At 44.7% G+C, this 42563-nt stretch carries 31 protein-coding genes and 1 pseudogene; 10 read left to right on the top strand and 22 right to left on the bottom strand.

The annotated features are described in order from the left end of the window. Positions 1-903: 903 nt before the first annotated feature. Positions 904-2538: a dynamin family protein gene (locus F6K57_RS15945; RefSeq protein WP_293069191.1), complete on the top strand. Its 1635-nt coding sequence runs from the start codon at positions 904-906 to the stop codon at positions 2536-2538. Between the two features lie 92 nt (positions 2539-2630). Here the strand turns inward: F6K57_RS15945 and F6K57_RS15940 are convergent, their stop codons facing one another. Then, positions 2631-5282 (bottom strand): ABC transporter substrate-binding protein, encoded by a 2652-nt coding sequence (locus F6K57_RS15940; RefSeq protein WP_293069189.1) that lies wholly within the window; start codon positions 5280-5282, stop codon positions 2631-2633. A 427-nt stretch (positions 5283-5709) separates the two neighbouring features. Between F6K57_RS15940 and F6K57_RS15935 the strand changes: the two genes are divergently transcribed. Next, entirely contained in the window at positions 5710-7269 is a 1560-nt protein-coding gene (locus F6K57_RS15935) for a TIGR04222 domain-containing membrane protein (protein WP_293069187.1), read from the top strand. Between the two features lie 67 nt (positions 7270-7336). After that, positions 7337-7831, top strand: coding sequence for a hypothetical protein (locus F6K57_RS15930; protein WP_143727741.1), 495 nt, complete (start codon positions 7337-7339; stop codon positions 7829-7831). Here F6K57_RS15930 and F6K57_RS15925 read toward each other — a convergent pair. Continuing rightward, positions 7805-8356: a hypothetical protein gene (locus tag F6K57_RS15925; protein ID WP_293069185.1), complete on the bottom strand. Its 552-nt coding sequence runs from the start codon at positions 8354-8356 to the stop codon at positions 7805-7807. The genes F6K57_RS15930 and F6K57_RS15925 overlap by 27 nt on opposite strands. Before the next feature lie 771 nt (positions 8357-9127). Here F6K57_RS15925 and F6K57_RS15920 point away from each other — a divergent pair. Then, positions 9128-9967: an SDR family oxidoreductase gene (locus tag F6K57_RS15920; protein ID WP_293069183.1), complete on the top strand. Its 840-nt coding sequence runs from the start codon at positions 9128-9130 to the stop codon at positions 9965-9967. Here the strand turns inward: F6K57_RS15920 and F6K57_RS15915 are convergent. The 9 genes and pseudogenes from F6K57_RS15915 to F6K57_RS15875 form a co-directional block, all read right to left on the bottom strand. Beyond that, entirely contained in the window at positions 9872-10282 is a 411-nt protein-coding gene (locus F6K57_RS15915) for a hypothetical protein (RefSeq protein WP_293069181.1), read from the bottom strand. The genes F6K57_RS15920 and F6K57_RS15915 overlap by 96 nt on opposite strands. 648 nt (positions 10283-10930) lie before the next feature. After that, on the bottom strand, positions 10931-12256 hold the full coding sequence (locus F6K57_RS15910; RefSeq protein ID WP_293021292.1) for a hypothetical protein: 1326 nt from the start codon (positions 12254-12256) through the stop codon (positions 10931-10933). A 426-nt stretch (positions 12257-12682) separates the two neighbouring features. Further along, positions 12683-13126: a transposase gene (locus tag F6K57_RS15905; protein WP_293069180.1), complete on the bottom strand. Its 444-nt coding sequence runs from the start codon at positions 13124-13126 to the stop codon at positions 12683-12685. Between the two features lie 167 nt (positions 13127-13293). Beyond that, positions 13294-13513, bottom strand: a pseudogene (locus F6K57_RS15900) (transposase); the annotation flags it as partial. Between the two features lie 453 nt (positions 13514-13966). Further along, entirely contained in the window at positions 13967-14377 is a 411-nt protein-coding gene (locus tag F6K57_RS15895; protein WP_293069179.1) for a transposase, read from the bottom strand. 745 nt (positions 14378-15122) lie between these two features. Continuing rightward, positions 15123-15254: a hypothetical protein gene (locus F6K57_RS15890; protein ID WP_293069177.1), complete on the bottom strand. Its 132-nt coding sequence runs from the start codon at positions 15252-15254 to the stop codon at positions 15123-15125. A gap of 309 nt (positions 15255-15563) precedes the next feature. Further along, entirely contained in the window at positions 15564-16754 is a 1191-nt protein-coding gene (locus tag F6K57_RS15885; RefSeq protein WP_293069175.1) for an RNA-guided endonuclease TnpB family protein, read from the bottom strand. A 165-nt stretch (positions 16755-16919) separates the two neighbouring features. After that, complete coding sequence (gene recF, locus F6K57_RS15880; RefSeq protein ID WP_293069173.1) at positions 16920-18071, bottom strand: DNA replication/repair protein RecF; 1152 nt, start codon at positions 18069-18071, stop codon at positions 16920-16922. A gap of 10 nt (positions 18072-18081) precedes the next feature. Next, on the bottom strand, positions 18082-18285 hold the full coding sequence (locus F6K57_RS15875; protein ID WP_293069171.1) for a hypothetical protein: 204 nt from the start codon (positions 18283-18285) through the stop codon (positions 18082-18084). Positions 18286-18367: 82 nt separating this feature from the next. Here F6K57_RS15875 and F6K57_RS15870 point away from each other — a divergent pair, with 82 nt between their 5' ends. Further along, positions 18368-18571: a hypothetical protein gene (locus tag F6K57_RS15870; RefSeq protein ID WP_293069169.1), complete on the top strand. Its 204-nt coding sequence runs from the start codon at positions 18368-18370 to the stop codon at positions 18569-18571. Here the strand turns inward: F6K57_RS15870 and F6K57_RS15865 are convergent. From F6K57_RS15865 to F6K57_RS15845, 5 genes are all read right to left on the bottom strand, one after another. Then, the gene (locus tag F6K57_RS15865) at positions 18568-21498 is read right to left on the bottom strand and encodes a cation-translocating P-type ATPase (protein WP_293069167.1); all 2931 of its coding nucleotides are present in this window, start codon (positions 21496-21498) and stop codon (positions 18568-18570) included. The genes F6K57_RS15870 and F6K57_RS15865 overlap by 4 nt on opposite strands. Before the next feature lie 262 nt (positions 21499-21760). After that, positions 21761-23473: a ShlB/FhaC/HecB family hemolysin secretion/activation protein gene (locus tag F6K57_RS15860; RefSeq protein ID WP_293069165.1), complete on the bottom strand. Its 1713-nt coding sequence runs from the start codon at positions 23471-23473 to the stop codon at positions 21761-21763. A gap of 606 nt (positions 23474-24079) precedes the next feature. Next, positions 24080-24232: a hypothetical protein gene (locus F6K57_RS15855; RefSeq protein WP_293069163.1), complete on the bottom strand. Its 153-nt coding sequence runs from the start codon at positions 24230-24232 to the stop codon at positions 24080-24082. Positions 24233-25245: 1013 nt separating this feature from the next. Further along, positions 25246-26427, bottom strand: coding sequence for a DUF4912 domain-containing protein (locus tag F6K57_RS15850; RefSeq protein ID WP_293035640.1), 1182 nt, complete (start codon positions 26425-26427; stop codon positions 25246-25248). A 915-nt stretch (positions 26428-27342) separates the two neighbouring features. Further along, positions 27343-29730: an IMS domain-containing protein gene (locus F6K57_RS15845; RefSeq protein WP_293069160.1), complete on the bottom strand. Its 2388-nt coding sequence runs from the start codon at positions 29728-29730 to the stop codon at positions 27343-27345. 406 nt (positions 29731-30136) lie between these two features. Between F6K57_RS15845 and pdhA the strand changes: the two genes are divergently transcribed. After that, the gene (gene pdhA / locus F6K57_RS15840) at positions 30137-31165 is read left to right on the top strand and encodes a pyruvate dehydrogenase (acetyl-transferring) E1 component subunit alpha (protein ID WP_293069158.1); all 1029 of its coding nucleotides are present in this window, start codon (positions 30137-30139) and stop codon (positions 31163-31165) included. A 35-nt stretch (positions 31166-31200) separates the two neighbouring features. On the opposite strand, the gene F6K57_RS15835 is transcribed toward pdhA, so the two are convergent. From F6K57_RS15835 to groES, 4 genes are all read right to left on the bottom strand, one after another. Then, a complete protein-coding gene (locus tag F6K57_RS15835; RefSeq protein ID WP_293069156.1) occupies positions 31201-32445 on the bottom strand; it encodes an ATP phosphoribosyltransferase regulatory subunit in 1245 nt (414 codons plus the stop codon). Further along, positions 32445-33416 carry a DnaJ domain-containing protein gene (locus F6K57_RS15830; RefSeq protein ID WP_293069154.1) on the bottom strand — a complete coding sequence of 324 codons (972 nt, stop codon included), beginning with the start codon at positions 33414-33416 and terminating at the stop codon, positions 32445-32447. The genes F6K57_RS15835 and F6K57_RS15830 overlap by 1 nt, the downstream gene beginning before the upstream one ends. 582 nt (positions 33417-33998) lie before the next feature. Further along, entirely contained in the window at positions 33999-35630 is a 1632-nt protein-coding gene (gene groL, locus F6K57_RS15825; RefSeq protein ID WP_293021309.1) for a chaperonin GroEL, read from the bottom strand. A gap of 103 nt (positions 35631-35733) precedes the next feature. Further along, positions 35734-36045, bottom strand: a complete 312-nt coding sequence (groES, locus tag F6K57_RS15820; protein WP_008180318.1) for a co-chaperone GroES — start codon at positions 36043-36045, stop codon at positions 35734-35736. 382 nt (positions 36046-36427) lie between these two features. Here groES and F6K57_RS15815 point away from each other — a divergent pair, with 382 nt between their 5' ends. The 3 genes from F6K57_RS15815 to F6K57_RS15805 all read left to right on the top strand — a co-directional run bounded on the left by F6K57_RS15815 (position 36428) and on the right by F6K57_RS15805 (position 39121). Further along, positions 36428-36967 (top strand): ferredoxin, encoded by a 540-nt coding sequence (locus F6K57_RS15815; protein ID WP_293021312.1) that lies wholly within the window; start codon positions 36428-36430, stop codon positions 36965-36967. A 152-nt stretch (positions 36968-37119) separates the two neighbouring features. Beyond that, entirely contained in the window at positions 37120-37767 is a 648-nt protein-coding gene (locus F6K57_RS15810; RefSeq protein ID WP_293021314.1) for a response regulator transcription factor, read from the top strand. Between the two features lie 73 nt (positions 37768-37840). Then, the gene (locus F6K57_RS15805) at positions 37841-39121 is read left to right on the top strand and encodes an aspartate aminotransferase family protein (protein ID WP_293021316.1); all 1281 of its coding nucleotides are present in this window, start codon (positions 37841-37843) and stop codon (positions 39119-39121) included. A gap of 17 nt (positions 39122-39138) precedes the next feature. On the opposite strand, the gene xseA is transcribed toward F6K57_RS15805, so the two are convergent. Continuing rightward, a complete protein-coding gene (gene xseA, locus F6K57_RS15800) occupies positions 39139-40374 on the bottom strand; it encodes an exodeoxyribonuclease VII large subunit (protein ID WP_293069151.1) in 1236 nt (411 codons plus the stop codon). Between the two features lie 548 nt (positions 40375-40922). On the opposite strand from xseA, the gene recA reads away from it, so the two are divergent. Next, positions 40923-42008, top strand: a complete 1086-nt coding sequence (recA, locus tag F6K57_RS15795; RefSeq protein ID WP_293021320.1) for a recombinase RecA — start codon at positions 40923-40925, stop codon at positions 42006-42008. 302 nt (positions 42009-42310) lie between these two features. Here the strand turns inward: recA and F6K57_RS15790 are convergent. After that, positions 42311-42563: DUF3493 domain-containing protein (locus tag F6K57_RS15790; RefSeq protein WP_293069149.1), on the bottom strand; the 253-nt coding region annotated here is incomplete at its 5' end.

Genomic DNA, 42563 nt, shown 5'->3' with positions numbered 1-42563 from the left:
CACTATTAAGTTTTGTAACATTTTGCTTGCTTAGAAGGGTGAGGGGTTGCACCCCACATTTATCTTGCTATACTTAGATTAGTAGATGCACCCTGATGATCGAGAGAGTCACACCAACGGCTCTCTTATTTTTTTTGAGATGTCTTAAGAGTTCTTTACATATTTGAAGTGATAGGTTTGAAGCGGTGCGTACCCTTCATCCCAATCATTAAGCCGATGCACACTATTAAGTTTTGTAACATTTTGCTTGCTTAGAGGGGTGAGGGGTTGCACCCCACATTTATCTTGCTATACTTAGATCAGTAGATGCACCCTGATGATCAAGAGAGTCACACCAACGGCTCTCTATTTTTTTTTGAGATTGCTGAAAAATTCTAATGGTGTTTGAAGTCAAGGGTTTCAAGTCAACTGGTGGTTGCTTTGGGAGTGCGTACGCTTGATCAGAATCATTAAGCCGATGCGCACTATTAAGTTTTGTAACATTTTGCTTGCTTAGAAGGGTGAGGGGTTGCACCCCACATTTATCTTGCTATACTTAGATTAGTAGATGCACCCTGATGATCGAGAGAGTCACACCAACGGCTCTCTTATTTTTTTTGAGATGTCTTAAGAGTTCTTTACATATTTGAAGTGATAGGTTTGAAGCGGTGCGTACCCTTCATCCCAATCATTAAGCCGATGCACACTATTAAGTTTTGTAACATTTTGCTTGCTTAGAGGGGTGAGGGGTTGCACCCCACATTTATCTTGCTATACTTAGATCAGTAGATGCACCCTGATGATCAAGAGAGTCAAACGAACGGCTCTCTATTTTTTTTGGCTATACTGTATTTGCTACCGTGCTTAGTGCTGGGTTCAAGTCGAGGAATCGAACCACAGACCAATTACTTAACACAACTTGTCATGGAAGATCAGCAAATCTATCAGTCTGTTGTTAATTCTCTTAGGTCTGCTATCGGTCTGCTTGATTTGGAGCAAGACTCACCCTTGCGAAAGGATGTAATTGCCCTGTGCGACTATCTAGAAAATCCCACATTTCGGATTGCTGTCTTTGGTCCGTTTAATTATGGAAAATCCACCTTGCTCAATGCTTTGCTAGGAAAGCGCACTCTGCCCATTGGTCTAATTCCCACTACAGGGGCTGCAATTCATATCCGATATGGAGAAGAATTGCATACTCGAATTACCCTGACTGATGGCACAGAAATTAGTGAAAATAGCACAGAGGTCTTGAAGCGCTATGCTATCTTAGATGAGCAACGGTGTATGCGCTCTGATGTCGCTTCGGTAGAGGTTTACTGTCCCCATCCCTTCCTAAAAACTGGTGTAGAATTTTTGGATTTACCAGGAACAAATGACCGGGAAGCTCAGGATAAATTAGTGCGCGACCAACTGCTAACAGCAGATTTAGTCGTTCAAGTGCTGGATGGTCGCCAGCTCATGACCTTGGGTGAGCGGGAAAACCTGAGAGACTGGTTAATAGATAGAGGAATCAAGACTGTTGTTTTTGTGGTCAATTTCCTGAATTTATTGGAACCTGATCAGCAAAAAGAAGTCCAGACTAGGCTACGGTTTGTAGCCGAAAGTTTTCGGTCGGAATTACCGAATACCCTTAGTAACTTGTATCGAGTTGATGCCCTACCTGCTTTGAGAGCTAGACTAAAAGGATTATCTGATCAAGCACATACGACGGGATTGGCGATGTTTGAATCAGCACTACAAAGTATGGTAGCTGCTCAACGGGAAAAGACAACGGTTCGCCTGGATCGTGTGGATGCGATCGCAACTCAAGTTAAAGCAGCACTACAGTCTAAAATCCAAGTCATCAACTCAGAATTAGAAACTGCCAAAGAGAAGCATCAGGCTAAACTTGAACTGCAACAAAAAGCTCAGAAATTGATTAAACAAGGATTCCAAGCCACTGTTTCTGACTTCGAGAGTTGGCTCTATTTGCCCAAACTGTTAGAACGCTATCAATCAACACTTGCGACAGCACTTCAGCAAGGGGAATTTAGCAGTTGGCAAGCACAATTCCAACAAGACATGGATGGATATCAACAAGCAATCCAGGAATGGGTTGATAAAGCTTGTGAGTTTTTTGAGCATCAGTATCCTGGTAAGCTAATCATTTCTGTTCCCGATACTCCCCAAGTTATTATACCTGAGCCTGCCGACTCTTCCGAGGAGTTAAAGAAAGTTATCCCAATTGCTCTTGCTACTGGAATCCGTTTGGCTTTAAAAGGTAAAGTGGGCGCAGCCATGGCTGGAGGGGCTAGCTATATCCTCAGTAAAGGGGCAAAGAAAGATAAATCAAATTCATCTGCTGACTCTTATGACCATCAAGTAGCCCAAGCCTTAAGTAATGCAGCTCAGGATTATCTGACTTGTTTCAGTAAAGAAGCTTTCTCGATGGTGCGTCAGTATCAAACCAAGGCAGAGAAAGTGATCAGTTTGCCAAGAAATCAAGAACCACAGGATGTCAGCAGCAACGTTTATCAGCTGCAGTTATTAAATAGTGTTTTAGAAAGATTGAATTAAGAATGGTGAATTAAGAATTTAGAATTCTGTCAGCCTTTGGCTGATCGCTGAATGCTGAATGCTGAATGCTGATAGCTAATATCTTAATACTTTCAATCACAAGAAGAATACTCAAGGGGCACAAAGGCTAAACCAAAGAAGCTCTTGGGACAAGGTACGATATGAACTAATTCTCCAGGAGGATTCTTGCGATCACCGTTGGATTCAAACTCAATGGTTCCTGTTGCACCATCGGCACTAAAACCATCACTTGCTAATGTTTTCTGGATACCCTTACGTGTCGGTTTCTTTGACATTTCTAACGCCTTAATCAACGTACGAGTGGCATCATAGGTGGTAGCTGTGGTCGGATTGACTGGTCCATGCCACAATTTCCTAGTGTCTTGAGTAAATTTTTGGTTAGGACTGCTTCGGGGATGCCAGGGAACAAATAAAACTACTTTCTCCAATAGCTTTGAATCTCCGATGCTTAGAGTCTGGGGACTATAGAGATTCCATCCCCCTACTATCAAATTACGACCGTTGTTAGCTTTGATTAACTCAATGGAATTCTCCAAAGCATCAGTGATTTGAGCATCTGGGAATAACACCAAGGCTGTTTCTTTATATTTGCTTACTTCCTTTAGGGCTTTGTTGGCGTTGAAGTTACTTTTGGATAACTTATACTCTCGGACTTTTATGATCCTTCCTCCCTTGGTTTCAAATTTTTGTTTAAATTTCTGCCATCCATAGCTACTAAATGAACTTTGAGGAGTGTAAAAAACTGCTACTTGGCGTTGATCTATCTTAAGTAGGTGGTCAACTAAACTATCAGTTTCGTCTTCATTAGTAGGTACAGTCCGAAATAAAAAATTTCGAGGGTTAGTTGTGAGTTCTGTTGTCATAGCATAGGGAGCAATCAATGCCAGCTTCCCATTTTGATAAGTATCTACAGCGGCAAGAGTTGTTTCACTAGTCCAGTGACCGATGACTCCTAGAATACTCGATTGCTTCACCAATAAGCTTGCTCTTGCTTTCGCCTCTTCTTCACTATTGGCATCATCAGCAATTACGACTCTGAGTCCAATCCTATTATTAATCCCTTTACGGTTTAGAAAATCTTTACCTGGAAATTGCTGAATCAGTTCGTTATCGACTTCAAAGAGTCCCAAATTAACTTCAGTTTGAGCTTGGGCAATTCCTCGCAGAATTTCTTTAGCAGCATTGGCATCTTTTACTGATTGATTCGGGGTGTCAATGATGGGAATTGTAACAGCTATTGTATAATAGTTTTTTCCTTCAGCTTCCAGTAGCGCATTATTCAAGTAAATTAACGTTTCCGGATCGGCTCCATTCTGTTGCCAGGATTGTTTAAGTAACTCAACAGCTGTTTTATAGTGAGCTTTTGTCCAAAAGCAATTCCGAACTTTTTTCCTGGTTTCTTGACGCCAAATTCCTAAATAATTTCTGAATGGCTCCTGACACTTAGCTAGTAACTTCACACTCCGTTGCTTGAAACGTGGAGCAGAGGTTGTATCCAGTATCTCTTCCCCAGAACTAATCTTGTCTCCTAGCTTGTTAGGTTCTGTGCCAATTTTGTAAATTCCGTAAATGCTAACGATCGCAACAGTCCCTAACGCTAATTTAATCAAAAGTTTAACTAATGATCCTGACACTGGCCAACGCCAAGGTTGTGCTTTAGGATGCTGATAAATCACTGGTAACCAAGTAGCGTAGGGTAATTTTCTATCTAATCGATTCTCTAGATAATGCAGTCTTTTTTGTGCTACTTTAACTGCCTTCTGGAGAGACTTTCCTTGAGAAAATTCTTCCAGAAAAAACCTGAGGAAAGTCTGGGCAACTTCATCGGGCACTGGCTCTTTCATAATAATGGCTTGTGGCATTTGTAATTTAGCTAGAGCATTGGCTAAACCTAAACCATCACAGCTATTAAATATAGCTAGCTTCAAGCCGTTTTTAATGGCTTGCTTGAGAGCTGGGATTAACTCATTAATGAGAATACTGTCTTCCTTATTTATATAAATTCGACCGGTTTCATCATTACATTCGCTAGAACTATGACCAGCAAAAAACAGAATATCCCAACCATCGTTTTCCCAAAGTTTTTGGTCTAACTCCTCTCGTGTCGGTTCTACTAGAAAGCAAGAGGATGAGTCTAAGCTAGAGACTTGCTGCCAATAGTTGCGGTCGGTTTCGATATCAATTCCCTCACTGTTACCAAGAATAGCTAATAGTCTGACCCGATTTCTCAGTTTAGTTTCTGGATGTGGCTGGTATTCCAAGGGAATTAAACTAAATTCAACGGAGTCATGATTATTTTCCCATACATCCCAGAGGTGCCATGGTAATCGTTGAAGCTGAGGATTATCGGTCTGAATCAATACCCGAGTATCACGATGACGGCTTAACTCAGTTGTTAATTGATCTCTGACCTGGTCAAAGCCATCGGATCTAGAATTCAGCCATTGGTTAATATTGTTCCTTAACTCGTCAACCAATTGCTCACAGGATTTAACCGAAGAGATGTACAGTCCTTTGGGAGTTAAGCGGGGGTTTCGGTAAAAATACTCTAAATTACGATATCCTTGCTGCCAATCGGTGTATAGTTGATAAATTTCGGGGTTTGGGGCCAACCAACTCATAATTTTTCCTTCAGCTGACTTGTCTGTTGTTCCCCATGTCAAAGTGACTCGAATTCCACTGTCTAGGTCACCATCTAGTGTTAAAGTAACTACTCTATTCATTTCTATTGATTGCCGTATTTTGGTAGATTGCCAGATCCAATCAGCTACAGGAGTCTGCTTGACTCTGATTGACTTACGAAAATTTGCATATTGATGATTAGCGCTGTTACTCCCTCAGGATTTACTAGGAATTTTAATCCTAAGAATTGTCAGTCAAGCAGCGCTTTGAGTTATGGGGCTATGGGATTCAGGCAACTAGCATACTTTCTAGTATATGGACTATACCATATTTTTGATATTATCCAGAAATATTTAAACTATCTTCACATTTATTTGAACAAAATCGCGACGCATTCCCCCACCTGGGCGTAGACCACCCTACGCGAACGCAAAATCAAGAGACCTTTTCATAAAACCTTATTTTTAGGCTGAATAGAAATATATGGGTAGATTCAGGTAACTAGCATTCTACAAGAAAACACAAACAATGATGAACCTTCAACAAACCCAAATTTATCAACGCCTTCAGGCATTTTCTTTAGATGATCCTGAGGCCAAATTTCCCTTTAGCAAGCGACTAGCTCGGGAAAATCAGTGGAGTCTTAACTACACTCAGCGGGTAATTGAGGAATACAAAAAATTTGCGTTTCTAGCAGTAGTAGCTGACCATCCCGTCTCCCCTTCTGACCCAGTGGATCAAGTGTGGCATCTACACTTGACCTATACCCATTCTTACTGGGATGAATTTTGCCCAAACATTCTACAAACCCCCTTTCATCATCTGCCTAGTGGTGGTGGTGCCAGTGAAAAGTCTAAATTCGACGATTGGTACAGTAAAACCCTAGCCAGCTATCACTATTTCTTTGGGGAAGCGCCACCAGTAGATATTTGGGCACCCGCTGATATTCATGTTAGTCAGCATGTCAATTTTGTGCGGGTAAACCCTCAGCAGCACTGGATTTTACCTAAAGTTAATTTGCCTAAAGTTAGTTTACCTAAGGTTAGTTTAAACTCACTCCCCAACTTCAGCCTCAACCAATACGCGATTGTTTTCCTATTGTTCGTCTTGACAGTAACAATCACAGGTTGTGAGTCATTAGCCTTAGTCAATAGCGCAAATCCACTTAATTTTACAGGACCATTATTTCTTAGGTTCTATCTATTGCTAGTAAGTGCTGCGGTAGTCTTGGCCTACGGTTTACGTTGGTATCTACGAGAACCAACTTCCGATCCCTATGGCAAATCGGTCTATCTCCATGCCTATGAGACAGGCTATTTAGTTGGTGGTCAACAGCGAGCCATCGATACAGCCATCGTTAACCTTGTGCAGGATCAAAATTTAAAACCTGTGCCCAAAAACCGAGGGCTAGAATTAGTCAATCCCTTGGGTAACACAACTAATCCCCTTGAGTTGAAAATTGAGAATGCTGTCAAAATTGGTGAGAACATCACTCAAATCAGAGCATCTGCTGCATCCGCTACAGACCAAATACGCGATCGCTTAACCGATCTCAATCTATTACTTACAGAAGACCAGGGCAAATCAGCCCAGCAATATCCCGCACTTCCTCTGTTTGCTGTCTTGCTCCTAGGAATCAGCAAAATTATAGTAGGCATTTCGCGACATAAGCCAGTCGGTTTTCTGATCATACTGTGCGCCATGACAGCAATCATGGGTTTGTTCTTTCTGGTTGTACCAGTAAAGCGTAGTCGTTACGGCGATACTGTATTAGGAAACCTAAAAGTTAAGCATCGGATGCTGCAAAATGCTCAAAACCATTCTCAACTCGCCCTGGCATTTGCTCTATTTGGTAGTACAGTTTTGAGCCAAAATGGTCTACAAAACTTGCGAAAGGTATTTAATCCTCCCAGCCATTCTGGTAATAGCGGTGGCTTCGGTGGCGGTGGCTTCGGTGGCGGTGGCAGTAGCTGCGGTGGCGGTGGCAGTAGCTGCGGTGGCGGTGATAGTGGCTGCGGTGGCGGTGGCAGTAGCTGCGGTGGCGGTGGCTGTGGTGGCGGCTGTGGTGGCTGCGGTGGCGGTGGCTAAAGAATTATAGCGGTTTCCGCGACTGTGAGGTACATCTTGATCAGCCCTACTAGGGGAAAGCCATTTCTTGTGTACCTCATCCAACCACAGAACCGCTCTATTTGATCGTTATCCTTGTCTTCCTTATGGTGCCAAAGCATTGCTTGAGAGTGACTTTGATGATTGCTTTTGGCTCACCGTTGTTCATCACAGGAGGTCTCTTAGCAAAATATTTAATGATGCCATACCTCAAGGCCAAGCTAGGGCACTAGCTGAATTTTACGCATCAAAAACACCACCTACAGCTCAAGCAGAATCTAAGGAAGCAGTACCCGAAACGCCCAAGCCAGAAGCAAATCAGCCTCCTGTAGAGCCGAGCGCATTATCTGAAGCATCACAGATAGAAGCAGCACCCGAAATGACCCAACCACCAGAAGAGATTCAACCGCCAAAAGAGTCGAGCCAGCAACAGCAATGGGTGGAAAGTCTAGCGCCAGACCTAGCTCAACTTTTGTCAGACGTGCGATCGCGTAGCGTGACCTACGGTCAATCGCCCTTATTGTGCTTGATACGGCAGAGATGAATGGTGCAGATTGATTTTCAGATCACCGTTTTCATCGCGAACATAACCAAAAGAGTATTCTACCTTGATCTCGCTACCGTCTGTTTTGGTGAAAAAATACTCACCCATCGACATGGCTGTATCGCAGTTGGTAATAATTCCTTCATTCTCAAAGCGCACTTTATTATAGGGCGCAAGAGCAAAACCTTTATCTTCGCTGATGCTGCCGCCGACAAAATAAGACAAAGCCTCTTTCTCCGTGCCTCTGAACGGATCATCGCTGGCCAGTGTTGGTTTGAACAAAACCTTACCAATATCATAAGCATAAAGCCTGTCAAGAGTACTTTGTGCTTCTGCTTCTGGGTTTTCTGCCTTGCCAATGGCGACAATGGCTTTGCCCCAGCTTTGCTGTGCAGCTAGAACATCGTTTTTTGTGACAGGATTTTCGCATGGCGCAGCCTGTGCCCTTGGCGTACCAAGGTTCGTGCAACCAGTCATTGTGGTTACTGTGGATAGGATTAAAAGTGCAGAGAAATATGGTTTCATGGTGATCTTTTTCTTTTATAAGACTAGGCGTAAATCTCAGTACAGGACAAAAGTTGCCAACAGAGCAGCGTGGGCGTAGCGCAATCGGTGCTTTTGAATAAAATAAGCACCTCAAGCAGCGTGACCTTTAGCTCACGGCTGTTCCCTTAGCTTGGTCTACGGCCAACGGCTGACGGCACCTCAAGTAGCCTGAGCCAAAAGCTCACGGCACCTCAAGCAGCGTGCGCGTAGCGCATATGCTGAGGTTACAGAGTTCGATATCAAGCTGCTGAATCCAGATTAAGCTGTTTAAGCGATCTCAACTCTGTAGCAATACCACAAATACTGTACCACTATTCCTCTCACATAATCCCAAATAATTGGGGTAAGTCGCTGATTTGAACTCTCCTCGACTTGAAACGTTGAGGATTTTGGGCTGATGCTGTGCAACCCTTGGCTAATCGCTGTTAGTTTACGACATTTTAGCACAGCAACGTATGTATTTTACATTACATTTACAAATATTTACATTTAGGCTAAAATTGATATAATAAAACAGCAATATCTATCGGGAAATCAAAAGCTGTTCAGGATTCAGCCAAAACTGTTACGTGATTATAACCTCTGGGAATTCTATTAGAAAGTCCTAGACAGGTTGATCTGACGTTACTTAATCCGGAACCAACAGCTCAACTGTTGAAGTCAAGCATATTCCTCCAACGGATCTATTTAGCGAGGGGTTCAGACTCGCTTTATTGAAATTGTTACGGATGTCCCTAAAGATTATACCTTATGAATATTACCATTATTGGTTGCGGTTATGTTGGCACAGCTCTAGCAAATTTCTGGCATCACCAGCAGGGTCACCAGGTTACAGCTACCACTACTACCCAAGAACGGGTAGCAAAGCTGAAGGAAGTCGCTTCACAGGTAGTGGTGATGAAAGGGGATGATACCCAAGGGATGCAGTCGGCACTTATTGATCAAGACACTATCGTCCTGAGTATTGCCCCAATCAGTAATAGGCAAGTTGATGCCAACTTCTACGAAGCCACCTACATCCCCACCGCTAGCAATTTGGTAGCAGCTTTAGCAGATAATCCCAATGTGAAGCAGGTAATTTACCTAAGTAGTTGCGCCGTCTACGGTAACCAACAGGGAGCATGGGTAGATGAAAATTCTCCCATCGTTCCAGCCAACGAACATGGTCGGGTTTTGTCTTTGACGGAACATATTTTATTAGGGGCAAGCAGTGAAGAGCGCAATGTCTGTATCCTGCGCCTTGGGGGGATTTATGGTCCCGGTCGTGAGTTAAGCAAGCGGTTTGAGCGACTGGCAGGCACGACGCTTCCTGGCAGTGGCGATAACTTTATCAATTGGATTCACCGAGACGACATTGTTCAGGCCGTGGAGTTTGCCCGACGAAACCGCTGCCAAGGTATCTACAACCTAGTTAACGACCTCAAACTCACGACGCGGGAGCTGACTGATCAAATATGCGATCGCTACAATCTCCCCAAAGTGTTATGGGATTCCTCACAACCTAACTTCCGAACCAATAACGCCCGTGTCCATAATCGGAAGTTGAAAGTTGCTGGTTATGAGTTGATTCATGCTCAAACCTTGATTTAAGCCCGCTGAACCAGAGAGGGCCAAAGCAGTTTCTACGACACCAGGAACATAGTCAAATTCGACAATTTTACCGATGGTGCGAAAACGTCCCAGGTCTTTCGGGTCAAAATCCAACATGCTGACTTTGTGACCGAAAACCCCTGTCTTTTCATCGACGACAATATCGCTGCCCTCTGTGGTTTCGGTAATGGAATTCATCCATCGTTCCAATTCTTGTTCATTAGACTTCGCGGCAGAAGTCGGGAACAGGGAACAGGGAACAGGGAACAGTGGACAAGAATTGACGTAAACACTATCATAAAAATACTTTTGCAAGAGGTCTATTGATTTGAACCCCCAATCGGTTCGCGGATTCAATGACGCGGTTCCGTGCATCTGCGGTTTGACCTGGTGTTGTACTCATGTGGGATATCCTGAATATATATAATTGATGATCAAGGATCACAAAGGTTAAAAAAACCTAAAAATTTGTGGCCTTGCTAAAGAGCTTGGGCCTTGATTTTACTAGGCTCGCAATGCAAGACAATAAGTTAAAAGCAGTGTCAAAGGCTAAATTCTTGGCTGCTTTTTCAGGAAGAGTATCTAGAAAGATATCATATTTATGAATGGTTGCAAGTAAGAGATCAAATTTATTTACAATCTCTGTACCAATGCAGATAGGATGGGAATATTTCTAACCCAGTTGCACAGCCCATCTGGTAAGAGTCGCCCATCTGGTACTAGTAAACCTTTGGGACAAATCTAATCATCAAACCCAATGGAAAGTGCATTGTCAACAATCAAGCGAAGCGATGCAGTCGGCTAAAGGCGATTGCCACGGGGCTTTCAAGGTGCCGACACAGGTTTGGCACCCAAACCCAAAACCATGAGCGACTGCATCAAGACAAGGCAGGGTTTATGGAGAACTCTCCCTGCTTATCCAACAAGATGCGTTTCCCCTACGATAGGCGGCTAGAGTAATTATCAACTCTTGAGCTGGTCAATATAAGCCTTAATTGCAGGTAGTGCTGTCATCTTTTCGTAGAAGAAATTGTTGACAATATTCATTACCTCTGCTTGGGCTGCGTCTACTTGGGGACCAAGGGGAACCCCCTCCTCCTGACGGCTGATGCAGCGGGATAGACGCAGCAGATGGCGCACGATCTCCAATTCCTCTTCCCCTTCCAAGACCTTGATCACTGACATAATCAGTTCATCAGTCTGATCAAGAATGCTGTCGATATCAAAGACGGTGCTTTTTTCCGTGGCTTCTTGAACCGTTTTTACCAGGGCGTGGACTTGATAAAGTAATGCCGCCGGTTCGTCAAAAAGTTCCCGCAGGAAGGCAGCTTCCTCATACTGCCCATTCAGCCGGAATATATTATACAAACGTTTGGCAGCTTTGCCATAGTTGAGATGATCTTCCTTAACATATTTTTTAACTTGGTCTTGCAACGCCGTCACGTAATCATCCATGACATCGCTGGAAACCTGCTTCACCAGTTTGTTAAAGATGGGAGCAGATTCGGCATCCAGGTAAACCTCTTGAAAATAAGCGTCTAGATAGCCGTCTAAGGGAGTGATTGTACCATCGGGAGCTTCCCAGGTCACATCCAACATGTTGCTAGCGTTGGCCAATTGACCGCGCACTGGATCAGAAATTACCCAGTCCAGCTTACACCAACCGGGATCGTCGGCTACAGAATCCCAGGTGATGATGACAGGATTTCCTTCAGAGTCCCTCGCTTCTATCTTTCCAGCCACAACTTCGTCAGAAGACCACGCGATCGGTGAGCCTTTGCTACAGGGGCGTTCGTTGCAGATAACGTCTTGGGGATAGCTACCAAATTTCAGTTCAATGAATTCAAAATTGTCACCCGACAGGCTGTTGATTGCTTTCTCACGCATAATTCGAGCTAGAATCTGGCAAGCTTCAGCCTTGGTGGGGGCAATAATATTCACCCGCTCGAAGTAGTCACAGTCTCCAGGGTGAGTTTGAACCTTGGATTGAGCGGCTGAACCAGAGAGGGCCAAAGCAGTTTCTACCAGACCAGGAACATCGTCAAATTCCACAATTTTACCGATAGTGCGAAAACGCTCCAGGTCTTTCGGGTCAAAATCCAACATGCTGACTTTGTGACCGAAAACCCCTGTCTTTTCATCGACGACAATATCGCTGCCCTCTGTGGTTTGGGTAATGGAATTCATCCATCGTTCCAATTCTTGTTCATTGAGTTGAACTCCCAATCGCTTGGCGGATTCAATGACGCGGTTCCGTGCATCTGCGGTTTGATCTGGTGTTGTACTCATATCGGATATCCTGAATATATATAATTGATGATCAATGATCAGAAAGGTTAAAAAAACCTAAAACTTTGTAGTCTTGCCAAAGAGCTTGGGTGTTGATTTCACTAGGCTCGCAATGCAAGAGAATCAGTTAAAAGCAGTGTCAAATGATAAATTTTTTTTTGCTGCTTTTTCAGAGAGTATCTAAAAAAGTATCATGTATCTGAATGGTTGCAGGGAAGATACCAAATTTCTTTACAATGTTTTTAGCAATGCAGATAGGATGGGAATAGTTCTCAAAGTTGCAGCCCATCTGTTACGAGTAAACCCTTGGGAGAAATCTAATCATCTAAGAGGATGTCTGAAAAGTAATTGGCTACGCCAAACGTCTAAGCATGATCAGAAATCTAGGCAACTCGAATCATAGTTTCAGAAGTCGCTGGTAAGACTTCATAATCTTTGCGCTCGACGACGACACCAATTAAACCAACCGAAAGTCCGTTCCACGACCCAACGTCTTGGTAAAACTTCATTTCCTTTCACGGTATCTGAGCGCATCACAGTTTCTTTTATCCAGCCATAGACATCCATCACCCACCTCATAAAACCTTCACCTCGATAACCGCCATCAACCCAAATTTTGATTAATCGGTGAAATCTGTCTCTAAGTCCATGGAGTTGGTCGAACAATAATTTGGCTCCCTCTCGTTCTGGTAAAGAAGCTGCACTGACGGCTACAACCATTAACAAACCATGGGATACCACCACCAGATGACGCTTACGACCTTTAACCTGTTTGGCAGCATCATAGCCCACTTCCAAATGAATCATGGTTGCGGTTTCTACTGATTGGCTATCAAGAATCGCTGCACTCGGACGCTTGTTGATGGTCAACGATTACCCGTACCCATTTTCGTAACTGTTCGTGAATTCTCTCCTAGAGACGAAACCTGATTGTTAGTGGAGCCTTATTCAATAAGTTTTAAACTTTTTCTGCATAGCCTGCCAACCATAAAGGCTCCACTATCCTTACGGTAACTTTAAGCCCAATCACCACTGATACGCCATTGCCGAAAGTAATGATAGACTGTCTGACCTTTGGGAAAATCGTGAGGTAACAAGACCTATGCACATCCTGCTACCAAGACATAAAAGATGGCATTGACTACTGAGCGCATCTCTACGCTTAATGGACGACCTCCCGGCGCAAGCTGGTGGTATAAGTGTTTCGAGTAATTGCCATTGTTCATAGGTTTTATCGGTACGATATGATTGATTCATTATTTTACTCTCGTTATCTGTCTTTTATTGCTATGGACAGCTGATCGTGACGAGAGTTTTTCTTTTTGCGATCTGCTTGCAGCCGCGCCGATGCGCGTACGCGCATTTGTGTTTGCGATCGCATTTATTTTTACTTTTCAGACATCCTATAAGGGAATGCCAACAACCAAGATTATCGTAATGCTCTCTAGGTGTAAGGATTCAGGTGTGGGGAGAAGGGATTTGGGAAGGAGCTTCGGGCAAGTGACCAGCAACAGCCATGAGAGCTTGCTCAAAGAAATCCATCACCGAACGTCCCTGAAAACGACAAGTTTGGACTGGTCGTGTAGTAAATTAGCGGTCTGCTCGAATCGTTGGAGGGAACTTCAGCCACCACGTTCCCTTACGCCTAGTTACCGCCAAGCGTAGAGACCTTTCGGCGCTTTTTATTATCCGGTGGGACTTGGGGATGGTCTAAAAAATACCACCATTGGGAGGCAATCTCAATGAGGGAGCGCAAGAGTTTCCCCGCTTCAGCCCCAGCAGCTGAACTCCAGGTTTGAACCGTTGTCTGTATCTTCGCGCGTGAATTCTTTTACCCAGTGTTGGTAATCCGTTGAATCTCCAGTTTGTTGCCAGAGACGATAACGGCTTGCATGCTTCATCAATCAGTTCAACTTTGGCTTCCCCAATGGCTCGGTTGTGAAGTAATGGTTGTTTGATTAACCTGAGAAAGTGACGGCGCAGATGGGCGCTTTCACTTCTGTTGATCATTGACCGATAATAGCCATTGTAGACACTGTAATCATCCGTAATCAGAACCCCGTCATAGGTCTGTCCCAACTGGCTAATCAGTTCCCCTCGCGAGGGTGTATCTCCAGCCATGTTATAGACAGAACTCGGGATGGCTCAGTACCCAGAGCCATGTCTTGATGCAATAGCGAGTGGGGGAAACCCCCTTTGGCGGCGCTGCATCGCTTCTTTAATGCCCTTGACCGCCCACGGCGTTTCATCCACATGCACATTGGGTTGTTCAACAGCCACCCAGGTCAAGAGAGCCTCAACGCTCCCTTGGCAAGCTTAATGCTAGTCGTTGGTTGGTGTTCACCAACGTTCCCACTCCAATATTGATCCCACCGAGTTCCCACAACATCTGAAGTTGTTTGGAGTAAGGCAGATGTCCGTAGTTTCCCAGCCATCCCAGTAATCCTTGCAACCGCACGCCCAAATCAAGTCCAGGGGTCAGAAGTTACCGTAAGAATAGTGGAGCCAAAGCAAGTTGGTAGGTTATGCGGCATAGGGTTAAAGGTTTGTTAGTAAGGCTCCACTATTCTAAGGTTTCATCTCCGGGATGAGCGAATCAGGCCACGGTACCGTAGCTCTTACCCCACATTCAATACACTGACAATAGTGGCGTTGATATTCTACGATTTCTATGGGTCGCTCCACCAGCTGAGCTACTTGTTGAGTTTCGACTTTGACGCAAGGGGTTTCGATCAGACTCCCACCGCAGGAAGGGCATTGCTGGGGACTAAGTATAACGAGCGCGGTCTACTCGTCCAAACCCAAAGCGGGTCTTTCCTTTGTGTCCAGGCTGCCCTCCGGGTTTCTTTTTGCCTGGACTCTCGGATTAATCCTGCAAGTCCTGCTTCTTTTCGGACTTTTTGAGCAAGTCCGTTGATGGTGGATTAGATGAGTTTTTCGAGTCTAGGCAAGGGCTGAGTTTGAGTCTTTCTATTTCTTCAACCAGACTTTCGATCACTGAGTGCTGTTGCTAATCGCAGTTTTTTTTGCTCCACTACCAGCTGCACCAGTTCTTCCGTAGGACTTCTGGTTATACAGCAGCTGTGTCTGGGGTTAGTGAGAAGCTACACATTCTTCTGATGATTCTCCAGCTCCATCCCGGACTTTGTCAAGCCCCTACCTGAATCCTTACGGTATGATAAACGCTATATCTCTGATTGTGATCAGAAGATACAACAACCTTAGTATAACCAAAAAATTTTGTCTTATTGACATCCTCCCACCGCTAAATCTTTGATTATAGCGGGGGATTCCTAAGACTCACGACTTAGGTTTCTGCTTCCTTCTCCCTTTTTTTGGAGTTTTTCGCACCAGCCCTCCGAGACTTACTCTCTTGAGGTCTTACGGTCGCTCCACAGACTGACACGGCAAGCCCTGCCGCCAAGATATTAATTGATGCATTAATATCGCGATCGTGGTGAGTATTACAAGATGGGCAATCCCACTCCCGAATACTCAGGGGTAAAGATTCGACGCGATTGAGGCATACAGAACACAACTTGCTACTGGGAAACCATCTGTCAATAGAAATAGCTTTACGGCTGTACCACTCTGATTTATATTTGACCTGACGGATTATTTCCCCCCAGTTAGCATCACTGATCACCTGAGCTAGTTTTTGATTTTTGACCATGTTTTTCACCGCTAAGTCTTCAAACGCAATCAATTGGTTTTCTTTGACCAGTTTAGTGGTTAGCTTGTGAGTAAAATCTTTTCTAGCGTCCTTGATTTTTGCGTGTATTTTAGCTACCTTTAATCTGGCTTTGTAACGATTATTGGAACCTTTTTGTTTTCGTGACAAAGCCTTTTGATATTTGGCCAGTTTTTTCTTGAGTTTTTTGAAATGTTTGGGATTAGTGATTTTATCCCCGTCACTGGTCGTGATTAAACTAGTAATTCCTAAATCAAAACCAACTTGTTTATCCGTCACAGGCAAACTCAAGTCTCTATGATCATTAAACCTGATTGAGATATGCCATCGATTAGATGGATCTAAGTTAACTATAACGGTAGTTGGTTCGCAGTTTATAGGTAATTGACGACTCCAACGAATAGGCAAAGGTTCTTGGCATTTAGCAAGATAGATCTGACCATCTTTCCATTTAAATGCCGATTTGGTAAATTCTGCACTACCACCGTTGCGTTTTTTCTTGAAGTTGGGATATTTGGCACGACCTGCAAAAAAATTAGTAAAAGCAGTTTGAAGATGTCTTAACCCCTGTTGAAGTGGAACACAACTGACTTCATTTAGAAAAAACAAGTCATCCTGTTTTTTCCATCCTGTCAACATTGAGGAAGTTTCTTTATAACTGATTCGTTTTTGGTGTTCATACCATCCTTTTGTTCTAGCGCATAAGGCTTTGTTGTAAACAAGTCTTACACAGCCTAGAGTTCTCCTCAACAGATTGTCTTGTTCAGGATTTGGGTAAAAACGGTAACGGTAAGCTTTTTCAACCATGCTTACATTTTAAAACATTCCATGTGAATTGTCAACTGAACACAACTGCTCGTCCTCCCTTTCCTCTCACCGTTAAGCCTTCGGCTATAACGGGAGTCTCCAGGGAGGCAGAAAGATAACAAAGTGTAAAAGTAGTTTACCCGATCAACCATCAAGTATCAACCATCAAGCTTCCAACCTTTTAATCTGTCCTGCTTGCACTGAAAGAATCTGAGACGAATTCAGCCATTGGGAATCAAAGGCTCCCAAGTGAGTAGTAGTAATCAAAGTCTGAAACCGATCCTGAATAGCATCCAACAGTAAATTTTGCCGATTCAGGTCTAGTTCAGCTAATACATCATCTAGTAACAACAGAGGTGGCTCTCCCACCACCTCTTCAATGAGCTTCAATTCAGCTAACTTAAGCGCTAAGACCAACGTTCGTTGTTGACCTTGAGAACCATAGGACTTGGCTGGGGTCTGATTAATGGTAAACTGTACTTCATCCCGGTGAGGACCGACTAGGGTTCTCCCTTGATGAAATTCAGGAAGGGAGTACTGTTGGATTTTCTCTAAAAAAGCCTGCTTGACTAGATCAGGGTCATCTTTGGAAAGACTGACATTGGGGGCATAGGTAATATCCAATACCTCTGTCTTGCCACTAATACTAGCGTGCCATGCTTGGGCTATAGGAGCTAACCGTTTTAGCATTCTCTCTCGACGGCGGGTGACTCGTGAGCCAGCAGTAGCCAGTTGGGCATCCCACAACCCTAGCTCCGCATTGTACTGCTTGGATACCGATGCATCAACTTCCCCTTCTTGTTGAAGTTTACGGATTTTTTTCAGCAAAGCATTGCGCTGTCGCAATACCTGGTTATATTGCTGCAAAATGTAAGCATAAATTGGTTCGAGCTGAGTCAGAATTGAATCGAGCCAGGCGCGACGCCGTTCTGGTGCTCCTCGCACCAGTTCCAAATCCAGGCTAGAAAACTGTACCGCATTGAGAATACCTAAAAAGTCCAACTGCCGACGCAAGGATTCTTGATTGAGAGCAACAGTACGCCTTCCCTGACTGCGCAAGGTTAATCCTAGTTCTACTGAACCATAGGCTCGTTCTAGAGTAGCCCGAATCTCAGCAATAGGAGTAGTTTCTAAGACCAATTCGCGATCGCGTGCTGACCGATGACTCTTGAGGGTAGAGAGCAACTCTACTGCCTCTAGTAGATTCGATTTCCCCTGAGCATTATTACCCAGTAAAATTGTCTTGGGAGCATCGAAGTTAACCAGGCAATCCCTGTAGTTACGAAACTGTCGCAGGTGTAGGCTCTTAAGGTACATCCAATGAAGGTTACAGGTTGGGGGTTAGCAGGTGGAAGGTTGTTCGCGTAGCGTGGCCAAAGGCCAAGGTTAGTAGGTTGAAGGTTAAGAGGTTGAAGGTTAAGAGGTTGAAGGTTAAGAGGTTGAAGGTTAAGAGGTTGAAGGTTAAGAGGTTAAAGGTTAAGAGGTTAAAGGTTAAGAGGTTAAAGGTTAAGAGGTTGTTTGCCCAAGGCATCTCTTGTAGGGTTGGTTAGCTGGTTGAAAGTGAGCAGGTTCTAGGTTAGCAGGTTCTAGGTGAATAGGTTAACAGCCTTAAGATGAGAAGTCTGATATCAACTAAAAAAATCTCTAACCGTTTAATATTTCACTTTCAACCTCCCAACCTTCAACCTTCAACCTCCCAACCTTCAACCTTCAACCTTCAACCTTCAACCTCCCAACCTTCAACCTTCAACCTTCAACCTCCCAACCTTCAACCTTCAACCTTCAACCTTCAACCTCCCAACCTCCCAACCGACTAACCTTGAACTTTTCCCTTGCCATACCAACGAATAAATAATTTCTCCAGCTCAACCCAAACAAATAGTGACGTACTAAAGCCAAGACAGACAGCGAATTCCATGATAGTCAGAGGTTCAGTGCCAAAGAAGTCTTGCAAAAAGGGTACATAAACCAGTAGCAGCTGTAAGAGAGTAGTCACAGTAACTGCCAACAGCAAATAAGGGTTAGAAAATGGGTTTAATTCCAGAGTAATGCGTTTGTTGGAGCGGACTGCGAGGGCGTGGCCCATTTGAGCAATACATAGGGTAGTAAATACCATTGTCTTCCAGTGAGGGAAGTATCCATAGGCAATTGCCATTAAGGTAATGTTGAAAATGGCAAAGACAATACCAATGCGCACCATATAAGACCCCAACCCTCTGGCAAAAATACTTTCCCTAGGACTAAAAGGCGATCGCTTCATCACATCGGGTTCTGCTGGTTCCACAGCTAGGGCAAGAGCGGGTAAACCATCAGTGACTAGGTTCATCCAGAGAATTTGTAAGGGAGTGAGGGGAACATCTGGTAGTCCCATGATCGGGGCTGCGGCAATAGTTAATACCTCACCGATGTTACTGCCCAGGATGTATCTAATAAAGCGACGAATATTGTCATATACTGTCCGACCTTCTTCTGTGGCAGCAACAATGGTGGCAAAGTTGTCATCTAACAGCACCATATCGCTGGCTTCTTTACTGACATCGGTTCCGGTAATTCCCATAGCAATACCAATGTCAGCTTGCTTGAGAGCGGGTGCATCATTCACCCCATCTCCGGTCATGGCAACAAATTTACCCCTACCCTGGAGTGCCTGAACAATTCTGAGTTTGTGTTCCGGAGCAACACGAGCATAAATGCTGACTTGGTCTACCTGTTCCTCTAGATCGAGTTGGGAGAGCTTTTGTAACTGCTGACCAGTCAGTACCTGATCAGTGTGATTGGCAATTCCCAAATCCTGGGCAATCGCTCTAGCGGTAAGTTTGTGGTCTCCGGTAATCATAATCGGACGAATTCCAGCATTCCGGCACCGCTGAACTGCTTCTCGTACCTCTGGCCGTGGAGCATCCAACATTCCCACTAACCCCAACCACACCAACCCTTGCTCTAAGGTTTCATGGTCTGCTTCTGGAGCTGATAAGCTATCTAGGGATTTATAGGCAAAACCTAGGACTCGCAAACCAGCCCCTGCCATTTGGTTATTCTGTTCCAAAATCTGTTGCCGCTGCTCTTCTGTCAAGGGTTGACACCCTAGAGTTCCTGCTGCTCTGTCATCATTATGTACTGATGAAGTACAATGCTCTAACACCAATTCTGGAGACCCTTTGGTCAACATCATGTAACCGGTCAGTTGTGGGTTCTCGGTTGTTCGCGTAGCGTGGCCGAAAGGCCAAGGTTGTTCGCCTTTGGTGTTCGAGTAGCCAAGGTTAGCAGGTAGGTTAGCAGGTTGAAAGTTATCTGGAGAACTATCCCACTGACAAATCACGCTCATACGCTTACGCTCAGAGGAGAAGGGAATTTCATCCACACGGGAATACTGTTGACTCAGAGGTTCCTTATCCACACCCCCTTTACCAGCCAGAGCAATTAATGCTCCTTCTGTGGGGTCTCCTAAAATCTTCCACTCCCCCTGTTCATACTGCAAGATGGCATCATTACACAGAGCACAAGCTAGAAGTAGGGGTTCGAGTTCGGGATACTGTTCTGTAGTAATGGGCTGATTGTCTAGGAGAAATTCCCCTACAGGTTCATAACCATTCCCAGTCACCTGAATACTAGTGTTGAGGGTATCCACCCGTTGCACAACCATTTTGTTTTGGGTCAGGGTACCAGTTTTATCAGAACAAATGGTAGTCACACTTCCTAAGGTTTCCACTGCTGGTAGTTTGCGAATTAGAGCATGACGGCGTACCATTCTCTGGGTTCCTAGGGCTAAGGTAACAGTCACCACCGCTGGCAAGCCTTCTGGAACTACAGCAACTGCCATACTTAAAGAAACTTCTACCAGTTGTTGGAACACACTCAAGTCCCAACCGCTTACGCCCAAGCCAATGATAATTACTAGTGCTACTAGCAACAGCGAACCGGTTACCAAGACTTGTCCCAGCTGAGACATGCGCTGTTGCAGAGGTGTCGGTTCACTTTCCACCCCTTGTAGCATCTGGGCAATTTTACCCAGTTCCGTATTCATCCCAGTACCAGTAACTAGGACTTTACCTCTGCCTTGGACAACTTCAGTTCCCTGAAAAACTAAATTAATGCGATCGCCTATGGGAGTATCTTCCGATAGCTCCACCTCTACGGTTTTATTGACAGCATTAGCTTCCCCAGTCAGTGCAGATTCTCTGACCTGCAAATTCGATGCCTCGATCAGCCTACCATCTGCTCCAACTTGTACCCCAGCTTCCAGCAACATGATGTCCCCTGGCACAAGCTGTTGACTATCTATCTCTAAGGTACGACCATCCCGCAGCACTCGTACCTTAGGGGATGCCATACTTTTCAGGGCTGCTAGGGCTTTTTCAGCACGGCTTTCCTGGAGATACCCGAGGATGCCATTAAGAATCACGATTGAGAGGATAGCAATCGTATCTTTGAAGGGGAATTCACTGGCCTTTTCTGAGGCTTGTTGCAGATTGATCAGATCTAAAATCCCGGAAACTATCGCTACTGCAATCAGCATCAGCAGCATGATGTCCTTGAATTGATCAAGGAACATTGCCCAGGAACTGCGCTTTGCTTTTTCCTCTAGCTCATTTAAGCCATAGTATTCCAACCGCTGTGATACCTGTTGAGAGGTCAAACCGGCTTGAGGGTCACAGCCGGATTCTGCTAAAGAATTTTCGACAGATTGGGTGTACCACGCTTTTAACGGGTCAGGCAATAAATTAGAATGGGTCAATGGATTCACCGGGAATGTTTGCTTTTAGATGATATTCATTCGATCATAAAAATTTCCTAGGGAGTTTGGAAACCAAGACTATAATCGAATCTAGCGCAGCAACATAGCACCCGATGTAGGAAGTGAACATCTGTTCTTCTATTCAAAGTCTGTATTCTAAAGATAGGCAGTTGGCGCTAATCCTAGTAATTTAGTCAGTATTTGATCAAGTTTTATTGACTGTTGACGCTCACGGTTGCCCATTCACCGTAATCGTCAGAGTTGAAATAGTTTAGTATTGATAGCGAACATTAAAGTAGAAGCCCTCATCCTGGGCATTGTTACTGCGATCATCCAAATCAACCAGAGGAATGCCATAGTCAAGTCGCAGATTAAGCCCTGTCACTGGCTGCACAATTAGCCCTAAGCCAATACCCGCTAAAAACCGTTGTGACGGTAACGTATTAGGATTGTCAGGGTTATTCCAGACATAACCCATGTCGAAAAACGGAATTAGTTGTAATGCGGGGTGATCGTCTACATCTCGATGTAAAGTGATACGGTCTTCAATAGAGAATCGTAATCCATTGTCCCCTGCTCTAATATTTTGACGGTAGCCCCTCAGGGATTGACCACCGCCAAGCAAAAATTGTTGGGGAGGCAATAGGCTATTGGGGGTAAGCTGAACCTCGGTTCCCATAATTAAGAAATTATCCTCTGAGAGAATCTGCAACCGCTGTACTTGGCCTAGCCAGCGAAAAAAGCGTCCATCAGGTATAGGATCGGGGTTGATAGTGGCATCAAACCAGCCAGTTCCCAGACTCAAAAGCGATCGCAAAAACCAAGTTCCCTCCAAATCCCGACGTAGATACTCTTGTTCAAACTTAATCACGCTCAGGGTAGTCGAGCCATCTTGATCTGGACCAAAGCCAAACCCAAGAGGCTCATCACCCAAAAAAGTCTGACCATCTCTATAACTGAACCCTAGAGACAGAGCAAATTCTTCCCGAGGTGTACGGTACAACGGCTGACGAAATCGAATTTCATACAGCTCAGATTCTCCCTCAATATCAAAAACATTGAATGGTGCTTGAGTCACCCGATTACGGTCGATCACTGTTCGCAGTTCTAAGGTACCATTTCGGGGATTGAGGGGAAAGCGATAGCCAAAATCAAAAATATTAGACCCGCCAGTGGTCGAACGACGATAAGTGAAGGAAATTTCATCCCCATTGCCAGTTAGGTTGAGATGGCGAACATTAAAGCTCATTCGTTCAGAACCAATACTAGGAGGTGAGTAGTTATCAACCCCTACACTTCCTTCAAACGGATTAGCTTCCACAACACGAACAATCAGAATGCTTTGTCCCACTTTTGTTCCTTTGCGCAGGCTGGCTTCTATGCTGTCCAACTTTGGGTCAAGCCGTAACAATCGTAATTGGTTTTCCAAATCAGTAGTATTGAATGGTGTTCCAGTCCCCAACTGGACACGGCTGCGGATATAGTTGGGATTGAGGCGGCGTGTTCCTTCAACTTCGATCTTTTCTATACCCCCTTCTATGACACGAATTGTAACAATGCCCTTGGTAATGTCAATTGTTTGATCGGCAAGAAGAATTGCTCTAGTGTTAATATAGCCCTGCTTGAGGTAAAAGGTGGTAATATCATCCGCGACTTCTCTTAGTTGTTCAATAGTCAGGGAGCGTCCTAGATAGGGTTGTATGATCTGCTGAAACTGCTCTGGTGAAAAGATGGTGCTGCCAATGACTTCGATTTTATCAACTTGAATGGTTTTAGAGTCAAAAGCAGTTAGTCTAGCAGGTGTATTGGGTTTAGTCTCTAGTAGAACTGCTCCTTCTGAATCTGATAGTATGGGCGCTAATAGTTCACCTATCTGATTTTGATAATTTCCATCAACCAATTTTACTGACTCCTGAGCAGTTTTATTCTCCTGCTGCTTAAGCAGAAGGTTACTTGCTCTTAGAGATCTATGATTGCTTGGCAAAGAAGTTAGGGTTACTGCTAGGGCATCATTACAACTGGTCCAGGCAATTATTAAATACAACGGTGTAAATTTATTTGATATTAATTTCTTTAATAAATACTTTATAAGCACAATTTTAATTAACATCTGATGCCAAAGCAATCCGATCTTCGAGCGCATCGGGTTTTTTATTCTCCTTGGGTGGGGATATCTGGCTCTTCCGTACCTGTTATGCTAAACTGTTAGCTTTGATGAACTCAAATTACTATCATGTATAGCTTTAAGGTTTTGATAATTATTTTTTACTATAAAATTTTAGCTAAACCCACAACCTCCTTATTGTATCAACAGTTTAGATTGGGTTTGTGATAATTTAGCATACTCAAAACGGAAGAGCCGGATATCTAGGGATTTTGGGTGACAACGAATGGTCCAAACGTAAACGCCACTAAAAAGCCTAACCCTGATTAGTTCAAAAATTACAAAAAACTATCACCATCGTCTCTCGCAGTTATAGCTTATATCAAATTCGTTTAATTACCCATAATCAAAATCTCTACCCTGTCTGACCGTGTGGTGGGTTTTCCGGTGTCAGTCTAGCCCGTGGGTATTCATACCGAGTTGCATTCAAAGATAGTAGATTGGTTGGATAGGGAGATAGGGAGATAGGGAGATAGGGAGATAGGGAGATAGGGAGATGGGGAGATAGGGAGATAGGGAGATAGGGAGATGGGGAGATGGGGAAATTGGCGGAAGAGAAAGTTGTACGTTTGACCGCAACTTGGTATCAAGCAGACTTGAGATGAGTTGTTATTCTCTTCAAACCACTTGCGATCATAACCAATTAATCACACTTGAGGTGCGACCCGTGGCGAATTTAATAATTAGATGCGGAAAGCACACCTAACTAGTTTGAGCTTCGCGGCTTAAGAGGGATGGGTAAAGGCAAGTTTTGTCAAATTCTTGGCGTGACTAGAACCAGGGAACTGACTCCTATTTTCCCCAAATCCTTTCAGTCCACAACCCACACCCGGTCTAGTTTTTATCCTGCTTGTCACTCCCTCAGGTGCGACCCGTGGCGAATTTAATTCTTAATGGGTCAAGCGCACCTATTGACTCTTGGCAAAAAAATCCCCCGGCTAGTGTCGGGGGAACTCCTTAGAAGTATGAAGTGTGAATTCTCAGGTTATTATAGGTCAATGCTGCTTCTTGAACTATATACAAATAGTTAGTATCTAGCTATACTAACTATTAGATTATTGGTATCAAAAGCTACAACTGATCCTGGTAACTATAAAACTTTGAGATTATAGCATATTTATGTTTGACTTTATCGAACCCATAAATACAAGGAGATTCAGAACCGATACTTTTTAGCTACCAAAGTCTACCAAGAGAAACTTTAGCCCGCCAATGCAAGCTGATTGCTCAGCCAGGGGGTATCTCCCAAAGCACGAAGAAATATTCCTCGTGCGCCATCATAAAAGTGCGTCAACCAGATCCAATGTCACTACAAAACCCTTGGTTTTCGGGAAATTTATTTAATTGTGAGACAAGGTCATGGCACTAATTTCATAGTTAAAGTATAGCAAATTACTTGAGGTTTTGGCAAGCTTTGTGATACTTTTGCCTACTGTCTACTAACCTCATCAACCCTGAGTCGTTGAACTGCTAATGGTATCGTACCATAGAAGCTGACGCTTCGCTTCGGTAAAAGCTGGTTTGGCTGACCCCACCCAACTTATAAAGTATAGGTGTAAATTATGGGTGGGGACTGCACTCACAAATTTTATTCAACTGAACACGATATCAGTATGGCATGATGGCTTCTCGCGGATTAACTTCATATGGATTGAGCGAGTTTCCTTGCCATCCACTGACACTGCCATGATTGGGTAGTCAATCACACCATCCTGGAAAGACATCTGGAAGCTGAAGGTACCGTCTGGGTTAATCTTAATCGGACGTCCATCAATAGTAAGGGAAGCACGAGGATCAGTGGTACCATGGATAATTAGCTCAGCATCTACGACTAAGGACAATTCCGGAGAACGAGCGGGGGGAGCAGAAGCATTGAAACCAGCTCCCGACATGTTTGGAGAAACCCACTTACCAATACCCGAAGGGAAAGCATTGGAACTTATTACTGACCTTGGTAGTTGCTGCATAGAACTATAAAGAGAACCAGCTACTCCCTCAGCTTCCACAGATTGAGTCATGCCAAAGATTTCCCCATAGATAGGTCGATCAGGAATTTCTGAGCTACTCCCATTAGCTGTCTGGCTAGGCGGCACAAGTTTTAGGACAGTCTTACCCTGTAGATTATCATCCCAGTTGACCGTGACGAATTGGTCTTCCATCCATTTAGAGGGATAGGCTGGGGGGGCATGGATAGGTGCTGAACGAGCCAGAACTAGCCATTGACCATCTTCACAGCGATAACCAATCTCAACTAAATAATCGCGATCGCTAACTGGCATGGGTAGATACCATTCTCGCGCTAGCTCATCACAGGGATATTCTTGGATACTATGGGGACTTTGATAATCCAGTTTGATTGCGGTAACATCATAGAGCCTTAGAGCGAGTTGTTGACCTCCATGAGAGCGCAGTTCTTGTTTATGTTCATAGGGAATATCCCAATAGGCATAAGACCAATGTGGATCACGAGGCATTAGGACAATCCGGCTTTCACCATAACCTTCTGGTAGCTCTGCTAATCCCTCATCAACAGAAACTAGAGTATCACTAGTCGGCTCTTCTTGAGCTAATTCAAACTTGGTTGATTCCACATTCGGTTGTGCCTCAATTATCGGCGATGGAGTGGTAGACCTTTTGTGACGTTCTATTGCTTGAATTTCCGCCAATAAGCGTGCTTTCCGCATTCTACTGTATCGAGATATACCATATTCACTCGCGACTCTACGTAATTGCCGTAGAGTCATTTCTTCTAGGGGAGTTCCTTCTTTTGCCATGATTTATGTTCTATACGTTGTTAGGTTGCCTGATAGATTACTGATGTCAATCTTGAGGTGCGACCCGTGATGGCGAGCAATCCCTTGACCGTAGGTCACTCTACGCGAACGCCATTACGGAAAGCGCACCTAATTAAAAAAAGTTTTGGTTGCTATGAAACTTACCATTAGGTCAGACCTGACTAAAGTTTTTATCCTTCTTGATTCCCAGATTTTAAAGGCGCGACCCGTGGCCGCGAGGGATTGCTCGCGGCCTAGGAGGCGCGCGCCTTGAGGGAAATTACCCGTCTACTGCTTATTCGAAACTTCAGTTATTTTTTATACCTAAAATCTGGTAAAGTCAGCCATCGATAATTTGGTTAAATACTAACAAACCAACATTTTTATGGGATCCTCTGATCAACTATATATAACAAGGAATTTTTTGGTCAGGTCAAGGGGTAAATCAGGCGATTTTCGGTAAATTCACGCATTTACCAGAAAATATGGACTCAAAATGTCATGAAATTATCACATCACTCCTCAGGTGCGACCCGAACGCGCCCCGCGTCGGCTTTGCCGAAAGGCGCGACCCTAGGCCGGGGAACCCGGCCTAGGAGGCGCGCACCAAAGCGCGAATTTAATTCTTAATAGGTCAAGCGCACCTAAGGACTCAGTCATCAATATTATCAACTTAGCTACCATAAATGATCTGTAGCCAAGAAGGATAAAACTCTGATCTACTTATCATTGAAATTCCTTATTAATCATTTATCTCTCAGGATTGATGATAAGCAACACTATATGACTACTTTCCTCAGCGGTGAGCGAAAAGTGGCAAGCCAAAGCTAATCGCATCATCAATCATCGACAGGAATAATCATTAGTTTTCCCTTTTCTTTTCGACAGGAATTAACTGGTCAGATATGTTTTTAGTTATCTTACCATCCAACCTTTAATTAACCACTGACCCCCTTGGCGTACTAACTCATACTTGACTCTTAAGTTGTCATTACTCGAAGCTGCCGGACTCAGAATACCATCTTGATATACCTTTGCTTCCTCCTTGACCGCAGCATCTATCACAGCTTGATTAGGATTCGATGTGTTAGTCTCAACTGAGTTAATTTTGACGCTGTGCTTGTAGAACCGGTAAGAGTTATTGTTTTTAGCCGCTTTAGCACTTTTGAGCCAGACAGACAGAGCTGGCTCAGCTAATATTTTATTAAGTTGCCCTACGTCATGTTTTTCTCCAAAGGCAAGTTTCTTAGTGTTTAGCCAGGTTTCGATGACTTGCTGAGCCGTTTCTTGATTTAGAGGACCACTTGGAGCGATCAGCTCACTGCCGCTCGGAGGAATCGGGACTGGAGGTTGGTCAAGCTGCACAAAAGCTTGTTCTCCCTCTAAGGGTGGTGTTGACAAACTTTTAAGAGCTTTATTGAGCAAAATCAGCAGGATGCCCAGTCCTAGCAAACCTAAAAGACTCAGGAAAATCAGACGTCTTAGTTTAGTCCCTGGTTTGAATCGCTCTGGTGAAGGTTCCATAGGATCAGGGGATGAATGATTCAGACTGCTCCGCTGACTTGAGGAGTCTTTGACCAAAGAACCGCCTCTAGACCAACCACCTGAGGCAGTTGAATTTTGACTATCGAGGGTTTTGCCTGACTTGCCCCCACCCATAAAACTACCTAAGGATTGACGCCTACGACGCCGCCCATGACTCCGCAAGCCTGTGGTTTTTGACTCTAAGTCCTGATGAGTTTGTGCTTCTGAGCCATTTGATGAGTGGGACATCCCTTGAGCTGTAGGCAAAGTTGATACCCCATTAGTGGTGAAGCGATCGCTATTGACCCTGCTTTGACTAACACCGTTTGCCAACGCCCCACTTGGCCACCTTGACCCCACCGTTACTGGTTCTGCCGTTGTCTGTGAGCCTTGGCCATTGCTGAATCTCTCTTGCCCCAGGATGCTTTTAGAAGAGCCTACCGTTGCATAGCTGGTTGTTTGGGAAGGTACAACCGTCCACTGATTGCTAGTTTCCTCAGATGAATCTGGTAAATTTTCTAGATAGGCTTGTACTTGATCATCAGCAAAGTATTCCTTCAAAGAGACCTTTTGATTCGCCAAATCCCGGAAGTGGGGAAATACAGATTCTTGTAGCCAACGCTCTCCGTAGAGGCATAATCCTGGCAATAAGTCTGGGGAATTTTGAGAATGTTCCCGAATGAAAGCTAGAGGTTCGTATTCCTGGCTCAGTTCCAAGGCACGACTGGCTTCTTCCGTTTGGCCGAGAAGCAGAGCACACACCCCTTGTTCTAGGTGAACATCCTGCCGCTTACCCAAACGCATCAGCATTTTCTTGGCACGAGCAATCAAAGCTGGTTCTCTGTGAGCAAATCCCCTTGCTAGTAAGGCGTAAACAGCTAGGTATGTAGCAACTGCTGAAGGGCGTCGTGCTTCAGCTTCAAATAAGGTTTGCTGTTGGTTGGAGGTAAGATAGCCTCGCAACTGTTGGATAAAGCGGAGAAAGTCATCAATCCCTAAACCAGATTGGTCATTACCAGTGCCATCGATACCTCGACGCTCCTGTAACATTTCTTGGAGCAACCGCAAGCCTTTGCGCCGCTCAATGGCTTTTTCTTCTGGCAGGGCTAATAATTCTAAAATCCGATAAGGGCGAAGTTTATAGAGGTCTGCCTGGATTTCCCCTCGAACACTCGGAAATAAGCCTTCTTGTAGAAGTAATTGTTGTCCAGTTTCTAGGGACATAGCTGCGTTTTCATACTCCGCTTGCTGCCATTGCTCTCGACCTAGCTCTAAGCAGGCAATAGCTAAGGTCAAAACCACGTCGGGTTGAACAAGTTGGGGATCCCCCAATTTCCCCTGACTTAATCCAACGCTGTCACCTTTTTCCAGTAACGGTTGCGCCAGTTTTAGAACCAGTTCGTATTCCCCAAGTTCTTGAAGAATCAGTAAGCTTCCGAGTAATTGGTCGTTATCAATTTCAATCGTAGGAGTGTGAGCTTCGACGGTTTCACCTGTTACTGTTTGATTAGTACCAGGAGCACCCGCCACTGATGGGTGTTGCTCTTGGAGTTGATAAGCTTTGGCAATCAAGCCAGCATCGTACTCCTCTCTTGTTTCCGGGTCACTCAAAACCCCGTAGGCTTTTTCAAGGAGTGTTTTACGAGAGGCTATTGCTGCTTCCGAATATTCTCGGCGCGGTAGTTGTAAGGTACGATCACGATAGGCTTGGCTGAGCTGTTGGGCTGTAGCCTGAATCGGCAATCCTAATATGCGGTAGTAATCGAGCGGAATGCGCACGGTTCACTTCCCCAGCTTTTCGAGCAACTGAATGAGTTGATGATAGCCCATATCGTACTCCCTAAACTGGCTATAGCTATTTATCTGTCACTTTAAAAGACACAGTATCGCAGCTAACCGGTTTTGTCGAGTCCCTAAACACTATTAATTCTAGCAACTAGGGTGGATCATCTTCTTTAATTAACTTTAATTAAAGTAAACAGTATTTGGTTGTCAAGGAGTAGTGTGATTTTAATTCAAGTCAACTTGACCTAACTATTACCTCTAGGCTTGACCTAGAAGATAAATTCTGGAAGATAAACCCTGTAGGCTTGAGTGAAACTTTATAATAGCTTTGCTTAAATTGGCTAAACAAGTAGTTTGGCTAAATGCCAGTATAGTGTTGGGACAAGTATAGGACAAATTAATGGCTCAGGAAAGAACTTTACCTAAAGTAGAGGATTACATACCAATTACTAGCGCAGAAGGATTACTACTTTACGAGGATATGGTGCTCGGGCGCTTTTTTGAGGACAAATGTGCTGAAATGTACTATCGGGGCAAAATGTTTGGTTTTGTCCACCTCTACAACGGTCAAGAGGCAGTGTCAACAGGAGTCATCAAGGCGTTGCGTAATGGTGAAGACTTTGTTAGTAGCACCTATCGTGACCACGTCCATGCCTTAAGTGCAGGAGTGCCAGCACGGGAAGTGATGGCAGAGTTATTTGGCAAAGCAACAGGCTGCAGCAAGGGACGCGGTGGTTCAATGCATATGTTCTCACAAGAACATAATCTCCTAGGAGGTTATGCCTTTGTAGCTGAGGGAATTCCTGTTGCCACCGGTAGTGCTTTCCAAAGTAAATACCGTCGCGAAGCCTTGGGGGATGAGAGTGCTGATCAAGTCACCGTTTGCTTTTTTGGTGATGGAGCTTGCAATAATGGTCAGTTCTTTGAATGTTTGAATATGGCAGCCCTTTGGAAACTGCCCGTTATCTATGTGGTGGAAAACAACAAGTGGGCAATTGGGATGGCTCATGAACGGGCAACATCCCAGCCAGAAATTTATAAAAAAGCCAGTGTATTTGGCATGGCTGGAGTAGAAGTCGATGGGATGGATGTAATGGCTGTCAGAACTGTTGCCCAAGAAGCGATCGCTCGGGCTCGTGCAGGAGAAGGCCCAACCCTAATTGAAGCCCTGACCTACCGCTTCCGAGGTCACTCTCTGGCTGACCCCGATGAACTCCGCTCCAAAGAAGAGAAGGAATTCTGGTTAACTCGCGATCCCATTAAAAAGATGGCAAGTTACCTGACAGAAAATAATCTAGCTACTGCCGAAGAACTCAAAGCCATTGAGAGCAAAATCCAGGACGTCATTAATGATGCAGTTGAGTTTGCCCAAGCCAGTCCTGAACCTGACCCTAGCGAACTACATCGCTATGTTTTTGCTGAGGATTAGTTAACTGAAGTAGCAAGTGTGAACTATGAAATACTTCACACTTTCTTAGTCACGGTCTCAATCCTAGGAGTGCCATCGGCTTGTACCCAGGCAATGTAGGTGATACCGTGACCCAGGGCGTATTCTCTAATTTGTGCTGGTGAGCGTCCCCCTAAATCCATCTCTACCCTGACCAAATGCTCAGAATCTCTAAGTTTCTGGGCATAGGTAAAAGCCACTGCCTCAGCCTCGGGAAATTCTGGCACCACTAACCAATCACTAGCTGGTGTCTGGGTGGGTAATTGATTACTGGAAAGTAAGACATAATGAAGGTCTTCTAGGTTGAGGCAAAAACCAATTCCAGGGTAGGCTTCTCCTTGAGGATGATATAGACTCAGCAATTGATCGTAGCGCCCTCCCTGACCTAAAACTCGGCTAGAGCCCTCGCTACTACTGACTACTTCAAAGACAATACCAGTGTAATAGTCAAAGGTTTGTACTAAGGTCAAGTCGAGAACGATCGGTAAGGGGCTAGGGGAACTACTATTTAAAAGTTCCACCAGGGATTTGAGATTGGTCACAATCTCGTGTTCCGACGAGTCTAAATCAAAACTAGCAACCTTTTGCAAAACATCAGCAGGGTCTCCCCTTAGGTCAAAAAGAAACAATGCTCGTTCCCGTAATTCTGGGGATAGGGGTAATGTTTCTAGGGTAACCCGGTCAAGATAGGCAATGGCTTTACGAACCTTTTCTTGCATAGGTTTAGGGAAGGGAGACAAAAGCGATCGCGTTAGCCGAGCTTCCCCCAAAATCAGGTGCCATTGTTGTAACCCTAAATGATTAAGACAATCGGCTAGCAACAGCAAAATTTCCCCATCTGCCAACAGCCCACCAACTCCCAATAATTCTACCCCCGACTGGTAAAACTCTAGTTGACGTCCGTGGTGACCTATACTTGGTCGTCGAAATACATTGGCATTGTAATAGAGTCGCTGGGGTAAGGATAGGCAGGCTTCACTATTACTGCCAGCAATACGACTAACCATTGCTCTAGCTATGGATGCCGTTAATTCTGGACGCAGCCCCAGCGTTCCTTCCTCAGCATCGTGCAACTGAATAACCGTGGAACGTTCGACAGCTCCTCCTGCCATCAGAGTATCCAACCATTCTAGGGTTGATGTGATAATCCGGTGGTAACTCCAGCGGTGAAATACTTGCTGTAAGTGGTTAGCAATCCAGCGTTTTTGGGTAACTTCTAGGGGGAGTAAATCCCTTGCCCCTGGGGGTGGTTGATGAATCATTACTTTTTCTTTCCACCAAATAAACCACCAAATAACCCACCACCATTAGATTTATTCGACGGTTTCCCTTTAGCTGCTTCAGGCGACACCTTTGACTGGTTACCGCCACTTTTCAGGGTGAATTCATTGATAAGCTGTTTCGCCTTCAATGCTCTTTCGTTCTGAGGATTCAATTGCAACGCCTTATTAATGTGTACTTTAGCCATTGTCCCCTTATTTTGCTTCAAATAAGCAATTCCCAATAAACTATGGCAGTCGCTATTGTTTTGGTCCAATTTGAGAGCTTCTCGCAACTCCAGAACTGCCGCAGCAAAATTGTTCTTGACCAAATATCCTTCAGCACGTCGGATATAGCTATCCACTCGTGATACTCCCTTAGGCCCAACCGACCCTCCCTGTGATGTTGCACCGGTAGTAGTCTGACTATTTGGCTGGGTCACACCAGTTGCTTGAGTTTTCACAGGGGTTGATACAGGAGTTTTTACCGTTTCGCCCTTACCACTTTTACACATCAAATAAACTAGGTTAAGTTCACTGATTTCGGCAATTTTTGCCAAGGCTTGGTCAAGGGCTTGGTATTGCTCTGATGCTAGGTGGTCAACTGAGGTTCTGTAAAGATTATCTAAATTTGCCCCTGCTTGTAATAATTGCTTAGCCGTTGCGCTAGCCAGGGAAATTTTATCTCCTTGAGCCCCTAACCGCTTACTCAAGTGGCTTAGACTAGCAGCATAGTCACGATGACCTCGGGATAGTTGTTCATAAGCAGGATTAACCAGCCGTGTTAACAGCAGATTTGCTTGATTTTTTTCCACTTCGGTACTGGCTTTGCAACTGTCGGGATGCAAACGTCTAGCAATTTGAAGGTACCGTTGACGGACTGCCTTAACATCCGCATCAACTGGAATTCCTAAAACTGCGTGGTAGTCAGTGAAATCAAGCTTGAAGAGTCCGTATTCAATTTTCAAAGACATAGGCAACTGTCCCATCTCAACTGCTGCAAGGCTCGTTTCTAGTATCTCTTAGATTAGAGAATCTAGGTTTGTTTGGGTAATAAAAAGCAGCTGCTTCTTCAACGAAGCAGCTGTAACTAGCTAATGGTGCGACCATAACGCGCACCGCGTCGGCTTTGCCGAAAGGCGCGCCCAAAGCGGTGCGAATTTAATTCTTAATGGTAAGAGCGCACCTATAGTGCAACATTTAACCTGTACAAACCTACTCACAAGCAGATAGGACGATGGTATAGCATTAGTTAAAACTAATGGTTGTTGCCGACAAAGCAATGCCAAAAGCATTGCGCTAATTTTCTTAATGGAGGCTCTGGTGCCTACTCTCAAACCGCACTGTAACTTCACTCAGTCCATTATTTTACGTCGCTTAACTTACGACCAGCTGCCAAGGCTTTTAGTTCTTCGTTTGGCGGTAGTGTTCCCTTGTTAAACAAGTTACTAACTTAGTTGATTATAAAACAGTAGATAATGTTTGACAAGGTTTAGAGAGCTATAAGGCTAATAGTTGCACCTCCAATTAGAGTACTTTAATTAATTCCGTAAGCTTTAGTAATCAAAATCTCCACCCATACCAGCACCAGCAGGAGCATTGTCCTTAGGCTCAGGCTTGTCTACCACAATACACTCAGTGGTCAACACCATACCTGCGATGGAAGCGGCATTTTGGAGAGCAGAACGAGTTACCTTAGCTGGGTCAACGATACCAGCTTCAAACATATCTACAAACTCACCATTGGAAGCATTGTAGCCAACGTTGAATTCTTTTTCTTTAACTCGCTCAGCGATCACCGCACCATTTTGACCAGCATTCTGGGCAATTCGCTTCAGAGGTGAAGACAAGGCACGAGAAACAATCATAGCACCGGTAAGTTCTTCAGCCTTAAGGTTCTCGTTTGCCCAAGTTTCTAGGTCAGGAGTCAGGTGAGCTAGAGTTGTGCCACCACCAGGGACAATACCTTCTTCCACAGCTGCCTTGGTAGCGTTGATGGCATCTTCCAAACGCAGCTTGCGGTCTTTCATTTCCGTTTCTGTCGCAGCACCCACTTTAATCACTGCGACACCACCAGCCAGCTTAGCTAATCGCTCTTGCAGTTTTTCTTTGTCGTAGGAAGAATCGCTTTCGTCCATCTGACGGCGGATTTGGTCACAACGACCCTTCACTGCATTTTCGTTACCTTCAGCAACGATAGTAGTGTTGTCCTTAGTTATGGTCACACGACGGGATTTACCCAGCATTTCCAGCTTGGCGTTGTCAAGCTTTAGACCTGCATCTTCGGTGATTACTTGTGCACCAGTTAGGGTAGCAATGTCCTCCAGCATAGCTTTACGGCGATCGCCAAAGCCAGGAGCCTTGACAGCTGCTACATTCAAAACACCCCGTAGGCGGTTGACCACCAAGGTTGCCAGGGCTTCTTTCTCAATGTCCTCAGCAATAATCAGTAACGGCTTGCCAGAACGAGCCACTTGCTCGAGTACTGGCACCAGGTCTTGTACCAGGGTAATTTTCTTGTCAGTGAGCAGGAGGTGAGGTTCTTCTAGAACTGCTTCCATCCGCTCAGTGTCAGTAGCAAAGTAGGGAGAGATATAGCCTTTGTCAAAGCGCATCCCTTCGGTAATTTCTAGTTCAGTGGTCATAGACTTCCCTTCTTCAAGGGAAATCACGCCCTCTTTGCCCACTTTGTCCATTGCGTCAGCAATCATCTGACCAACAGTCTCATCGTTACCCGCAGAGATAGAACCAACTTGGGCAACGGCTTTAGAGTCTTCTACTGAACGGGCATGTTGAGCAATCTTGTCTACCAGAAACGCAGTAGCTTTATCAATACCCCGCTTCAACGCGATTGGGTTAGCACCCGCAGCAACGTTGCGCAAGCCTTCTTTGACCACAGCATGAGCTAGTACTGTAGCTGTTGTAGTCCCATCACCAGCAGCATCATTGGTTTTTGAAGCTGCTTGCCGAATCAGAGAAACACCAGTGTTTTCAATGTGGTCTTCCAGTTCAATCTCTTTAGCAATGGTGACACCATCATTAACAATTTGAGGAGCACCAAACTTCTTCTCTAACACTACGTTGCGACCTTTTGGTCCAAGGGTGACAGCTACAGCTTCAGTCAGAGTGTCCATTCCCTTTTCTAGGGCGCGACGAGCATTTTCGTTGTAAATAATGCGCTTAGCCATAGGTTTTGAGTTCAGTTCCTAACGGTGATTAAGGTTGAAGATAAAAGCCTTGAAGGTAAAAGCTTTGAGGGTTTAAGGGTTCAATTTGTTTGCCTTCAAGGTGTTAGCTGACGACTGCCAAGATGTCTTTCTCTGACAACAAAACGTACTCTTCGTTGCCTAACTTAATATCGGTACCAGCGTACTTTGAGTAAAGTACCTTGTCCCCTACTTTGACTTCGAGAGCAGCGTGAGAACCATCATCGTTGCGCTTGCCAGGTCCGGTGGCTACAATTTCCCCAACTTGAGGCTTTTCCTTAGCGTTATCCGGTAGTAGAATACCGCCAGCAGTTTTTTCTTCAGCGGCGCTTACCTTAACAAAAACTCGATCCCCTAAGGGCTTAACGGTGGAAACACTCAGAGTTACAGCTGCCATATCAGTTTTTCCTCTCTACTTCATCTGATTCATCTGAGCCGATTTAGCACTCTCAGCTCCTGAGTGCTAATTTACTCAAAATCAGCAAGAGATGGCAATAAATACCTCTGTACGGGTTCCCGAACTCATAGTAGGTTAACAGATGGCAAATGCACGGATGATATAGCTTTGGGTTATTATCTGTGTATCCGTATCGGTATGGTGTAGCTTGTACCTGTTTCATCTAAGGTTTGACCTTAGTCCCAGGAATTGATTAAAAAACCAGAACTACAACCCATGGACTGCTGACCACTGATCACTAAAACCAGCAAATAGATATAACAGATATATTCTTACTCTCGTCCTTTCGACTCATCCTCACACAACAAAAGCCCTAAAACTCATGCCAGCAGACAAAACTGAGCCTGAAGCTACCCCATCTAATTCTGATAATTCTGATAATTCTGATAATTCTGACACTTCGACTCTCGGAGAATCGGAACAACTTACCCTAGCCGCTAACGTAAAGAGCTTAGGACTTAATCAAATTCAGCGCCACATTTTCTTGTGTGCTGATCAAACTAAACCGAAATGCTGCTCAAAAAAAATTAGCCTTGAATCCTGGGAATATCTTAAAAAACGCCTAAAAGAGCTAAAACTAGACCAGCCCAAGGAGGTTGAGCCAAGTTGCATTTTTCGCACCAAGGCTAATTGTCTGCGAGTCTGTACCTCTGGTCCTGTGATGGTAGTTTACCCAGATGGTGTTTGGTATCACCATGCTACCCCTGAGGTAATTGAACGCATTATTCAAGAGCATATTATTGGCAACCAAGTTTTAGAAGACTATGCTTTTTTAGTTCATCCTTTGCCAGAAACTCTTCAAGCATCTGCTTCAGACTACCAGGCAATGGCAGCAAATGGTACCCAACCCCAACCAGGTTAAGATCCTTTTCCTTACCAACCCTAATTATGGTGAGGTAGGATTATTGGTTGGAGAGTTAAAGCAGCTTGGTAACTTCCAGGCATAAGAAAAGGCAAGAGGTACTACCACTATTAATAAAATTAAGCAAGCAAAGTATAACAAACGTTACAGTTATGAAGGACAATGCTGTAAGAGAGCAAAAAAAACTGCTGCTGATTGATGATGACCCCAACCTCATATTGTTAGTCAAGGACTACCTCGAGTTTCAGGGATACGAAGTGATTACTGCTGAACATGGGAAAGAAGCTCTGGACATTTTAGAGCAGGATATTCCTGATATGATTATCTGTGACGTAATGATGCCAGAGATGGACGGCTATACCCTGGTAGAAAAGGTCAGAGATGATTCTCGCACCAGCTGGATTCCCATACTCTTTCTCTCAGCCAAGGGTCAAAGCCAAGATCGCGTAAAGGGTCTTAATAAAGGTGCGGATGTTTATATGGTGAAGCCCTTTGAGCCAGAAGAACTGGTAGCACAGGTGGAATCCTCCCTCAAGCAAGCGTCTCGTCTAATCCTTCACTCAGGTTCTGGTCCAGACAGCACACCCAAAATTAAAGTTCCTTACGATGTTGAGTTGACTCCTACTGAGCTAAAGGTTGTCCAGCACGTGGCAAGAGGTATGGCAAATCGGGAAATAGCTGAGAAACTGAATGTTTCTCAGCGCACCATAGAAAGCCATGTATCGAACATGCTAGGGAAAACTGGTCTCCATAACCGTACTGAATTAGCTCGTTGGGCAATTGAAAATAGTATGGCATAACGCTCCGTACGCTGATTGGTAAATCCTAGAAAGCCAACCTTGACCATTCACTAATCACACAAGGACTAAGCTCGTGAGCCCAGAAACTATTGTTAACAATCCCTCGCCACCGGCAGAGTCAGCTCCGGCTGGGGGGGCACCTTATGACCTAACTGCATTCGATGCTAGGGTCATGAAAACCTATGGACGCTTTCCTATTGCCTTAGAGCGGGGTGCCGGTTGCCATGTCTGGGATACTTCTGGGCGAGACTATCTTGACTTTGTGGCAGGGATTGCTACCTGTACCTTAGGTCATGCTCACCCAGTTGTGGTAGAAACGGTAATTAAGCAAATCCAAAAGCTAAACCATGTTTCCAATCTCTACTACATTCCAGAGCAAGGGGCATTAGCGAAGTGGCTCATTGACCATTCTTGTGCAGAACGAGTATTTTTCTGTAACTCGGGAGCGGAGGCTAATGAAGCTGCTATCAAACTGGCACGGAAATATGGCCACACCGTGCTCGATATTGAACAGCCAGTGATTTTGACCGCTCAGGCCAGTTTCCATGGGCGAACCTTGGCAACAATCACAGCTACTGGCCAGCCTAAGTACCAGAAAAACTTTGACCCCTTGGTACCTGGGTTCGAGTACGTACCCTACAACGATATTCAGGCATTGGAAAATGCGATCGCAGATATTGATGAGGGAAATAGGCGAGTAGCAGCAGTGATGCTCGAACCATTGCAGGGAGAAGGGGGTGTTCGCCCAGGAGACCTAGACTACTTCCAGCAAGTTAGAAAGATCTGTGATCAAACTGGCATCCTGCTGATTCTAGATGAAGTCCAGGTGGGTATGGGTCGCACTGGTAAATACTGGGGCTATCAGAATCTGGGAATAGAGCCAGATATATTCACCAGTGCTAAGGGATTGGCTGGTGGCATTCCCATTGGAGCGATGATGTCTAAGAAATTCTGTGATATCTTCCAACCTGGAGAGCATGCTAGCACCTTTGGTGGTAATCCCTTTGTCTGTGCAGTCGCCCTATCTGTAGGAAAAACCTTGGAACAGGAGAATATTTTGCAAAATGTTCAGGTGCGGGGTGACCAGCTGCGCACCAGACTGAGAGCGATCGCTCAAAAATATCCCCAAGTTATTGAAGAAGTGCGAGGCTGGGGTCTAATTAATGGGCTTGTACTAAAATCAGATATTGATCTAACTTCAGTGGATGTGGTTAAAGCTGTGATGGAACGGGGTTTGTTGTTGGTACCAGCAGGACCAAAGGTAGTTCGCTTTGTTCCACCCCTAATTGTCTCCGCCGGTGAAGTTGACCAAGCAGCTCTTATTGTAGAGCAAGCCTTACAAGCTTTAACTTAACCGTTAACCCTCAACCGTCAACTATCAACAATCTCGATAATCTTGACTTTAACTTGACCCTCATCTAACTGAATTTGTAGTTCTTCTCCAGGAGTCAAATTTTCTGTAGACGAAGCAATGGTTCCGTCTGGGGTACGCACTAGTGCATAGCCTCGTTTTAGGACTTTTTGAGGGTCAAGGGTATTGAGCTTTTCCTTGAGCAGTTGACAGTGCTGGACCCCTTGGCTCAAACGCTTTGAGGTCACTTGCAACAATCGCTGATGCTGAAATGCGTTCCCATTTTGTTCCTGGTGTAGTTGTTGGTCTAGACCTAGGTGTCGTAATCGTGTGCGTAGATGGTGCAGTTTATGGCGAGATGCCTCTGTGATTTGAGTCACGGCTTGATAAAGGCTAGTCCGCCGCTGTTGATGTTCAGCATAAAGGGTAATCAGTTCTGGTACAGCTTTTTCCGCTGCTGCTGTAGGGGTGTGAGCACTGTGATCAGCTACTAAGTCAGCTAAGGATTCATCCCGTTGATGACCAATACCAGTGATCACCGGTATTGAGCATTGAGCAATTGCTCGCACCACCCGTTCATCATTGAAACAAGCTAAATCCTCTGATGCTCCACCCCCTCTAGCTAATATCAGCAGTTTGGCTCTGCCATCCCCCTCGACTCGATCAATAGCGTTAACTATTGAGGTTGGAGCAAGTTCCCCCTGAACCTGAGCTGGTGAAAGCAAGACTCGTAAGCCAGGATACCGTTGCTGTAGTGTACGTTTAATATCTCCCCAAGCAGCGGCTTGGGGGGAGGTAACCACAGCAATAGTTTCAGGATGAATCGGCAGGGGGCGCTTTCGTTGTGGGTCAAATAATCCTTCTGCTTCAAATCGTTGACGTAATTGGCGTGAGCGCAAGGCTTGCAACCCCTCACCCGCCGGTAAGGCTTGCCAAACATTTAGCTGATACTGTCCCCGCTGAGGATAAACTCGGAGGCTGCCCAAAATAATCAACTGTTCTCCTAGTGCTGGTACCTGCACCAGCTTGCTTAACTGGCTCCTCCAGGCTACACATTGTATAGTAGCTTTGGCATCTGGGTCTTGGAGGGTAAAAAACATCCCTTTTGGATGGTTGTTGCTACTAGAAACTTCTCCAATCACCCAAACTCTATGGAGTTGGTTATCTTCCTCTAACAACTCTTGGATATAGTCGGTTAACCCAGCAACCGACAAAATTGCTTCTGAGAATAGGGAATTGATTAGAGATGAGGCCATTGTTAAGCTAATCGTCTATTAAATTAATAATTTTTCACATAATGCTGTTGAATGTTGTTTAGTGACTCAACAAGGGTTTTGTTGATTCTATGTAACCAATTTTATTTAAATTCTGAACAAAAGTATTTCCTAGTGGGTAGCCCATGCCAAGACTCGTGCCCTTAGCAACTGACAAAATCTGACTAGTTCCTTTACAAGGAAGTACTTTTGTACTATAATTTACCCAAGTCACTGATCCTCCTCAACATTCCTACCCAGCTTAACCAAGCAGTGTTGCAGAGAGCTGAAGGACTTTCAACCGTTAGAATGGATCAGTAATTATACTCTGGCCTTATCCTTGCATTTGAGATCCAGGAGGCTTGAGCAACACCAATCTTAACAAGGGATGGGATTTACCTGACCGTTGGCCTAATATAGAGTATTAGTCAAATCGGTAAAGAGCCCTAATTTCAATAAAATTAAAATTCACACCACAGCTCTTATAGAGCGATAACTTAGAATCCAAACTACCTAACCAGTCCCGATACAGTAAACTTTTTGAGGCATCCATGGCTACCCCAATCACAAACAGTCCCGAAAAAGAAAAAGCTCTGAACCTGGTACTAAAACAAATTGAGCGTAATTTTGGTAAAGGTGCCATCATGCGCTTGGGTGATGCCACCCGGATGAAAGTGGAAACAATTCGGAGTGGGGCAATTACCCTAGATTTAGCCTTGGGGGGTGGTCTGCCAAAAGGTCGCATTATTGAAATTTATGGTCCAGAAAGCTCTGGGAAGACAACCCTAGCTTTGCATGCCGTTTCAGAAGTGCAAAAATCTGGGGGAGTTGCAGCGTTTGTTGATGCAGAACACGCCCTTGATCCTACCTACTCTGCAGCTTTGGGGGTTGACATCGCCAACCTTTTAGTATCTCAACCTGACACAGGGGAATCAGCCCTAGAAATTGTGGATCAGCTGGTTCGTTCTGCTGCAGTCGATATCGTTGTTATTGACTCCGTAGCCGCTTTGGTACCCCGTGCAGAAATTGAAGGGGAAATGGGTGATAACCAAGTGGGTTTACAGGCGCGGTTGATGAGTAAAGCGCTGCGCAAGATTGCTGGTAACATTGGTAAATCTGGGTGTACTGTTATTTTCCTCAATCAGCTACGACAAAAAATCGGCATCACCTATGGTAGCCCAGAGGTGACTACTGGTGGTAATGCACTTAAGTTCTATGCTTCAGTTCGCCTGGATATTCGTCGAATTCAAACCCTGAAAAAATCTAACGAGGGCGAATATGGGATTCGTGCCAAAGTCAAAGTTGCCAAAAATAAAGTTGCCCCTCCTTTCCGCATCGCAGAGTTTGACATTATTTTTGGCCAAGGGATTTCCCGCTTAGGGTGTTTGGTGGATTTAGCAGAACAAACCAAAGTCATTCTGCGCAAGGGAGCCTGGTACAGCCACAATGGGGACAATATTGCTCAAGGTCGGGATAATACAGTTAAGTATTTGGTTGAACATCCCGAGTTTGCTGAGAATATTGAGCAGCAAGTACGTCAGCAACTCGACATGGGAGCAGTAGTTTCAGCTAACTCAGTGGCTCCTATGGATAGCAAGGAAGCGGATAGCTTAGAAGCAGGAGATGAGGAAGCTTAATCTATCAGCTATCAGCGTGTCGCGTATCAGCTATCAGCTTCGGGCCTGTGGCCAAGCTACACCGAACAGCTTTTGAATAAAATAAGCTGACCGCTGACCGCTGATCGCTAAATGCTTAAAATTCACTTTTCTTGAGTGTGCTGTCTAATTAAAAAGCGGTCTATAATTTCTAACTGCTGAGCCGGAGTGACCTAATCGGATCCAGAAGAGAGCCTATGCTCACCATGGCTTTCATGATACTCTTTTCCTAGTAGTATACCTGAGATTCCTCTTTGGCTCAAAGGAGTATCATGGTTTTCCTGCTATATTTTTCGTTCTGCCTTATTTTCCAAGCGAAATAGCCAAACCATCAAGATAACTACACCAATTTGCAGAGCCAAGTTAGGCATGGCAGTAGCTACAGATTTCCCAGCAGCTAACTGGGCTAGAAAAACCATTGCACCGATAAAACCAGAGGCACCGAAGGCAATATAGATAAACTTTCTTAAGCCTCGGTAGGGATGTTGAGCTTCTGCTTTTAGCCTGGCATACTTCTCTGGATTTATTTTTGGCCGA

Origin of the sequence: Moorena sp. SIO4A5, assembly GCF_010672005.1 — a bacterium.
Classification (GTDB): Bacteria; Cyanobacteriota; Cyanobacteriia; order Cyanobacteriales; family Coleofasciculaceae; genus Moorena.
The sequence above is the reverse complement of the archived record's forward strand: the minus strand, read 5'-3'. Positions and strand labels throughout refer to the sequence as shown.

What these genes read in the sequence shown, in the direction of transcription:
- F6K57_RS15895 (WP_293069179.1), bottom strand. Translation starts at nt 14,377, where the DNA reads ATGGCTGGAGATACACCCTCGCGAGGGGAACTGATTAGCCAGTTGGGA.
- F6K57_RS15920 (WP_293069183.1), top strand. Translation starts at nt 9,128, where the DNA reads ATGAATATTACCATTATTGGTTGCGGTTATGTTGGCACAGCTCTAGCA.
- groL (WP_293021309.1), bottom strand. Translation starts at nt 35,630, where the DNA reads ATGGCTAAGCGCATTATTTACAACGAAAATGCTCGTCGCGCCCTAGAA.
- F6K57_RS15935 (WP_293069187.1), top strand. Translation starts at nt 5,710, where the DNA reads ATGATGAACCTTCAACAAACCCAAATTTATCAACGCCTTCAGGCATTT.
- F6K57_RS15835 (WP_293069156.1), bottom strand. Translation starts at nt 32,445, where the DNA reads ATGATTCATCAACCACCCCCAGGGGCAAGGGATTTACTCCCCCTAGAA.
- F6K57_RS15945 (WP_293069191.1), top strand. Translation starts at nt 904, where the DNA reads ATGGAAGATCAGCAAATCTATCAGTCTGTTGTTAATTCTCTTAGGTCT.
- F6K57_RS15815 (WP_293021312.1), top strand. Translation starts at nt 36,428, where the DNA reads ATGCCAGCAGACAAAACTGAGCCTGAAGCTACCCCATCTAATTCTGAT.
- F6K57_RS15850 (WP_293035640.1), bottom strand. Translation starts at nt 26,427, where the DNA reads ATGGCAAAAGAAGGAACTCCCCTAGAAGAAATGACTCTACGGCAATTA.
- F6K57_RS15810 (WP_293021314.1), top strand. Translation starts at nt 37,120, where the DNA reads ATGAAGGACAATGCTGTAAGAGAGCAAAAAAAACTGCTGCTGATTGAT.
- F6K57_RS15925 (WP_293069185.1), bottom strand. Translation starts at nt 8,356, where the DNA reads ATGAAACCATATTTCTCTGCACTTTTAATCCTATCCACAGTAACCACA.
- pdhA (WP_293069158.1), top strand. Translation starts at nt 30,137, where the DNA reads ATGGCTCAGGAAAGAACTTTACCTAAAGTAGAGGATTACATACCAATT.
- F6K57_RS15870 (WP_293069169.1), top strand. Translation starts at nt 18,368, where the DNA reads ATGAGAAGTCTGATATCAACTAAAAAAATCTCTAACCGTTTAATATTT.
- F6K57_RS15910 (WP_293021292.1), bottom strand. Translation starts at nt 12,256, where the DNA reads ATGAGTACAACACCAGATCAAACCGCAGATGCACGGAACCGCGTCATT.
- F6K57_RS15940 (WP_293069189.1), bottom strand. Translation starts at nt 5,282, where the DNA reads ATGAATAGAGTAGTTACTTTAACACTAGATGGTGACCTAGACAGTGGA.
- recF (WP_293069173.1), bottom strand. Translation starts at nt 18,071, where the DNA reads ATGTACCTTAAGAGCCTACACCTGCGACAGTTTCGTAACTACAGGGAT.
- groES (WP_008180318.1), bottom strand. Translation starts at nt 36,045, where the DNA reads ATGGCAGCTGTAACTCTGAGTGTTTCCACCGTTAAGCCCTTAGGGGAT.
- F6K57_RS15885 (WP_293069175.1), bottom strand. Translation starts at nt 16,754, where the DNA reads ATGGTTGAAAAAGCTTACCGTTACCGTTTTTACCCAAATCCTGAACAA.
- recA (WP_293021320.1), top strand. Translation starts at nt 40,923, where the DNA reads ATGGCTACCCCAATCACAAACAGTCCCGAAAAAGAAAAAGCTCTGAAC.
- F6K57_RS15830 (WP_293069154.1), bottom strand. Translation starts at nt 33,416, where the DNA reads ATGTCTTTGAAAATTGAATACGGACTCTTCAAGCTTGATTTCACTGAC.
- F6K57_RS15875 (WP_293069171.1), bottom strand. Translation starts at nt 18,285, where the DNA reads ATGCCTTGGGCAAACAACCTCTTAACCTTTAACCTCTTAACCTTTAAC.
- xseA (WP_293069151.1), bottom strand. Translation starts at nt 40,374, where the DNA reads ATGGCCTCATCTCTAATCAATTCCCTATTCTCAGAAGCAATTTTGTCG.